The organism is Sphingomonas cynarae (assembly GCF_039537815.1).
GTDB classification, from domain to species: domain Bacteria; phylum Pseudomonadota; class Alphaproteobacteria; order Sphingomonadales; family Sphingomonadaceae; genus Sphingomonas; species Sphingomonas cynarae.
In genome coordinates, this window is sequence record NZ_BAABBF010000002.1 from 624,647 (window position 1) to 680,190 (window position 55,544).

Sequence of the window (55,544 nt, forward strand, 5' to 3'; positions counted from 1 at the left end):
AGCAGAACGCATCGGCCTCCGAGCAAATCTCCTCGACCTCCGAGGAACTGGCCGGGCAGGCGGAAGAACTGCAGGAGGGCATCGCCTTCTTCCGGATCGATGCGACCGAAGCGCGGGCAAAGCCGGCCGCTCGCCCGGCCGCACCCGTCGCCCGCAAGGCGATGCCCATCAAGAAGCCGGTGTCTGCCAAGGCCGTCAAGTCGAAGGGGAAGGCCGGGTCGGTCGCCGACCAGCAGTCGCGGGCGCGTGGCTTCGCCATGGATATGATGACGGGCGGCGCCGATAGCGAAGACGCCGAATTCGGTCGCGCCGCGTGATCCCGGCCGCCGATATAGAGGCGGTCGTGTTCAACCTGGGGGGCGAGACATTCGCCCTCCCGGTCGGCACGGTCCAGGAAATCCTGGATTATCGCGAGGCTTTCCAGATGCCGCAGGGTCCGGCGTGGCTCGCCGGCCTGATCGATGTGCGTGGCGAGGCCATTCCGATGATCGACCTGCGCATCCGCCTTGGTTTGCCGGCGGCGACGGTCGGCCCGACGACGCGCATCCTGGTGGTGGGGGTCGCCTGCGGCGAACGCCTGCTGACGCTGGGGGTGATCGTCGACCGCGTGCTGGACGTCGCCACCTTCGCGGCCGGATCGGTCGAGACGACGCCCGACATCGGCGTGCGCTGGCGCTCCGACTATATCGACGGGATCGTCCGCAAGGCGGGCGGCTTTATCGTCCTGCTCGCGGCCGCGCGCATCTTCCAGGCTGAAGACGGCGCCATCGATTTTTCCGACATGGCCACCGCCGCCTGACACCGGCGGCCAAAAGGGGGGGCGTTCGATGACTTTACAAACGGTAGCGGCGCTGGCCGCCTGCGGTGCGGCGGTGGGCCTTGCCAACGACGCGTGCGCGCAGGCGGACACGCCCCCCACGCCCGCCCTCGTGGCTGGTTTCACCTACAAGGCCGATGTCATGGGTATCGACGCGGGGCAGGGCAGGCACGACGTCGTCTATCTCGACAATGCCGAGCTGACCCTGTCCGCCGATTTCGACAGCGCGATCGGATGGCGTGGCGGCACGGCGTTCGTCGACGTGCTGAACAACTTCGGCGGGGCGCCGAACCGGACCGCCAACACGTTGCAGGGCGTCGACAATATCGAGGTCGGCGCACCCGCCCTCCTCCTCTACCAGGCATGGGTGCAACAGACCTTCGCCGGCGGCCGCCTGTCGGTGCTGGCGGGTCGTTACGACATCAACAGCGAATTCTATTACAACGACGCCGCCGGGCAGTTGATCAATCCCGTCTTCGGGATCGGGTCGGAACTGTCGTCGACCGGCCCGAACGGACCATCGACCTTTCCCCGCACCGAAATGGCGGTACGCGTCCGGTACGCCGGGAAACGCGATTACGTGCAGGCCGCCATGGTTCGCGCGCCGCGCGGAACGGTCGATCCGGTCGGCAAGCGGACGCTGCTGTTCATCGCCGAGGCCGGCCGTCGGGGATCGACCGCACTGTCGATCGGCGCGTGGACCTATTCGCGCCGGCAGCCCGAAATCGTGCCGCCCGGCGTGTCGGTCGACGAGCGACGGGCCGCCTCGCACGGGGCCTATGTGCTGGCCGAACAGGATGTGGCCGGCAATCCGGACGGCGCGGGTTACTGGCGCGCGTTCCTGCGGGCCGGGGTGGCCGATGGCGACACCACGCCGTTCGGCGGCGGTATGCAGATCGGGCTGTCGGGGCGGCGCATCCTGCCGTCGCGGCCCGACAGCATGGTGTCGATCGGATACGGCAGGGCCAGCCTCAGCGACCGGTATCGCCGCGCCAATCCGGCGGGCGCACCGCCGCTGACCGCGTCGGAAAACGCGCTGGAACTGACGTACAGCGACCGGCTGTCGCCGTTCCTGACGCTGCAGCCCGACGTGCAATACGTCTTTCGACCTTCGGGCCGGCGCGATGCCGACGATGTTCTCGTCCTGGGCCTGCGCGCCATCATCAGTTGGGATATGCCATGAGCGCCGTTGCAGTACGTCACCCCGACGACGTGGATCACCTGGGGCCCCGCGATTTCGCGCGCCTGGCGGCGTTCATCCACGACGTGGCGGGCATCAAGATGTCCGCCGGCAAGACGACGATGCTGGAGGGCCGCCTGCGCCGCCGCGTCCGCGCGACCGGCACGGAGACGATCTCGAACTATTGCGACTGGTTTTTCAGGGACGGGCATCACGACGGCGAGACCGTTCACCTCATCAACGCGGTGACCACCAACAAGACCGACTTCTTCCGCGAACCGCGCCATTTCGATCATCTGCGCGACGTCGTTCTGCCAGCCCTGCACGCCACCGGGCGGCGCAGGATACGGGGGTGGAGCGCGGCCTGCTCGACCGGGGCGGAACCCTATACGATGGCGATGGTGATCGACGCCTTCGCCGCGCAGCATGGCGGACCGGAATATTCGATCCTCGCCACCGATCTGGATACCGAGGTGCTGGAGGTGGCGCAGCGCGGCATCTACCCCGCCGAACAGGTCGTGCCGGTGCCGCCGCTGTTGCGCCAGCGTTACGTGCTGGCCGCGAAGGCGGCGAAGCGTAACGACGTTCGCATCGTGCCGGCACTGCGGGCGGCGATCAGCTTCGCACGGCACAATCTGATGGCCGACCAGTACGAGGTGGGTGAGCCACTGGATCTGATCTTCTGCCGCAACGTGCTGATCTATTTCGACAAGCCGACGCAGGAGCAGGTCGTGCGCCGGCTGGTCGATCGCCTGCACCCCGGTGGATACCTGTTTCTCGGCCATTCGGAATCGATCGCCGGTATCGACCTTCCCCTCATACCGGTGGCCAACACCGTGTTCCAGCGGACGTAAAGCCTATGAAGAAAGTACGCGTCCTCATCATCGACGACAGCGCCAGCGTGCGCCAGGCGATGACGTCCATCCTGTCTGCCGATCCGGGGATCGAGGTGATCGCCGCTGCGGCGGACCCGTTCGCCGCCGCCCGCTATATCCAGAACGAATTGCCCGACGTCATCACGCTGGACGTCGAGATGCCGCGGATGGACGGCATCACCTTCCTGCGCCGGCTGATGACGCAATGCCCGGTACCGGTGGTGATGTGTTCGTCGCTGGTCGAGGACGGGTCCGAAACCCTGCTCCAGGCGCTGGAGGCGGGGGCGGTCGACATCATCCTGAAGCCCAGGATGGGTGTCGCCGATCACCTGGCAGAGGCGCATCTGCACATCTGCGACACCGTCAGGGGTGCGGCGCAGGCGCGGCTGGGCAAGCACCGGTCGGTCACCACCGCCCAGCCGGCGAAGAAGCTGACCGCCGATGCCGTGCTGCCGCCGCCGACGGGGAGGGCGATGAGCCGCACCACCGAGATGGTGGTGTGCATCGGTGCCTCCACCGGGGGGACCGAGGCGCTGCGCGAGGTGCTGGAGGCGCTGCCGGCCAATGCGCCGGGCATCGTCGTCGTCCAGCATATGCCCGAAAGCTTCACCAAGGCGTTCGCCAAGCGGCTCAACACGTTGTGCGATGTCGACGTGAAGGAGGCGGAGGACGGCGACACCGTGATGCGCGGCCACGTCCTGATCGCACCGGGCGGGCTGCGTCACACGATGGTGGAGCGGCAGGGCGCACGTTATGTCGTCGCGGTGAAGGAGGGGCCGCTGGTGTCCCGTCACCGGCCATCGGTCGACGTGCTGTTCCGTTCCGCCGCGCGCAACGCCGGCGCCAACGCGGTCGGCATCATCATGACCGGGATGGGCGACGACGGCGCGCGCGGCCTGCTGGAAATGAAGCAGGCCGGCGCCCGCACCATCGCACAGGACGAAGCCACCTCGGTGGTGTTCGGAATGCCCAAGGAAGCCATTGCCCGTGGTGCCGCCGATCGCGTGGCGCCGCTTGGGGCCATCGCCCGCGAACTGCTGAACGCGACAGTCCGCTAGGGCCCATCGACAGGAAGAAACCATGTTCCATTCCCCCTTCGACATTCCCGCCTCCACCGATCTCGACCTGTTGGCCGGCGACGGGGCCGATTGCCCGATCCGCCGGAGTCTGGCGCTGCTGGCCGCCGGTCTCGATACGCGCTTCCTGCGGGTGGGCACGGCACTGGCGGGCGCGATCGAAACGATCGACCGGATGATCGGCGGTCTCGACGGCATCGTCGGCGCGCTCGATGCGAATGTCGCAGGCGCGGCGGTCGCCGATCTGCGCACCGTGGCCGACCAGCTGATCGCGCTGCCGGCGACCCAGGCGGCGCGCGCCGCGCGGATGGCGACGGTAGCGGACGTCATCACGGCATTGTGCGGCGACGTGATGCGGATGCACCAGACGCTGCGGGTGCTCAGCATCTACGGCATGAACGCCGGGATCGCCGCATCCGGAGAACCGCGCTTGGGTGGTATCGCCGACGGCATGATCGCCCGGCTGGGCGCGGGCGAGGATCTGGTGTTCGGTTTCATGGCCCGGATCAGGGATATGACGGCGGAAGTCGACGGCGTGCAACAGGCCGGGCGGTTGCTCGCGGTGGAATGCGACCGCGTGATCCCCGCCGCGCCGCGCAAGCTGATCGACGATGCGATCGCTTTGGACGCGCATCTGGTCGCGACGGCGGACCTCGCGCGGCGCGTCGCAACCGTCGCCCGCAGCATCCACGGCAGGATCGCCGCCGCGCTGGGTGCGCTGCAGGTCGGCGACAGCACGCGCCAGCGGCTCGAACACGTCGTCTCCGCGCTGCAACTGCTCGAGGGAAGCGTGGTCGATGGTGTCGTCGATCCGGCGGTGGCCGCCCATGTCGACCGGCTGCTCGCGGCCCAGCTGGACGCGACGCTGCGGGATTTCGCCCGGGAGACCACGGCGCTCGTGTCCTCGCTCGCCGAACTCGACGGCGATACCGCGACGCTGGCCGGACTGATCGCCGAACAGTTCGACGGCGAGAACCGGGCATTCCTGTCCGGGCTGGAACATGGCATCCGCGACGTGGAACGTGTTACCATCGGATTGCGCCGGGCGGAGGTCCGCTCCCGCGAGATGGCGGCGGTGATCGCCGCGACGGCCGCGGATCTCGCCGGATGGCTCGACGGCGTCAGGTCGATCGCGCTCGACGTGCAGGCCATCGCTGCCGACATCCGCGTGCTGTGTCGTGGAGAGGGGGTGGTCGGACGAGCCGTGACCGTTATCGTGACCGAGGTGGACGCCCATGTGCTCGCGCTCGACGCCTCCACGGTCGGTGTCGCGCGCGCCACGGCGTTGCTGGGCGGCGTCGATGCCACGCTGCGGCGGGAGGCCGGTGGCGATGGCATGGACCGCGACATGGGCGATGCGCTGGCGCGCGCACTGGGCGTGATCCATCGGGCCTGTGACAGGACCGGGCAAGTCGCCGTGCAGGGAGCGGACGATTCCCGTCAGTTCGTCAGGCTGGTCGCCGGCGCGATCGAGGACCTGCGGCGGGAACTGGCGGTGACCGATATCATGACGGCGGCGATCGATGCGCTGTCGAATCGCCGGCCCCCCGCGCCCCTGACCGATACGGCGGAGGCCACATTGCGGCTGCTGCTGCCGGCGATCGGGCGGTTCTACACGATGGCGCGGGAGCGGGAGGTTCACGCCGGCTTCCTGTTGCCCGGTATGGATATCGCCATGCCGGTCGTGACGGTCACGGAGGAGGACGATGACGATGGCCTGTTCTGATCCGGCGGTCTCCCGTGACCGTGACGTTCCGGACGGCATCCACGATGATCGGAAGGGTGACATGCATCTTTTTCAGGCCGTGATGGACTGTCATCGTCGCCTTATCGCCGCTGCCGAGGCGCTGCGCGACCAGCTTGGCGGCACGGAGCCGACGCCGGCACTGGTCCGGCTCCGGTTCGAGATGGCGATCGCCGTCCGGGAGAACCTGATCGCGACCCAGCAGCTATGGTCCCGCATCGAACAGGGGATATCCGATATCGGGACGCTGGTGCCGGGTTATGATCGCCTGAAAGCGGCCGAGAGCGAGCTGCATGTCCGCTATGCCCATCACATCGCGACATGGCCGGTCGCTGCCATTCACGCCGATTTCCGTAGATTTGCCGTTACCAAGCGACGGTTCCTCGACGACTTGTGCCGGCACGCCCGATTGCTGGAGGCCGACTTCCTGCGCCCCGCCTGCCGGCTGGTGGAAGCCAATGCGCGCAGGGGCGCGGGGCAGGCATGACGACGGTCACGTTGGAAGCCTGCACGACGGCGGATCACGCGCGGACGCTGGCCGGGCTGGCCGCAGGGCTCGATCACAGCTTCGTGCAGGCCGGCATCGCCCTGGGTGATGGCATCGCGGTCACCGATCGTATCGTCACCGCACTCGCCGGGGTGGAAGCGGCGCTGGACGATGGCGTCGCCGGTAACCCGGGCGACGGGCTGGTCACGGTGGCTGCGCGCCTTGCCGGGTTGCCGGATGAACAGGCGATCCGGCGCGCGACCTTCGGTGGCGCGGCCCCGGCGGCGAAACTGCTGGTCGATCACGTCGCCGAAATCCACCAGACGCTGCGCTTGCTGGGTATCTACGCAATGAACGTGAAGGTCATCGCGATGGGCGCGCCCGATCTGGTCGGGATCATGGACGAGATGACCGCCCGGATGGAGGTCGGCGAAACCGATATCGGCCTGTTCCGCGCCGAGATCGAACTGCTCGTCACCAGCCTGGGCCGGATCAACGCGGCCGAACAGGCGCTGACGGCGGAATGCGCGCGCATCCTGCCGGCCGCGCCGATCCGTCTCGGCGATCAGGCCACCGCCTTGCGCGGCTATCGTCAGGGCGCGGTGGACATGGCACGGCGCAGCGGTGAACTGGCCGGCACGATCCGCACGCAGGTCGGTGCGGCGCTGGGCGCGCTGCAGATCGGCGACAGCACGCGGCAACGACTGGAACACGTCGTCACCGCGCTGGCCATGCTGGATCAGGTGACGGCCGATACCACCATCGATCCCGACACCATCCGTTCGACCGAATGTCATGTCCTGCCGCTGCTCACCGGACAACTGCACGCCGCCGCCGACGATTTCGACCGCGAGGCGACGTCGGTGGTCGCCGCGCTGGTGGCGATCGTGCCGCAGGCGGATGCGCTGCGCGACATACGTGGCGATGGCGGATCGCCGGACGGCGGCGACGGCTTTCTCCACGACCTGGAGGCATCGGTGGCGGAGATCGAGGCGCTCACCCGGCGATTGCGCAGCGCCGATGCCGAGACGGAGGCGGCCGTGACCACGATCGTCCGGCTCGTCGATGCGATGGTGTCACGCACCGCGATGGTCCGCAGGCTCCAGCGCCATGTCCAGCAGCTCGCCTTCAACATCGATCTCAAATCGCGTCGTCTGGCATCGAACGGCGGGATCATCGTCGCCGCCGATCATATCCGGCGGGTCGCCAACCAGCTCGACAATGCCGCGATCGGCATCACCGCTGCGATCGACACGCTGGAGACGATCGCACGAACCGTTCGCGCGGCGAACACCGCCACGGTCGACCCCGGCACCATGCTGACGTCGTTGATGAACGCGATCCGCGAGGGCGCGGTGCAGAGCGATCGTGCCGCGGAGGCGGCGGGCGACGCCGCGGGCCGCATGCTCCGGATGCTCGCCACCACCTCCGCCGGCCTGCGGGACAAGATCCGGGTCGGCGCCACGATCAGGGCGATCGGCGATCGTCTCGCCGCGTCCGCGGCCGACGGGCCGTCATTGCCGCCTGGCGATCACAGCCCGATCCACACCCTGATGCCGGCGATTGCCCGGCTGTACACGATGGCCGCCGAACGGGAAGTGCATCAACGCTATCTGTTGCCCGGCATGGCCCCGGTCCATGTCGAACCGGCCGGTATGGACGATGACGACCTGCTCGACGACGGATTGTTCTGAGCAGGACACGGGGGCATCCAGCCAAGGCGTATCGGTGCGCAGTCCGGGGGGGCGCGTCGGCCTTCCCCGGATGGACTTACCGCCACGCCAGATTGCGCTTTGGGATCATCGCCGGGTATCGCCGGGTATCGCCGAACCGGCGACGCGGTTCGCATTGTTGGGGATTGGCGCGCCCGGCTGGATTCGAACCAGCGACCACAAGCTTAGAAGGCTCGTGCTCTATCCGACTGAGCTACGGGCGCGCGATGGATGGCTTTGATTAGCGCGGATTGCACCGGGAAGGAACCGCGATCATAACCGCCGCCATGGTGCAGGGGGACAATGGGGCGGGCGGCAGCGCCCATGACGGCGCAGGCGACCGGGCGATCGTCGCGACCACCACCGGCGATGCCGGGGTGACGGGCGGCGGAGGCTTCCGCCATTTCGACCTGGTCATGGCGGCGTTCGTCACCATCCTGCTGCTGTCGAACGTCATCGGCGCGGGCAAGGTGGCGACGATCCGGCTGCCGCTGCTGGGCGACTGGCCGTTCGGGGCGGGCATCCTGTTCTTTCCAATCAGCTATGTGCTGGGCGACGTGCTGACCGAGGTCTACGGCTATGCCCGCGCGCGCCGGGTGATCTGGGCGGGGACGGCGGCGGTGCTGTTCATGGCGGCGATGAGTGCGATCGTCGTGGCGCTGCCGCCCGCCCCCGGCTGGACCAACCAGCCCGCCTACGAAGCGGTGTTCGGGCAGGTGCCGCGCATCGTGCTGGCCAGCGTCTGCGCGTTCTGGGCGGGGGAGTTCGTCAACGCCTATGTCATGGCGCGGATGAAGGTGATGACCGGGGGGCGCCACCTGTGGTCGCGCACGATCGGGTCGACGCTGGTGGGGCAGGGGGTCGACAGCCTGATCTTCTATCCGCTCGCGTTCTGGGGGGCGGCGGGCTGGACCAACGATCTGGTCGTCACCGTGCTGTTCACGCAATGGGCGCTGAAGACGGGATGGGAGATCCTGCTGACCCCGCTGACCTATCTGGTGGTCGGCTCATTGAAACGCGCCGAGCGGGTCGACGTGTTCGACACCGACACCGATTTCACGCCGTTCCGGGCGCGGGTGTAAAGGGAGGCGCGGGCTGGCCGGCGATCGCGGCAAGCCGGTGGTCGATCAGGGCCCATGCCGGCGCCATCGCGGTCCAGATCGTCATCTGCGGCGGATAGAGACCGGGATCGTCCAGCGTGCCGATGCGCAGCACATAGAGGTGCGGACGCGGTTCGGCATAGCCACCGATCGGGGTGCCGCAGGTGCCGCAGAACTCACGGTGCATCACGCTGCCCGAATCGGCGACGGAGGAATAGCCGGATAGCGCACCCTCGATCGTCAGCGCGTTGCGCGCAACGATCAGATTCGCGGTCGCGCTGCCCGCCGCCAGATACTGGCACAGCCGGCACCAGCATTGCCGCGATGCGATCGGCGGCGCGGCAAGCGTGTAACGAACCGCACCGCACAGACATCCACCGCGAACCGGCATCGTCGGTGCGGGATCGGTCACGCCCCCACCGTCTCCAGCAGCCCTTCGAACAACCGGCGCCCGTCGGTGCCGCCATGCGCGGCCTCGATGCGGCGTTCGGGATGGGGCATCATGCCCAGCACGTTGCCGGCGGCGTTGACGATGCCGGCGATATCGCGGGCCGAACCGTTGACCGGCTCGCCGTAGCGGAACGCGATCCGGCCTTCGCCCTCCAGCCGGTCGAGCGTATCGGCATCGGCGAAGTAGTTGCCGTCGTGATGCGCCACGGGAAAGCTGACGCGCTCGCCATCGGCATAGCCGCGGGTGAAGGCGGTGTCGCCGTTCGCCACCGTCAGCGCCACGTCGCGGCATACGAAGCTCAGCCCGGCATTGCGCATCAGCGCGCCGGGCAGCAGCCCCGCCTCGGTCAGCACCTGGAAACCGTTGCACACGCCCAGCACCGGGGTGCCGCGGCCCGCCGCCTCGGCCACCGCGCGCATGATCGGCGAGCGGGCGGCGATCGCGCCGCAGCGCAGGTAATCGCCGTAGGAGAAACCGCCCGGCACCGCGATCACGCCCAGCCCGTCGGGCAGGTCGGTATCGCCGTGCCATACCATCGCCGGCTTCACCCCCGTCACCGTCTCCAGCGCGACCGCCAGGTCACGGTCGCAGTTCGATCCGGGAAACACGACGACCGCGGTCTTCATCAGGCGCGCTCCACCCGGAAGTTCTCGATCACGGTGTTCGCCAGCAACTGCCGGCACATCGCATCGATCGCGGCGTCGTCGGTATCGTCGGCGACCTGCATCTCGATCAGCTTGCCGGCGCGCACGTCCTCGACGCCGGCGAAACCCAATGACCCCAGCGCATGATGGATCGCCCGGCCCTGCGGATCCAGCACACCGGGCTTCAGCGTCACGAAGATACGGAGCTTCATCGATATTCCCTTACTTGCCGCGACGCTTGCGATGGCTGGCGAGATCGAGGACCGCGCCCTCTTCGCCTTCGGGCATCAGGCCCAGCCGCCGTGCGACCTCCTGATACGCCTCCGCCTCGCCGCCCAGATCCTGGCGGAACCGGTCCTTGTCCAGCTTGTCGCCCGATTCCATGTCCCACAGCCGGCAGCCATCGGGGCTGATCTCGTCGGCCAAAATGATCCGGCCGAAATCATTGTCCCAGATGCGACCGAATTCCAGCTTGAAATCGACCAGCCGGATGCCGACCCCGGCGAACAGGCCGCACAGGAAATCGTTCACCCGGATCGCCAGATCGGCGATGTCGTGCATCTCCTCCTGGCTGGCCCAGCCGAAGCAGGCGATATGCTCCTCGGAGACCATCGGGTCGCCCAGCGCATCGTCCTTGTAGTAATATTCGATGATCGTGCGGGGCAGCTTGGTGCCCTCCTCGATCCCCAGCCGCTTCGACAGCGAGCCGGCGGCGACGTTGCGCACCACGACCTCGATCGGCACGATCTCCACCTGCCGCACCAGTTGCTCGCGCATGTTGAGGCGGCGGATGAAGTGCGTCGGCACGCCGATATGGTCGAGCAGCGTGAAGACATGTTCGGAGATGCGGTTGTTCAGCACCCCCTTGCCGTTGATCGTGCCCTTCTTCTGGGCGTTGAACGCGGTGGCGTCGTCCTTGAAATACTGGATGAGGGTGCCGGGCTCCGGACCCTCGTACAGGATCTTGGCCTTGCCCTCGTAGATCTGGCGGCGGCGAGCCATGGGCGGTCCCCTGAAAATGAGCGGCCCCGGCGGCGCGAGACGGTCGCGGGCCGGGGCGGAAGATGGCCGGGCCTATAGGATAAGGCGACGGGGGGTGCAATCGTGCCGGTGACCCGCGGTCACGCGTCGGCGAGTTCGCGGACGGCCCGGGTGACGGCGGCGGGCGCGGGGGCCACGGGCATCGCTTCGGGCCGGACCCCGCCCACCGTCTCGCCCGCGAACGGCAGCGGGGCGGCGGGGGAAGACGGGGCGGCATGGTGCGTCATCGTCGCGCGTGCGGCATCGCGGACCTCCGCCTTGAACGCGCCCTTGCGGCGGCTGCGGCGGCGATGCGCCGCGCTCGCACCGGAATCGGCCGGGTCGCGCTCACGCAAGGGGGCGGGCATCGCCCACTGGCCAGCGGCGTTGGCCTGCGCCCCGAACATCGCCCAGAACCGGTCGTAATCGAAGGTGAAGTCCGCCTTGTCGTCGCGCGATTTCAGCAGTTGCTGGTCGTTGCCGACGCCGACGATCGTCGCGATCCCCAGCGCCATCGCCACTCCCTGCAACGCCGCCATCGCGAGGTGCGAGGGCGCGACGCCGTGGCTGGCCTTCACCGCGGGTTGCAGTTCGCCGCGCTCGGGCGCCGCCCCCTGCGCGCCGCCGACGAACAGGACATGGGCCTCGTCCTCGCCGACGATGCCGCCCGGCACCACCGAAAAGCTCAGCTGGAACAGCAGCACGTCCTGCCGGAAAAAGGCCAGCAGCAGGTCACCCTCATAGAAATGCGCGACGTTGTGGCGCAGGCCGATATGGTAATTGCCCGCCACCTCGTCGTTGCGCCACAGCATCGTCCCGGTCGTCAGCAACCGGTCGTAGAAACCGGGGGACAGCTGCGCCTGCACGAAGCGGTAATGCGCGACGATCGCCGCGCGCCGCTGCGCCAGCGTCAGCGAGCGGGCGAGGTGGCTTTTCAGATATTGCCGGGTCAGCGCCGGGCTCTGGTCGAGCAGTCCGCTATAGCAGGCGGAGGACAGCAGCTTCATCAACTGGTGCTGGCCGTTGATCGACCGGACGATCGGTTCTTGGAACGCCACCTCCGCCACCCGTCGCAACGTCTTCAGGATGCCCGCCATTTCCTCTGCCCGTCCTTGTCGAAACCACCACCGGGGTCGGACCGTAGGGACGAGATCGATAGGTCGGGTTAGCGGGAATGGTTACCAGATGGGTGGATCGGCGGGCGGCGTGTACGGCGCTCTCGGCCCGGCGATCCGCCGCCACGCCGCCTGGCCCCAGCGCCGCCACACCACCACCAGCGCCAGCAGCAGGACGAGCGGCGGCCCCAGCGTCGCGAGTACCCACAGCACCGCCGCCAGCGTCGCCGCGGTGGAGGCGGCCGCCGCATCCCCCGCCTCGCGCACGCGGTTGGCCAGGCCGACGCCCCGGCCGGAGCGATAGTCGAACGAGACCGGGGTGTTGGCGATGCTGTCGCGCGCGGTCGCGGCGTCGGCGCGCGCGGTGCGGGCCTGCGCGGCGAGTTCGGTATCGCGGCGGCGCAGCTCGGCGCGCGCCTCCGGCGTCTGGCGGCGGCGCAGATCGGCCTGGACGCGCGCACGCTCGGTGGTGGCCTCCGTCGCGGCCTGCGTATCGGCCTTGGCCTGCGTCGCCACCTCGGTCCCGCCGATCGTCACGCCGCCCAGCACCGCGCCCGCTTTCTGCGCGGCCAGCACGCCCTGCCGCCCGAACGTCCGCGCCACCGATGCGGCGACCGTCATCGACAGGTCGGCATCGATCCGGCCCGACGGGGCGACCGTATAGTGCAATCCGGTGATGCGGCACCGGTCGTGGCCGAGCCGTTCGCAGGCGGCGGCGTGGGTTTCCTGCACGTCGGCGATGTCGCCGCCGGGCATCACCAGCGAATAGGCATAGGAAAACGCGATCCCCGCCGCCGATCGTCCACCCAGATCGGGGCCGGTATCGCCGCTGACGGCCGCGTTGTCATGACTGTCGGGCGCCTTGCTGCAGGCGGCGATCATCGCGCACGCCATCACCACCGTCATCGCCCGCCGCATCGTCACGTCCTCCGCTGGCAATCTTGATCGGCGCGATGGGAATTGGAGTCAAGCGGGCGTCACGTCACCGCCAGCCGGGCGGCGAAGCGCGGCGCCCGCCAGTCACCCGATGCCATGATCTCGCCCAGGATCGCGCCGGCCCGCCACACGTCGTCATGGCTCAGGTACAGCGGGGTCAACCCCAGCCGCAGGATATCGGGATCGCGGAAATCGCCGATCACGCCGCGTTCGATCAGCGCCTGCGCGATCGCATGGGCGTGGGGGTGGCGGAAACTGATATGGCTGCCGCGCGCCGCCGGATCGGCGGGGGTGACGCAATCCAGCCCCGCCGCGTCGCCCGCCGCCGCCATGATCCGCCACAGCGCCGCCGATTTCGCCCAGACCGCGTCCCGGTCCACCGTCGCCCACAGGTCCAGCCCCGCCTCCAGCGCCGCCATCGCCAGCATCGGCGGCGTCCCCGCCAGCCAGCGCTTCATGCCGGGGGCGGGGGCATAGGCATCGGCGAAGGCGAAGGGTTCGGCATGGCCCATCCAGCCCGACAGCGGGCTGGCCAGCCGGTCCTGCCACCGCGTCGCGACATACAGGAATGCGGGCGCACCCGGCCCGCCGTTCACATATTTATACGTGCATCCCACCGCCAGATCGGCCCTGGCGCCCGACAGGTCCACCGCCACCGCGCCGACCGAATGGCTCAGGTCCCACAGCACCAGCGCCCCCGCCCGGTGCGCGGCGGCGGTCATCGCCGCCATGTCGAACCGGTCGGCGGTCTTGTAGTGGACATGCGTCAGCAGCAGCACCGCGACATCGCCATCGATCGCCGCCGCGATATCGCCCCGCGGCGCCACCCGCAGCGACGCACCGGGCACGCAGGCGACCGCGCCTTCGGCGACGTGCAGGTCGGTCGGGAAATTGCCCGCCTCGCTCAACACCACCCGGCGGCCGGGATCGACGCGCAGCGCGGCGACCAGCGCCTTGAACAGGTTGGCGGAGGTCGAATCGCCCACGATCACCTCGTCCGCCGCCGCGCCGATCAGCGGGGCGATCTTGCCGCCCAGCCGGACGGGCGCGTCGATCCACCCCTCGTTCCAGCTGCGGATCAGCCGGTCGCCCCATGCCTGCGTCACCATGTCCGTCATCGCCGGCACGGTGGCGCGGGGCAGCGGCCCCAGCGAATTGCCGTCGAGATAGATCACCCCCGCCGGCAGCGCGAACCGGTCGCGCAACGGGGCCAGCGGATCATGCGCGTCCAGCGCGCGTGCTTCGTCCCGTATCATCGCCGCAATCCCTTCGCGATCGCCCGTTTCGCCGCCGCCCAGGCGGGTGTTTCCGGCGCGATCAGTTCGACATGGCCGGTATCGGCGATCATCGCCAACCGCACGCGATCGCCCGCCTTCTTCGCCTTGGCGACATAATCGGTGGCGAGGCGGGCGGGGATGATCCGGTCGTCGCGGCCGTTGACCAGATCCTGCCCCACCCCCAGCGGCAACAGGTGCGGGATCGAGGTATCGGCATAACCGCCGCCGGCAACCAGCCGGCCGACCACCTCGGTGCCGCAGCCATTGTCGGGACTGGCGGCGGTCGCCTCCAGATCGGGCAGGCCGCCCAGGCTGACGACATGCGCGATCGTCAGCGGATGCGGGCGCCGTAACGGGCTGGCCGTCGGCAGCTTCGCCCGCGCCGCCAGCCACAGGGCCAGATGCGCGCCGGCGGAATGGCCGACCGCGACGACCCGGCGCAGGTCGAGATGATAGGCCGATGCCTGTGCCGCCAACGCATCGGTGGCGGCGGCGACATCGGCGAAGGTGCCGGGATAGCCGCCGCCCGGCCGGTCCACGCCGCGATAATCGATGTTCCACACCGCGATGCCGTCGGCGCGCAGGTCGGCGGCTATCCAGTCCATCAAGGTGCGGTCGGCGATGTCGCTCTGCCAGCAGCCGCCATGCACCATCACCACCACCGGATGCGGACCCGGCCCGGCCGGCACCCACAGATCGACCTTCTGCAACGCGTCCGGGCCATAGGCGATCGTCGCATCCGCCGTCGGGCGGGGGCGCGCCTTCAGCTTGGCCCAAGTGAGCAGGTTGGAGGATGGATCGGCGGCGATGGCCGCGACGGGCAGGAACAGCGGCAGCAGCGCCAGCAGGGCAGGGCGGATCATGCCGGCGACCATAGGCGGGATCGCCCCCGCCGTCACGACGGCACCGACCCACACGCCGTCACGACGGCGCTGTCCTACAGGCCGGCAAAGGCGCAAGGGGGCGGTCATGCTGATCTACCCCCGCCCTGCCATCCAGACCCGTCGCCCCGGCCGGGGGCATGGCGGCGCACGCACCCCGCTGGCCCGCACCCCCTGTAGGATGCGACGTTCGTGACTTTCCACACCTGCCGGGTGTGACTTTCCACCGCGTCCGCCGGGCTTGCCGCGGCGGCGGTTGCTGCTATGAAAGCGGAACATATGGCGACCGAACTCACCGGCCCCGACACGCCGATCGGCATCTTCGACGCTCCCTTCGACAGTGCCCTGTCGGAGCGTTACCTCGTCTATGCGTTGTCGACGATCACTGCCCGCTCGCTGCCCGATGTGCGCGACGGGCTGAAACCCGTGCATCGCCGCCTGCTCTGGGCGATGCGGCTGCTGAAACTGGACCCGGCCTCGGGGTACAAGAAATGCGCCCGCGTCGTCGGCGACGTGATCGGCAAATACCACCCGCATGGCGACCAGTCCGTCTATGACGCGATGGTCCGCCTCGCGCAGGATTTCGCGCTGCGCTATCCGCTGGTCGACGGGCAGGGCAATTTCGGCAACATCGACGGCGATAACGCCGCCGCCTATCGCTATACCGAAGCCCGGCTGACGCAGGTCGCGATCGACCTGATGGACGGGCTGGACGAGGATGCGGTCGGTTACCGCCCGACCTATAATGGCGAGGAACAGGAGCCGGAACTGTTCCCCGGCCTGTTCCCCAACCTGCTGGCCAACGGCGCCGCCGGCATCGCGGTCGGCATGGCCACTTCGATCCCGCCGCACAATGCCGCCGAACTGCTCGATGCCGCGATCGCGCTGGTCGACGATGCCGCCGCCAACGTGCTGGATCACGTCACCGGCCCCGATTTCCCGACCGGCGGTCTCGTCGTCGATCCCCCGGCGGTGATCGCCGAATCCTATCGCACCGGGCGCGGCAGTTTCCGGGTGCGCGCGCGCTGGAGCATCGAGCGGGAGAAGGGCGGCGGCTGGCAGGCGGTGATCGCCGAGATTCCTTATGGCGTGCAGAAGGGCAAGCTGATCGAACAGATCGCCGCGCTCATCAACGATCGCAAGCTGCCGATCCTGGCCGATGTGCGCGACGAATCGGACGCGGAGGTCCGCATCGTCCTCGAACCACGGTCGCGCACCGTCGATGCGCAGGTGATGATGGACGGGCTGTTCCGCCTGACCGATCTCGAAACCCGCGTGCCGCTCAACCTGAACGTGCTCGACCATGCCCGCACGCCGCGGGTAATGGGCCTGCGCGACGCGCTATATGCCTGGGTCGAGCATCAGTTCATCGTCCTCGACCGCCGCACCCGCCACCGGCTGGCCAGGATCGCCGACCGGATTGATCTGCTCGACGGTTATCTGATCGCCTATCTCAATCTCGATCGCGTCATCGAGATCATCCGGACGGAGGACGAGCCCAAGGCGGTGATGATCGACGAGTTCGCGCTGAACGACCGGCAGGCGGAGGCGATCCTGAACATGCGGCTGCGCAGCCTGCGCCGGCTGGAGGAGTTCCAGATCAGGAAGGAGCGCGACGGCCTCGACAAGGAACGCGCCGACCTGACCGCGCTGATCGACAGCCCCGCCAAGCAGAAGACGCGGATGAAGCGCGACCTGCGCAAGGTCCGCGACCGCTATGGCCCCGAAACGCCGCTCGGCAAGCGCCGCACCACGATCGAGGAGGCGGCGCCCACCCGCGACATCCCGCTGGAAGCGATGATCGAACGCGAGCCGATCACCGTCATCCTGTCGCAGCGTGGCTGGATCAGGGCGATGCGCGGTCATTCCGACCTGACCGCCGCCGACACGCTGAAGTTCAAGGAGGGCGACGGCCCCGCCTTCGCCTTTCACGCGCAGACCACCGACAAACTGCTGCTGGCGGCGGAGAATGGCCGGTTCTTCACGCTGGCCGCCGACAAGCTGCCCGGCGGACGCGGTTTCGGCGAACCGGTGCGCGCGATGATCGACCTCGACGGCAATGTCCGCGTCGTCGCGTTCGTGCCCGCGTCGCGCCAGCAGCGGTTGCTGCTCGCCGCCAGCGACGGGCGCGGCTTCATCGTGCCCGTGGCGGAGACGATCGCGGAGACACGCAAGGGCAAGGCGGTGATGACGCCGCGTGCCGGCGCGCTGCTGAAGATCGTGCGTCCGGTCGCGCCGGCCGACGATTATGTCGCGGCGATCGGCGACAACCGCAAGATGCTGGTCTTCCCGCTCGCCGAACTGGTCGAGATGACGCGGGGGCAGGGGTTGCAGTTGCAGCGGTTCCGCGACGGCGGCCTGTCGGATGCCAAGACCTTCGTCTTTGCAGAGGGCCTTAGCTGGACGATGAAGGGAGAGACGGGCCGGGTGCGTACCGAAACCGACCTGTCGGCATGGCGTACCGCGCGCGGCGCGGCGGGGCGGATGCCGCCGACCGGCTTTCCCCGCGACAATCGATTTGCATGATCGGGTGATGCGGGGTTTCAGGGCATTTTAACCAACCGTCATTAGAGCGGGGTCATGGCCAGTGCCTCCCTCGACGATCCCGTCCCGCCGGGTGTCCCCCTGGCATGGCTGGCGTCCTGTCTGGACCTGATGCCGGTACCGGTGCTCGAACTGTCGCGCGGCGATGATGCGGGGGGCTGGACGATCACCGCGGCCAACCGCGCCTGCCGGGCGGCGGGTCTGGACATGGCGGCGGCGGGGCCGACGATGATGGCCGCGCTGCTGCCCTATCTCGACCGGCTGACCCACTCGGAACGGCTGCATTGCGATTTCGACTGGCGAATGGGCGAGGCGATCGACTGCCGTTACTACCGCATCACGATCGCGCGCGGCTCGCCCGTGGAACGAAGCAACTTCCTGCTCACGCTGATCGACCAAACCTCGCAACATCATACCGAACGCAGCCTGCGCCGCGAGATGACCAGCGACAGCCTGACCGGCCTGCCCAACCGCGAAGGGTTCGGTGATCTGGTCGAGGCGGTGTCCGACGACCGGGCACGCTATGCCGTCCTCGTCGTCGATCTCGCCCGGTTCGGACGGATCAATGCCTGTCTCGGCAGCCTCGCCGGGGATGAATTGCTCATCACCGTCGCCCGCCGGATGAAGGGCGCGTTGCGGGCGCGTGACACGCTGGCCCGGATCGGCGGCGACGAATTCGGCATCCTGCTGACGATCGACGAATCGCGGGAGGAAGCGGACGAACTGGGCGAGCGGATCCGGCGCACGCTCAGCGCGCCGTTCCGGCTGACCGATCTGGAAATCAGCGTCGATTGTGCGGTCGGTATCGCCTTCGGCGCGGACAGCGACGACCCCGACGACCTGATCCGCCACGCCCAGCTCGCGACCAAGCGGTGCAAGGGGAGCGGCCGGATCGAAACCCACCAGACCCATATCTTCGCCGAGGCACGCAGCCAGTTCGCGATGGAAACCGCGCTGCGCCACGCGATCGAGCAGCGCCGCCTGCGTCTCGCCTATCAACCAATCTGTGATCTGGCGACCGGGGCGATCGCCTCGTTCGAGGCGCTGGCCCGCTGGACCGATGTGGACGGGACCGAGCATAGCCCGGTGTCGTTCATCCCGGTCGCGGAGGAATCGGGGTTGATCGTTCCCCTCGGTCGCTGGGCGATCGACGAGGCGGCACGGACGCTGGCCGACTGGGACCGGCAGGCGGGCGGCCATTGCGGGGCGCGACTGGCGGTGAACCTGTCGGCGATCCAGATGCAGCGTGATATCGTCGCCCCCGTGGTGGGCGATGCGCTGCGGCGCCATGGTCTGACCGGCGACCGGTTTTCACTGGAGCTCACCGAAAGCGCGATCGTCTCCGATCCCGATCGCGTCGCCCAGACGATGCACGCGCTGAAGGCGCTGGGCTGCAAGCTGGCGATGGACGATTTCGGGACCGGCTATTCGAACCTCGCCTATCTGCAGAGCCTGCCGATCGATATCCTGAAGATCGACCGTTCGTTCGTGACCGGGATGCTGGCCGATCGCGACAAGGTGGCGATCGTGCGGGCGATCCTGTCGCTGGCGCAGGCGCTGGGGATGCAGACCACCGCCGAAGGGGTGGAGACGACCGAACTCAGCCAGACGCTTGCGGCGCTGGGCTGCACCAACGGCCAGGGTTATTTCTACGCCAGGCCGCTGGAATCCGACGCAGCGCTCGCGATGCTGCTGGCGTCGCGCCCGGCAACCTCATCGGCGATCGCCGCGACCCGCTGATCGTCGGGGAAGCCTTCCGCGATCCAGCGCGTCTCGACCGCCCGCAGCGCCGCCGCCACGTCCGGCCCCCGGCCCAGCCCGCGCGCAACCAGCGCACCGCCGCCGATCGGCAATCGCGGTGGCGTCCATCCAAGGACCGGTGCCGGATCGTCCCCCGCCAGCAACAGCCGGTCGATCGCTCCTTCCACGCCATGGCGATAGGCGAGCGCCTGCGGCCCTTCGTCCCCCGAACCCGCGGTCGCGGCAATCAACCGCTTGCGATGCGCGTTGGACAGTTTCAGCCGCGCCCCGACCGGCTCCGCCGCCCCCGGCGGCACCAGCGCGGCGAGTCGGCGAACCGGATCGGCGGCAACGCCCGCTGCCGCTTCCCGCGTCGCCAGTGCCGCCAGCCGATCCGCCCCCGCCCCGTCGATCTCCGGCAGCACCGCCGCCAGGATGCCGCGCTCGACCATCAGCGCGATCACCGTCACCGCGCCCGGCGCGACGAGCAATTTCAGCAATTCGCTCGCGATCCGTTCGCGCGACAGGGCCATCAGATCGTTGGCGCGCGCGGTGCAGGCGTCCAGCCCCTCGGCATCGATCGCGGTGCCGAACCGGGCATGGAAGCGGAAGAAGCGCAGGATGCGCAGATGATCCTCGGCGATCCGTTGCAAGGCGGAGCCGATGAAGCGGACACGACCGGCCGCCAGATCGGCCAGTCCGTCGAAATAATCGTCGATCCGGCCGGTCACGGGATCGGCGTAGAGCGCGTTCATCGTGAAATCGCGGCGGGCGGCATCCTCGCGCCAGTCGTCGGTGAAGGCGACCTCGGCATGACGGCCATCGGTGGCGACATCGCGGCGCAGCGTCGTCACCTCGACCGGGCCGTCGGGCAGCACCGCGGTGATGGTGCCATGCGCCAGCCCGGTCGGCACTGCCCGGATCGCCGCCGCGCGCAGCCGCGCCAGCACTTCCTCGGGAGGATGGCGGGTGGCGATGTCGACATCGGCGACATCCAGCCCCAGCAGCGTATCGCGCACCGCGCCGCCCACGAACCGCGCCCCCCCCGATTCAGCGCCCGGTCCGGCACCCAGCGCCTCTGCCAGCGTCGCCAGCCCTTCGCGATGGCGCCACGCGGCGTCGGGCAGGATCAGGTCCATGCCAGCCGCCGCGACAGGTTGACCAGCATCGCCGCGGTCGCCCCCCAGATGCGCCGCCCCTGCCAGGGTATCTCGACGAACCGTCGTTCCTCGCCCCGCCACACGCCGCGGCCGGGGTGGTGATGAAGGGGGTCGAGCAGGAAGCCCAGCGGCACCTCGAACACGCTCGCCACTTCCGCCTCGGCAGGGACGAGCGGCAGGTCGGGCGGGATCACCCCCAGCACGGGCGTGATCTCGAATCCGGAACCGGTGCGATAGCGATCGACCGCGCCGACCAGCGTCACCATGGCGCGGGGCAGGGCGATCTCCTCCTCCGCCTCGCGCAACGCCGCATCGACCGCGGTTTCGCCGGGATCGACCCGGCCGCCGGGAAAGGCGACCTGCCCGGCATGGTGGCGGAGCGTGTCGGTGCGCTGCGTCAGGATGACGCCGGGATCGGCACGGTCGGTGATCGCGACCAGCACCGCCGCCGCGGTCCACGGCCCCGCCGGTTCACTCGCCAGATCGGCGAAGTCACCCGTGGTCAGGTCACCCGATGGCGGCCGCGCCAGCGCCGCCCCCAGCCGCTCGACCAGCGTCATGCCGCCGCGACGGGGAAGAAGACTCCGTCGCTCCATACCCCTGGCACCGGCCCGTCGCCGGCCAGCGCCAGATCGGCCAGTTCGTAATAGACCGGGCGGGCGACCAGCGCCTCCAGCCCGCCGCGCACGTGCAGATAGGGGCGGGGCGCATCGGCCTCCCCCGCGAATCGCAGCGGATGAGCCTCCCCGGCGGTGACGAGATCGCCTGTGTTGAGCTGGAAGGCCAGGCGCATCGTGTTGCCGCTGCCCTCCACCTTCATCGCGGTGGCGACGAACGGCGCGTCCTCTACCTCGATCGCCAGCTTCTCGATCGGGGTGACCAGTACGTGACCGCCATCGGGTTCACGCCGCAGCACGGTGGAGAACAGCCGCACCATCGCCGGGCGGCCGATCGGCGAGCCCTGATGGAACCAGGTACCGTCGCGCGCGATCCGCATCTCGCTGTCGCCGCAATGCGCCGGATTCCACTGGTCGACCGGCGGCAGCCGGCGTTGCTCGACCAGCCGGACGATCTCCGGCAGGCTCAGGGCGGCGAGATCGGGCAACGGCTCCATCGGCATGATCCGGGCGGTAGGCGGGGAAGCCGCCCCCGTAAAGCCTTCGCCGCAAAGCCTATCGTGGCCCCAGCATCCCGGCGGCATCGGGCACCCGTTCGCCCCGCGCCAGCAACCGGTGCCGCTCGACCGGGCCGGGCAGCCGCCACCGCCCGGTGCGCGCCGCCGAAAAGCCGAAGAAGCGGGCATAATATTCCGGGTCGCCGATCAGCATCATCGCACCGTCCAGCCCCAGCGTCGCCGCCGCCTCCAGCGCCGCCTCGGTCAGCCGCCGGCCGATCCCGCCCTGCTGCCGATCCGGGTCGACCGCCACCGGCCCCAGCATCACCAGCGGATGGACGACGCCGTCATCTCCGGCCAGCGCGATCGGCCAGCACTGAATCGACCCGATCGGCATTCGGTCGCCATCGAGCGCGACGAAACCCAGCCCCTCGATCGCCTGCGCGGCGCCCCGCACCAGATAGGCGGTGCGACCATGGCGGGCCGGCCCGAACGCGCGGTCCAGCAATGCCTCCACCACGGGCAGATGCTCCGGGCGGAGCGGCGCGATCGTCGTGGCGGCCGTCAGCATGATCGATCCTCGGAAAGGCGCGGGCGCTGTAGCGGGGATGGCCGGCAACGCAAGTCCGGGTCATGGGGTTTCGCGACGCCGCCGGTCTGGTAGAGGGCGAGGCATGACCGATCGCCTCCAGCTCGAAGTCCATGACATCGAGGTTCCCATTCTCACCGGCATCTATTCCGAAGAGACGCATCTGCCGCAGCCGCTGCGCATCTCGCTGACGGTGGACATGCGGTGTCCCGACCGGTTCACACCGGATACGCCGTTGTCCGCGTCGAAAAATTATCTCGACCTGAAACATGCCGCTTCCACGGCCTTGCCGGCCGGCGTCCATTTCACGCTGGTCGAGGCGGTGGCGGAGCATATCTGCGATACGCTATTCCTGCAGGATGAGCGTGTGCTGGCGGTGACGGTGAAGATCGTCAAGCTGGCGATCGCGGAGGCCGGCGAATCGATCGGCATCACCCTGATCCGCCACCGGCGGTGATCGCCGCCGCCGGCCCGGCGGGTGTCGTGCCCGCCCCGGTCGTGCTGGAACCGGGCGACGACGCGGTCGAACTGATCCGTGCCCTGTCCGGCGACTCGGCGGTGGTCGTGATCCGGCCGGGCCGCAATCCGACCGCGCTGGCGCTGGCCCGTGCGGCGGTGGTGGCGCTGGCGCTGGAACGGGCGCCGATGCGGATCAACGCGGTAGAGCCGGGCGCCACTACCGACGTCGCCGCCATTGCCGGGGCGGTCGGCTATCTGGCCTCGGCTCCGGCGGTGACCGGGCAGGTCATGGTGCTGCGCTGACCGTGGCCGCGCCGCCGCGACGACGGTCGCACGGGCCCAGCTGCGCCAGCACGAATCCGTAATCCTCCCGCGCGATCGCGGCATTGGCCGGATCGAGCTGTGCCGTCGCGGCATCGGGCAGGGCGGCAGGCAGGCCGCAGGCCAGTCGATACCATAGCAGCGTATCCTTTGCCGGCGGCCCTGCAGCCTCGTCGACGATCTCGCTCAGCGCGACCGCCCAGCGCGGCTGTTCACCGGGGCGGCGAAGGATAGACAGCGATACCGGTCGTCCGCCCGCCGCGATCACGAATATCTGGGTCTCGCCTTCGCCGGGCAGCGCGCCGGGGACGTGGAAGGCATTACCGATGCCGGTGATTGCGGGCGGCGCGTCGTTTGCCACCACGGCGCGGGCGATGGCGCGGATCTGGCCGTCGATCGCGGGCGACCAGGGCAGCATTGCATCGGGCGCAGACAACTGAACCTGACCAGCGAGATTGGCGACCGGCCGCGCGAACAACAGTACACGCGCCTTTTTCAGCTTCGGTGCACGGCCGCGCGCATCGGTCGGCGTATCGAGAAGGTAGCCGATCCGGGGCGGCAGCCCCGCCTGACCGCGGACGAGCGCGGTGACGTCCGCCTCTACATACAGCCGCTGGCGGTCCGCCGCCACGCCGGCCGCCTCCGCGCCCTTGATCCGCGTGGTGGACCGGATCGTCGCGTCGGCGATCACCGGACTGGCGAGCGTCAGGTCGACCAGGTCGGCATAGGTCGGCCCGGCGGGACTCGGAATGGCGGGATCGACCGCGGCGGAAGCAGGGCGCGAATCCGGCGATTGTGTGGCGGACGCGAAGGCGGGCGGCGCGATTCCGACGATCGCGGGCAGGGTGCAAAGCAGCAGGCGGCGCATCATTTCCATAGTTCCTCTGCTACCGCAAAAAGCCCTGAACGACATAGAATTATCCAACGTTGGCACGCCTGTGCGTTTGTTGCGCTGACAAAGCGTTTGCGTGGCGATGCAGCGGACGTTAGGAATTCGGTCAGCTGTTGCCGGACGCCCCCTTCGAAACGGACCTTCGTGTCCGATTTGTGGCGGCCTTCCGGTGCGGAAATTGGGAGTGTCGTTGCTGAATGGCCTACGTTGACCAGAAGATGAGCAGTGGCAAGGTGGTCGCGATCGTGATCGTCGCGCTCATCCATGCCGTGCTTGGTTACGCCTTCGTCACCGGTCTTGCGTACCAGTACGTGAAGAAGGTGACGACTGATCTCAACACCTTCGACGTCGAGCCGCCGCCGCCGCCGCCGCCGCCGGACGAGCCGCCGCCGCCGCCGCCTGATCAGCCGAACCTGCCGCCGCCGCCGACCACGGTCGTCGTGCCGCCGCCGATCATCGCGTCGCCGGTGCCTGCGCCGCCGATCAACACGTCGTCGATCATCCCGCCGTCGCAGCCCACGGCGCCGCCGGCTCCGCCTGCGCCGCCCGCTCCACCCGCGCCTCCCGCGCCCGTGGTCAGCAAGGCTGCTGGTGCGAAGGGTAATCCGGCCGAGTGGATTTCCACCGACGATTATCCGCCGAGCTCGCTGCGTGCCGAGGAAGAAGGCACCACCGGCATCGCCTGGGACATCAATGCCCAGGGCCGTGTGGAGAATTGCCGCGTGACCTCGTCGAGCGGTTCCGCCGCACTCGACCGGGCGGCATGCCAGGCGATCACCCGTCGCGGCCGCTACTCGCCGGCACTCGATCAGTCGGGCAATCCCATGCGGTCGAGTTCGTCGCGCCGCGTGACGTGGAAAATGCCTGCCCAGTGATGCGCACGGCGCAATTCGCGCCGTGCCACCACCCCATATTCTACCGATTTAGCCAGAGGATCTCGCTACCATGTTCACCACCATTCTCGCCGCAGGCGGCGCGGCCGCAGGCGCCGATGCCAACCCGTATGGCCTCGCCGCCGCGCTTCGCGAAGGCGGACTGATTTCGCAGTCCGTGTTCGCGATCCTGGTGCTGATGTCGATCGTGTCGTTCTACATCCTGTTCTCGAAGCTGTTCGAGCAGCAGAAGATCATGAACCAGGCCAAGCGCGTCCGTCAGGGCTTCTGGCAGTCCAACTCGCTGCGCGAGGGTTCGGCCAAGCTTGAGAAGAACTCGGCCTACAAGCAGGTCGTCGACGATGGTCTGGCTGCGCAGGAGCAGCACACGCGGCTGACCGATCCGGTCGAGGCGCATGACTGGCTGCACGGCTCGCTGGCGCGTTCGGAAGCGGCGATCAACTCGAAGCTGGGCGGCGGTCTCGCCTTCCTTGCGACGGTCGGTTCGGTCTCGCCGTTCATCGGTCTGTTCGGTACGGTTATCGGCATCTATCGCGCGCTCGTGAAGATCGGCGCTTCGGGTCAGGCATCGATCGACAAGGTCGCAGGTCCGGTCGGCGAAGCGCTGATCATGACCGCGCTCGGCCTTGTCGTCGCGGTTCCGGCCGTGCTGTCGTACAACTGGCTGCAGCGTCGCAACAAGGCGATTGCAGAGGACCTGTCGGCCTTCTCGAACGACGTGCTGGGCTTCTTGGCCTCGAACGGTGCGGTCCGTCCGGTCGCGCCGTCGGTCGGCACGGCCAAGCCTGCGCCCGTGAAGGCGACGGCAACGACGACCACCGCCGGCCAGACCGGTGGCGTCCAGACCCGCGTATGACGACCGGACGTGGGGCCGCCGCGGTGGCGGCCCCACGCGCTCGCTGGCGGCGTTCGCCGGCGATCATCCAGCATAGGATTGCCACGATATGGCGATGAGCGTTGGTGGAGATTCCACCGAGAAATCGATATCGGACATCAATACGACGCCGCTGGTCGACGTCATGCTGGTGCTCCTGATCATCTTCCTGGTGACGACGACCGTCGCGGTCCAGGCGGTGCAATTGAAGCTCCCCGAGGTCAAATTCGATCCGACCCAGACCAAGCCCGAGAACGTCTCGCTGGCGGTGACGACCAATGCGGACGGTAGCTGCGCGGTGTATTGGAACCTCACACCTGTCACCTCGACCGAGCTGCTCGATCGCGGTGTGGCCAAGCTGCGGACCGAGATCGATCGCCAGGGTGGCGTGAACGCCGCGGGGCTCGAACTGCCCGAGGTGCATATTCGCGGCGACGTGAACACGCCGTACAAGTGCATCGGCGGCACCATCTATACCATGCAGCGCGCCGGCTTTGCCCGCGTCGGCTTCATTTCCGAGCCGCCCCCCGGCGGCACCTCTGAACGCTGACGGTCGCTCGGACGTATTTAGGAGTAGCATGCAATGGCAATGAGCGGTGGCAAAGAAGATGGCGACCCGATGATGGAAATGAACATGACGCCGTTGATCGACGTCCTGCTCGTTCTCCTCATCATGTTCATCATCACCATCCCGATCCAGACCCACGCGGTGAAGGTCGATCTGCCGCAGAATTCGCAGAACAAGCCGAACCCGGTGAATGCGGAAAAGAACAAGATTACGATCAACGCCGCTGGTGAAGTGGCCTGGAATGGTGCGCCGGTGACCGAGGTTACCTTGCGGCAGTATCTGGACCAGTCCGCCAGCATGAACCCCGAGCCCGAACTCCACTTCCAGCCCGCACCGGATGCGCGTTACGAAGCGGTGGATCGCACGCTGGCGCAGATCAAGCGCTCTGCGATCACCAAGCTCGGCTTCATCGGCAACGAGCAGTATCGTAACGATTTCTGATCGCTGGTTCGATCGGTAGAACAGGAAAGGGCGGTCCTTCGGGGCCGCCCTTTTTCGTTGTGCTGCCACCGTCGCTGGACCGCGTCCCTTCACCATAACAAACCGCTTGCCTGACCGTCACGGAAGTGACACCATCCCGTCACAAAACTGAAACATCGAACAGACGGTGTAGCTGACAGGAGACAGGATGATGCGTGTGCCCTTGATCGCATTGGCGGTAGCCATGGTGGCGACGCCGGCCTTGGCCGGGGACCGGCTGGGTCACGAACAGATCGCGGCGGGCGATCTTCACGGTGCGGAAGCGACGCTGGTGGCGGAGCGCCGTATCTACCCACGCCGGCCCGAACTGATGCTCAACCTTGCCGTGGTCTACCAGCAGACCGGGCGGACCACGGCGGCACAGGATCTCTACCGGCAGGTACTGGACCGGCCCAACGTCTCGCTCCTGACGCCTTCCGGTATCGCCTTGTCGTCCCATGCCATTGCCGAGCGCAGCATGGCGCGTCTTGCGCCGACTACGTTGGCGACACGCTAAGGTTTGACGCTTTCAGACCGGATAGCGACGTCATGGGCGTCGATATCCGGTCATGACGTCCAACCCGCCACGATGGTTCACAGGCGTGGTGTAGGTACCGCCTTTTGAAGCAGGCGGCGACGACGGCCATCATTCGATCCGATAGGATCGTGGCGTATGAGAAGCGGGGTTCCCATGCGGCCGGACCCTTGGAACGACGGTTTGCCAGCGACCTGGTATGCGACGCCGGACCGCGGCGGCCGTCATCGTCACAGATATGCATCGCCTGTCATTCTTCCGAAGACGAACCGTGCCGGCCTGATCCGGTCGATACGGAAATACTGGACGATTTCGGCCAGCGGCCTACATCATCGCCGTGATGACTTACCATGACAAGCTATCCGGCATCGACCTGCGCAGCGAGATCGATCGGCTCCGCAAGGAACGCAACGCGGTGATTCTGGCACATTATTATCAAAAGCCCGAATTGCAGGACATCGCGGATTTCGTCGGCGACAGCCTGGATCTCAGCCGCAAGGCGCAGGCGACCGAGGCGGACGTGATCGCGTTCTGCGGTGTCCGCTTCATGGCGGAGACGGCCAAGATACTGTCTCCACAAAAGATCGTGATCCTGCCCGACATGGATGCCGGCTGCTCGCTGGAAGACAGCTGCCCCCCCGATCAATTCGCCGCATTCCGCGCCGCGCATCCCGATCACATCGCGCTGACGTACATCAATTGCTCGGCCGAGGTGAAGGCGCTGTCCGACGTGATCGTCACTTCGTCATCGGCGGAGGCGATTCTCGCCAAAATCCCGCTCGATCAGAAGATCATCTTCGGCCCCGATCGCAATCTGGGCGGCTATCTGGCGCGCAAGACCGGTCGCGACATGCTGCTCTGGCCCGGCGTATGTATCGTGCACGAGGCATTTTCCGAAACGGAACTGCTGAAGCTGCGCACACAGCACCCGGACGCGCCGATCGCCGCACATCCCGAATGCCCGGCGGTGATCCTCGATCATGCCGATTATGTCGGCTCGACGCGTGGCATTCTCGAATATGCCAATGCGATGCCGGGCGATACGCTGATCGTGGCGACCGAGCCACACATCATCCATCAGATGGAAAAGGCGATGCCGCACAAGCGCTTCATCGGCGCGCCGGGGGCGGATGGGAACTGCAACTGCAACATCTGCCCGTATATGGCGCTCAACACGATGGAGAAGCTGTACGTGGCGCTCCGCGATCTGGAACCGCGGATCGAGATGGAGGAAGGGTTGCGGCTGAGGGCCAAGAAAAGCCTCGATGCGATGCTGGCGATGGCGGGCGGCACGGTCGGACAAGGCGATCTGGGCCCGGCCAAGGTGACGGGCGACTGACACCCATGCGAGCCGGCCCGGCTGCGACAGCCACTTGACCGGCTCCCGTCGTCACCGCTTCCGGGGCTGCGACACGGGCCGCCCTGCCAACGAGCCAACGCAGGATATCGCCATGTTTCCTTCCGCCAGCGCCACCGATCATGATGGTTTCGCCCTTTCGGGCTTCGATCTCGATGCGTTCGTAGCCCGCACCCTGGCGGAGGATCTGGGGGATGGGGGCGATGTCACTTCGGCAGCGGTCATCCCGGCGGCGGCACGCTTCACCGGCGTGATGGCTGCGCGCGAGCCGATGGCGGTGGCAGGATTGGCGATCGCGGAGGCATTCTTCCGGGCACTCGATCCGGCGGTGGTGATCGAGCGGCTGGTGCGCGATGGTGACCGGGTGGCGGCGGGTACACCCCTGTTGCACCTGTCGGGTCTGGCACGGGGAATGCTGACCGCGGAACGATGCGCGCTCAATACCGTGCAGCATCTGTCCGGAGTCGCCACCCTGACCGCATCCTATGTCGATGCGATCCAGGGCACGGGCGCGACATTGCTCGACACGCGCAAGACCATTCCCGGCCTGCGCGTGCTGGAGAAATATGCGACGCGGATGGGCGGCGCCGACAATCACCGCATGGGTCTGTGGGATGCGGCGATGATCAAGGACAATCATGTCGCGGTCGCAGGCGGGATCGGTGAGGCGGTGGCGCAGGCGGTGCGTGCCGGGATCGCGCGGATCATCGTCGAAGTCGACCGGATCGATCAGATCGAGCCGGCACTGGCGGCTGGGGCGACGCACTTGTTGCTCGACAACATGGATGTCGCCACGCTGCAGGATGCGGTCGCGCTGGTCGCCGGACGGGTACCGACCGAGGCGTCCGGGGGCGTCCGGCTCGATACGATCGCGGCGATCGCGGCGACGGGCGTCACCTATGTCAGCGTCGGGCGGCTGACCCAATCCGCGCCAGCGGTGGATATCGGACTGGATTTTACCGCCGCCTGATTGCGCGACGGCAGGGAGCGGCTATCGTCCCGCCGACCAGAAGGGGAAGACGATGCGGCCGAATTCGGTGAAGCTGGGCGAGCAACTCTATGCCGGGTCGATCCTGCTGACGATCGCGCTGGCGATCATCGGCTGGGACGAGGCGGTGGCCACCGGGGGCGTGGTGCTGGCGGCGGTTGTCAATGTCGTGGTGATCGGGATCACGGTCCTGCTGCTGTATCTGACGACGCGGCGGGCCAGCCGCGTGGCGTTGTGGCTGCTGGTGGTGCTCACCGCGATCAACATCGCCGGTTTCCTGTTCCAGGTGGCGGGCGGCGTGGTGGCGCCGGGGCTGTTCGGGGTACTCACGACGGCGCAGACCCTGCTCGGTATCGTCGGCATCGTGCTGCTGTTCCGGCCAGGTGCGCGGGCGTGGTTCGCAGCAACCGTGCCGGAGGAGTTCGCCTGATGCGCCCGTCGTCGATCCTGATCGCGGCGCTGGCCGTGATGGCGCCTGCGGTGGCGAACGGGCAGGCCCTGACCTGCACGGCGCCCGCCACGGCGCCACGGCCCCGGCCCGACCTTCCCTCCGCCAGCCAGCCGCGACGGGTGGTTCCGATCGGCGGCTATACGCTGGCGATCACCTGGGCGCCCCGATATTGTCGTGAGAATGGCGACCGTGCCGCCGCCCGGTTCCAGTGTGCGGCGGGCAATCGCTTCGGCTTCACGCTGCACGGACTGTGGCCCGACGGTATCAGCAAGGAATGGCCGCAATATTGCCAGGTGACGCCGCTGCTGCCGCGGGCCGTGATTGCCGCCAATCTGTGTGCGACACCATCCGCCCAGTTGATGCAGCATGAATGGGCCAAGCACGGCACCTGCATGGCCGGCTATACGCCCCAACGCTATTTCCGGCAGTCGACCACGCTCTATCGTCGGCTGCGCTATCCCGACATGGATGCGCTGTCGCGGCGGCCGCTGACGGCCGGGCGGCTGGCGATCGCGGTCGCCGCTGCCAATCCGGGTGTGACACCGGCGATGATGCGGATCACGGCCGATCGGCAGGGCTGGCTGGACGAAATATGGCTGTGCCTGGACAAGGCGTTTGCCCACGCCCGCTGCCCGGCGCATCAGGGCGGGCTGGCGGACGGTGCGTCGGTCAAGATCTGGCGCGGGCGCCGGTAATCATCAGGCGGCGACGGTCACCGTGCCGGGGTGATGCTTGTCGAGATGCCGGCGGATGATGCGCAGGTTGCGGGTGTTGGAGCGGAAGAAGAAGTCGGCCGTATCGCCGACCAGCGGCACCAGACCGATCAGGGCATCAAAGCCGACATTGCCCATCATCCGCGCGATCTGGAATTTCGACATGCCGAGATTGCGCGCTTCCCACACCAGCCATGTACCCATCAGCGCCGCGGCGGCATCGCCGACCACGGGCACCAGCCCGATCAGGAAATCCAGCCCGAACTGACGGTTGATGCCGGGCAGGGTGAACGTCCGTTCCAGCAGATGTTCCAGCGCCTCGACCCGGCGGCGTACCGCAGCGGCATCGCGGTCGATGGGAAGCTGGTCGAACATCGCGGTCGTCTTCATGGACGATCAGGTGGGATCGGGGCGCAGCCGGTTCAATGGATGCCATGCGCGGGGGTTGGCCTGCCACGCGCTCAGCCGGTTCGTAACCAGCGACCAGCGCAGTGGACGGGCGATCGGAATGAAGCCGGCATCGGCGTTCATCGCGGCATCCGCAGCGGCGAGGCGCACGCCGCGATCCGTGGTCGTCGGGGCGAGCCTGGCTGCCTCCAGCGCCGCTGTCGCCCGTTCCCCACAGGCCATGCAGGCGGTGGCGAGATACCAGCGGGCACTGTCATAAGGGGCGATCGCATCGATCAGGCGCAGGTCGGCGGGATCGTCTGGCCCGGCACGGTCGAGCAGGATGCCGATCCTTCGCCACGCTGCCGCCAATTGCCCGTATAGCAACGTCATTCCCGGCCCCGGCGGCAACGCGATGGCGAGCCGTACCGGCACCGGCGAGAAGGCCGCGACCCGCGCCCGTGCCGCGGCCTGCCGCTGGCCGATGGTCAGCAGGGTCCAGTCGGGCACCTGTGGCGGTGCGGCCGAATCGAGCGCCTCCGGCAGCAGCCGGTCGGTCGCTTCCCAGCCGGGGGCGATCGCGGCGACGATGGTGCCGCGATCGATCGCGGCGGACAGCGCGGTGCGGTTGGCGGGATCGGCCAGGAAGCCGTCGCGCCGAGCGATCGCCAGACCGAACAGCCCCGCCGCCGGGTCACGCCGTACCGACGTGCGCGGCAGATCGATCGTGGCGAGCAGCGGCCAGTCGGCCAGGGTCCCGCCGCTGACCAGATCAGAATTACGCCGGGCGAAGCGGACGACGGCGCGCGCGGCACGCTCACCGATCAGGCTGACATCCTGTTCGGGGCGCAGTTCGCGCTGGTCGTCGGGATCGGCCTGGCCCGGATCGAAGGCGGGGCGCAGCCAGGCGGCGATGCGCCCGTTCGCTGCCGCCCGAACGATCCGCAACGGCCCGCTGCCCGATGGCGGCGACCGTGCGATCAGTGTCATTTCTGGCTGGGCGAACAGCTTCAGCAGGTCCGGGCGGGGCCGGTTCAGGCGGATCTCGATCACCTGCGGGGTCATCACCACGATCTCGTCGATGGCGGTCAGGAAGGGGGCGAGGGGATTGTCCGACGCGGCCAGCCGACGGCGCAGCAGACGCACGATTTCTTGCGCCGTCACCCGCCGGCCGCTGGCCCAATAGGCCTCGCGCAGGCGGAAGATATAGCTGGCCCCGTCGTCCATCACCGTCCAGCGTTCGGCAAGGCCGGGTTCGATCTGCCCGCCGGCATCGAAGCGGACCAGCCCCTGGGCGGTGGCATCCAGCAGCACGCGGGCGGGCAGGCCGGGTACCGTGCCCGGCGGCGGATAGACAGGCGGATCGCCGATCGCGCTGACGACGACCGGCCCCGAATTGGCGCGCCGGTCGCACGCCGTGAGCAGGATCGCGCCCAGCATCAGGACCATCGCCTTCGCCATCATCGCGCCATTCGCTCCCATGATATCGCCGATGGCCGCGCGCTTAGCACGAATGGGGAGAGGAGGGACCCGGTCGATCGACGAGATGGCGAACAAGATCGAGATCGACCGGCTTGTCGACATCGACCGCGGCAAGGCCGAACGGGGTGGCGACGACGGCCGCCTCGACACCAGCCCGGCGGCCGAGATGGCGGATGGCCGTCGCCAGCGTCAGCCGCCCGGTCAGGTAACGCAGCAGCAGACCGGGGCCGAGCCGACGGACGATCCGCCACGGTCGCTTGCGATCCGCCTCCACGTCGCGCCACAGTCCGATCGCGGCGGCGGCCTGTGGCGTGGCCAGCCAGAACAGGTTGCAGCCCGACCATGATCCATCGGCGAAGCGCAGCCATGTCCTTCGCGTGCCGGGCGCCGCAGCCTCCACTTCCGGCCGGCGGGCGAGCAGGGCGGCGACATCGGCTGCAGGGGTATCGGCGATGAAGCGGGCAACCCATTCCGGCTTCAGCAACGCATGGTCGGCGGTGGTGACGAGCAGCGGGGCGCCGAGCACGTCGAACCCACGCGCGACGCTGTCGCTGGGGCCGGCGGCGGGGGGGATGACTTCCAGCCCCAGCCGCATCGCCTCGATCAGTACGGCGGGGTGATCGGCGGATACCGCGATCCGTCCGGCCCCGGCGCCTCGCAACGCGGTGGCGACCCGCGCCAGCAACGTCGTGCCCTGCAACAGGATCATCGCCTTGTGCGGCACGCCAGCATAGGCGGCGACGGGATCGACGACCCCGGCGCGCGACCCGGCGAGGATCAGCGCGGCGAAAGGCGCCGTCATCGTCGCGTCCGCCATATCCGCCAGAACACGCCGGGCGCGGCGAGGATCGGATGGCGTCGCCGCCACGGCGTCATGGGCACGGCGATGCCGGTGTGCCGTTCCACCTTCCATGCGCCATATTCGCCCGCGCCGTCGAACGTCCAGGCCGCCCGGATCAGGCGGACGAGGTTGAGCGGCTTGCCCATCTGGCGGCGGCGGCGCCATGCCGCCCCGATCACCGGACGATCGGACAGGACCGGGACGTAATCGTCACCCTGCCGGTCGAAGGCGATGCCCGCCGCCTGCCAGGCGAGGGGTAGCAGCGCCTCGTACCGACCGGCGCCATGGACGAGAATCTGTTCCTCGCGCCCCGGCTTTTCGACACGGAGTTCGGCGGCATAGGTCTGGCGGAACAGCGCCCGCCAGTAATCCGCCGCGGTGCCGCGTTCCGGCCCCAGCGCCGCCGCGAACCGCGCCGCGGTGATCGAGGCGGCGGCGACGGCGGTGACGACGGTGGCGCGCGTCGCGCCATCCGCGACCCAGACGAGCGCGGCTGGCTGCACGAAGCGGGTCCAGATCGTCGTATCGGCCAGCGTGCCGCCGGCCGCCTGCGCAAAGGTGGTCAGCCGCATCGTCGCGATCTTGGCGCGTAGCGTCTGCCCGTCGATCGTGATCTCCCGATAACCGACACGCGGCCACAGCCCCCGTTCGGGCGGCCCGGCGGTCAACACATAGAAGTCGAGGACACCTTCGGTCGATCCGGTCCGCAGGTTGGACCCATAGAACAGGATCGCCGCGACCCCGGCGGTGGCCAGTCGTTCGGCGATCGCGCGGACATGGCCGGCGACCGGCACGTCGAGCGCGGTCGCGACATACGCGTCGAGCGCGTCGATCACGGAACGACGAAGGAGAGAACCGGCCCCTGGCGCACCGACAGCGTGCCACCGTCGAAATGCTCGCCATCGAGGATGAAGCCGTCATCCAGCGTCACCTCGAAGGAGGCGGCGTCGAGGTGGTGGAAACCCATCCGCGCCATCCAGGGCGACTCCGAACCGGCCAGCAGGGCCGGCGCGGTGATCGGCAGCAGCCGTGGTGGCGCATCGATCGCCAGCAGCTTCATGCCGTCGCGCGGACGCCCGAACGGCTTCAGTCCCAGGGGCAGGCTGCGCAGGGCGGAAGCGAGCAACAGGTAACGCGGGCGCTGGTCCGGATCGCCGCCGCCGGGCAGGCGCAGGCCCATCGAGCTACCTTTGCGCCAGGCGCTGCCCGCGCCGCCGAACATCGTCTGCAACACCGCCCAGCATAGCGCCAGTCCGACCGCCACACCGTTGAACGCCCCGGCGCGGTGGGTGTGCTGGGCCAGTTCCGTCGCCTTCACGAACGCGCCGGCCCCGAACAGGAAACCCCGCAGGGGCCGCGATCCGTCGCTGCGCGCAACCTCCACCGGGCGGCGTTCGACCCGCCGACCCCGGGCCGTCGCCGCCAATGCGTCAGACAGCGTCCAGCCGGTGGGAATGCCGAGATCGATCGCCAATGCGTTCGTCTTGCCGGACGGGATGACGACGATATCGGGCCAGACGCCCTTCCACAGATGTTCGGCGCAGGTCAGCACATCGCGCACCGTCCCGTCGCCACCGTCGATCACCAGCAGATCGATCCGCCGCGCCGCGAACGTCGCCAGCGTCTCCGCCAGTGCGGTGCGGGTGCGCGGTGCGGCGACCAGCACGCTGTCGGCACCGGGAACGCCGGCGGCATATTGCGCGCCACGGTTGAGGTGGCTCTTGGGGTTGCAGACGATGCCGACCTTCAACGGGCCGACCGCAGAGGCCGTCGGCGCCGCCTTGGTCAGGGCGACCGGCAGGGAATCGACGCCGGCAAACAGCAGGGTGGAGGCGGAGTACTGTGAAGACACGTTCACATTTCTATCCTCAACGGATCCGAACCGCTACATATTTGTGACCAACGCCCGTGGCGTCCATGCGCTCCACCGGCCATCAGCGGCGATACCGCATCGTCATGTTCATCGTCGCGCCGCCCGCAGGAACGGCGAATCGCGTCGCCGCGAAGGACGGCAGGCCGATGCTGGTCGGGGCGTCGTTGGAAAAGCCGAACCCCTCCTTCGGCGCGAACAGCGTGCGGTTGAAATCGTGATCGCCGTTCTCGTCATGATATTGCGCCACCGCATAATGGCCGGGGGGTAGCCAGAAGCAGGCCATGGTGACCGGCGCGCGGGCGGGCACGCGCGCGCGCAGCAGCTTGCCGCCCTTGGCCAAAAACCGTCGCTTGTCATCGGGATAGACGGTAAAGGCGACCTCGCCATCCGCACTGTGCAGTCCGGTGGCGCGAACGGTAAGCTTCACGGCACCGGCCGTCGCGGTGCCGGCGCAACTCTGCGTGGCGGCCGGGCTCGCAGCGGCGATCGACGCGACAAGCAGGAACGCAAGAGGATTCGGTCTGGTCATTCGGCACATTCACCTTCCGCCACGGCGGTAGCGATGTGCGCGTGAACCACGGCTTTACTGTGGCAGGATGGCGACCCTATCGTGGATGGCGCGACAGGCGAAGCGCGGCGATCGCCATCAGTACCGCCACCGCCGCCGATCCCACCGTCACCGCCATCGCCACCCCGGTCGCCCCATACCAAGGCGTCAGCGCCGCCGCCGCCGCGAACAGCACTCCGACCCCCGCGGCACGGATCGCAAAGACGCTGCCGGCGCGTTGCAGCGCGGTCATCACCGTATCGACCCCCGTCGTCGCCAGATCGAGGCATCCCGCCACCGCCAGCCACAACAGGATCGGCCAGGCATGGCGGAAGTCGCGGCCACCGACCAGATTCAGCACCGGTTTACCCAGCAGCAGCACCAGTATCATGATCGCCCCGGCGGCCAGCCCGCTGCCCATGAACAGCCGCGACATCAGCCGGGCCAGGATCGCGGGCGGGGCATCGCGCAACGTCTTCACCACTTCCGGAAAGGCGGCGCGGGAGATGAGTTGCGACAGCTTGGCCAGCGCCTGCGCGATCTGCGACGCGAGCCGGAAGACGCCGGCGGCGGCAGGACCGGCGGCGGCACCGACCAGCAGCAATGGTATCTGTTTGCTCGACAGGCCAAGCGTGGAACTGGCATTGGTGCTGAGCGCGAAGCGGACGATGCCGGGATGTTCCCGTGGCAGATGACGCGATCCGCGACCGTGCCGGATCATCGCAAAATCGCCGCTGCGCGACACCATCAGCCAATAGGTCGCCGCCGTCAGCACCTCCGCCGCGCCCCAGGCGACCAGGAAGCCCTGCACGGTCGGATGGATCAGCCAGACGAGGATCGCCCCGACGAACCGGGCCACTGGCGTGACGCTGTCGGCGATGGCGGCGAGGGAGAATTTGTCGCGCAGCCGCAGGATGCCAAGCGGGGTGGAGCGAATCGTGAGAAGCTGGATGACGGCGAAGATCAACGTCGCCCGCTTCAGCGTCGCGCCGATGCCCAGCGCCTCCCCCCATAATTCCAGGATCAGCCAGGCCAGCGCCGCACCGATCAGCGCACTGGCGGCGTCAAGGATGGCGCTGCCCCGGAACAGGCGGGCGAGCGCGGCATCGTCGCGGGCCGCCAGCGGCCCGACGCCGTACTGGACGATCACCTGCCAGCTCTGGAAGGCGACCAGCGTCGCCAGCGTCTGCGCCGCGCCGGTGATGAGCGCGAACCGACCGAAGCCGACGACCCCCAGCGACCGGGTGGCGATGCCGAGATAGAAAAGCGACAGGATCGCCAGCACGCCGCGGCTGGCCAGCAACCAGCCGAGATTGCGCGCGGCCGCCCGCATCAGTCCAGCGGGACCGTCGCCGTCCGGATGGTCGGTCGTCGTGGATGGAATGGAGGGGGGAACCGGGCTCGTCATGCGTTGCGGGACGGCTTAGGGTGACGCACGGAACGCGGCAAGACCCGTGGTCTTTCGCCCGCCGCCCCCCTAAGGCGCGAAACATGGATATCGGCGGGAGCAGACGGCCATCTGCGGCATAGCGGGCCTTTTCGCGCGCGGCGCGACGGCGACGCCGGAAACGGTGCGGGCGCAATGCGCGGCGATCGTCCATCGCGGGCCGGACGACGAGGGCGTGTTCGCGGACGGCGACTTCGCGTTCGGGATGCGACGGCTGAGCATCGTCGATCTGGCGGGGGGGCATCAGCCGTTCTTTTCGCCCGATGGCCGGCTGGCGCTGGTGTTCAACGGCGAGATCTACAATTTCCCGGCGCTGCGGGCCGAACTGGCGGCGGCGGGCCGGGTGTTCCACAGTAGCGGCGATACCGAGGTGATCCTGGCCGGTTACGAACGCTGGGGCGACGGCGTGTGGACGCGGCTGGACGGGATGTTCGCGGTGGCGGTGTGGGACCGGACCGTGCGCCGCCTGACGCTGGCGCGCGACCCCGTCGGGATCAAGCCGCTCTATTATACCGACCAGCCGGCGGGGTTCGCGTTCGGATCGGAACTGAAGACGCTGACGCTGTTGCCCGGTTTCTCCTTCGATACCGATGAGCGGGCGCTGCTCGATTATTTCCGGTTCGGGCATGTCCGCAGCCCCCGGTCGATCCACCGCCAAGTCCTTACCCTGCCGCCGGGCCATGTGCTGACGGTGGGGGCGGGGGAGGCGCCGGCGATCCGCGCCTATTGGACGCCGCGCTATGCACCCGCCGCCCCGGTGTCGGACGGCGAGTGGGTCGACCGGTTCCGCACCCGCTGGCTGGACACCGTCGCGGAACAGATGGTCGCCGATGTCGAGGTGGGTGCCTTCCTGTCGGGCGGGGTCGATTCGTCGGCGGTGGTCGCGGCGATGATGCGGGTGTCGGATCGCCCGGTGCGCACCTTCACGATCGGCTTTCCCGATCCGCGCATCGACGAAAGCGGCCCGGCGGCGGCGATCGCGGCGGCGCTGGGCACGCGGCACACCACCCGCACGCTGGAACTGGCGGCGGCGCGCGATCTGCTGCCGGTGGTCGCCGCCGCCTATGACGAGCCGTTCGCCGACCCGTCGATGGTGCCGACCTGGTATGTCAGCCGCGTCGCGGCCGGGGAGGTGAAGGTCGCGCTGTCGGGCGATGGCGGCGACGAGCTGTTCTTCGGCTACAAGCGCCACGCCACCGAACGCCGGATCGGCCGCCTGCCTGCCCCGCTGCGCCATGCCGCACGGGCGATCGGCGCGATCCCGCCGCTGCCGTCGCGCCATCTGAACGCGGTGATCCAGCGCTGGACCAAGACAGCGGCGAGCGCGGGGTTGCCGGACGGCGTCGCGCGGTTCTTCGCCAAGACGCAGATCAGCGCGGCCGGCTTTCGCGCACGCGTGTTCGACCCCGGTTTCCTCGCGCGGGCGGGCGGCGGCGATGGCGAGATCGCGCGGCTGTGCGCGGAATATTTCTCCGATCCTGCCGCCATTTCGGCCGACACGCTGGAGCAGTTCGGGCTGTGCGATCTGGCGCTCAACCTGCCCGGCGCGATGCTGACCAAGGTCGACCGGGCGAGCATGGCACATTCGCTGGAGGTGCGGGTGCCGATGCTGGGCCAGCCGATGATCGACCTCGCGCTGTCGATGCCCGTCCACATGAAGCTGGACGGCCGGGTGGGGAAACGCGTGGTGCGGGAGGCGATCGCGCCGTGGCTGCCCCCCGGCATCCTCCACCGGCGCAAGCAGGGCTTTCAGATGCCGCTGTCGGCATGGTTCGCGGGCGATTTCGGCCATTATGCCGAGGAGCTGTGGCGCGACAGCGGCGCGCGGGACGAGGGTATCTGGCAGGCGGCGGCGGTGGACCGGGTGTTTGCCGATCACCGCGCGGGAAAGCGGGACTACAGCCGCTTTCTTTACGCGCTGGCGGTCTATTGCCTGTGGCGGCTCAGGCGAGCCAGCTGACCACCGCCGCACCGTGGCGCTTCACCGCGATCGCCTGCAACAGGCGGATCAGGTGGACGACCAGCGAGATCGCGGTCCACGCCGCCATCCCGATGATGCCCCAGTCGGGCCGCCCGACCAGCAGCCCCGCCAGCAGGATCACCATGTTCGGATTGCGCCGCGCGGTGACGAGGCGGAAATCGCTGTCGAACTTGCGCCAGACATGGATGTGCATCCCGAAGCGGACGATGAACGCCCCCTCGATCAGCCGCTGCGCGACATAGCCGAACAGCATCGTGCCGATGACGATCCAGAACGTCTGATCCGACAGCGCCCGGCCGTAGGGCGCGCAGCCCGCCGCCCATGCCCACCACCAGAAGGGCGGATGGACCAGATCGACGCCGTGATCCCACGCATTGCCCAGTTTCGACGAGGTGATGGTGCAGCGCGCCAGCTTTCCGTCGACGGTATCCAGCACCATGAAGACCAGGCCGGTGGCCAGCCCGGTCCAGAACCAGCCATACCAGAAGGCAACGGTGGCGACGATGCACAGCACGCTGCCGATCGCGGTGATGCCATTGGGGCTGATCCCGATCCGCGCCGACAATTGCGTCAGCCGGAACGCCCATTCGGGCCAGAGATACTTGGTCAGGACGTCGGTGACGCCCTTGTACGCGCCCTTGTAGCTCAGCCGTTCGATCGCGGGGACGGTGGCGGGGGTCAGCGGTTCCATGAACGGGCGTTCGCGCTTGCGCAGCGCCTCGTTCAGGATGCCGGCCTCGTCCTCCGCCTCGATCACGGTCAGGCCGGGCAGGGGGCGGCCGGCGATCATCAGCGCGGCGGCCTCCTCGGCCTCGATATCGCCAACATGCGCCAGCACCGGCCGCCCGTCGCGCGTCACGACGGTGCCGGGGCGGGTCTTCAGATGCGCGGTCCAGACCGGGTCGAACGCATAGTCGAGATGGGCGAGCACGATCGTCGCTCCCCGCTCGTCGAACCCCTGCGCCTGTGCGATGCGGCGGGTGCGTTCGGCGTTGGTCATGCCCCAGAGCGGGGTGGGATTGTCGCCGATGGTGGCGAGCGCGGGAGAAGTCATGCCGCGGCGTTACCCGATCGTGCCGGATTGTCGAGCAGGTCGCGGATGACCCGTGCCGCGCGTGCGGGGGCCGCCCCGGTGGTGTCGCCCAGCGAGTCGGCGGCGAACCGTGCCTGTTCGGCCGCGAAGCCGGGGTGGATCGCGGGGGCCCGCGCCAGCGCCGCCAGCAGATCGGCCGGGTCGTCCACGACCTCGCCGCAACTCCATTGCGCGTAGGACGGGTCGGTCCGCCAGTCGACGCCGCCGGCGTTGAGGAACACGCAGGGGCGAGGGCGGGACAGGAACTCGATCACCTGGCTCGACGTGTCGCCCAGATAGAGATCGGCGGCGGCGGTGTAGCTGCCGTCGACCATCGCGAACCCGTCGATATCGGTATGGACGTTCGGCCGGCCCGCCAGATCGGCCATCACCTGCCGCACTGCCGGCGCGCCCTCCACCAGTCGCTGGTGCGGCGCGAAGATCAGGTTCCAGCGGCCGTCGTCGGCGATCCGCCGCACCGTCTCCGCGCCCCAGTGCCACCATGACGAGCGGTGCCGTTGCCAGTGCGGGGCATAGAGCACGACCGGCTTCGGCGTGGCAAAGGGCAGGGTCGCCATGCTCCGCTGCCGGAACGCCGCCTTGACGTAACCGGTGGCGATCACCCGCCCGGGTGCGAAGCCGCGCGCCAGATAGGTGCCGCGCTCGCGCTCGCTCGGCACCAGCATCACACGGGCGGCGCGGCGGCGGGGATCGTCGCGCGCGCTCATCGACCCGACTCCGTGCGAGGTCTTCACGAACGGCGGCAGGAAGGGCAGCGCGCGCGGCAGCCACAGGCTGGTCTGTTCGGCACACACCACCGCGCGGGCGCGCAACAGATACGGCAACAGCCGGATCAGCGTGGGGATCTTGGGGGGCAGCGGCGGGTTGCGGCCATCGGCCCCGGATGCCAGCCGCCGGAACCCCGGCGCGCGGCGCACCCGCACGCCGGTCAGCCGCGCGCTCCACCGCGTCAGCAATTCCTCATGCACCGAGGTCGCGACCCACAGGTCGATCGCGACATCGCCGTCCGCCGCCAGTGCCTCGACGATTGGATAGAGATGCGGGATCAGCAGCGTCTCGCCGAGGAACAGGAAGGCGACCGGCCCCTTCACGACCCGCGTTCCCGCCGCCAGCGTTCGATATCGTCGGGCCGGTCGATCTCCTGCCACGGCGCACCGGCCGGGATCGCCACCGCCGCCACCGCGTCGACCCCGGCGAGCCGGTCGACGATCGCATGGTGGAAGGCGTGGATGCCGTTCTCCCCCCCGATCACCGCGCGCAGGGCATCGGCATAGGCACCGCCCCCGGTCGAGGCGACGATGCCGAGCGAGCGGTGGGTGGCGCGGTCGGGATCGAGCCCCTTGCCGACCGCCCGGACCCGCCCGTCCGTCACCGCGACGAGCATGTCGTCCGGTTCGGCGGCATCCAGTCTGTCCACCACCAGCTTCACCCCGCGCCGTGCATCGGTGACGGCGGCGGCCAGCACGGCGGGGTCGAAGATGGTGTCGCCGTTCATCAGCACGAATGCCCCGGTCAGGGCCGCGCGTGCCGCCCAGACGCTGCCGATACTGCTGCCCGCCGCCCAGAACGGGTTGAAGACGAGTTCGGTCGTCAGCCTGCCGCCGCCGTTGCCGGGCCGCGCCGCCAGATGCTCGCCGATCTGTTCGATGCGATAGCCGCCCACCACCGTCACCGCCTCGATCCCGGCCGCTTCGATCGCGCGCAACTGATGGTCGAGGATCGCCCGCCCGCCGACCGGCACCAGGCATTTGGGCGTTTCCAGCGTCAGCGGCAGGAGGCGCGAGCCGTGGCCCGCCGCGATGATGATGGCCTTCATGGAATCCCGCCGTGGTTCGTCACCGCGCCTAGATCACAATGGTGGTGGGAATGCGGCAATGATTTTCCTGCTGTCCTACAACGAACCAAATAGGATAGTTGATGCCCCTCACATGAATGGGGGCCAAGATGCACGAGACGATCGACGACCTGATCGATGCGGTGATGGAGCGGGAGGGGGGCTATGTCGACCATCCCGCCGACCGGGGCGGGCCGACCCGCTGGGGCATCACGGAGGCGGTGGCGCGGACGCATGGCTGGCGCGGATCGATGCGCCAGTTCCCGCGCGACGAGGCGGTGGCGATCTATCGCCGGCTCTACTGGTATCGGCCGGGGCTGGAAGCGGTGGCGGCACGGGCGCCGCGACTGGCGGCGGAACTGTTCGATACCGGCGTCAACATGGGGCCGCCGGTTGCCGCCGGGTTCCTGCAACGCGCCCTGAACGCGCTCAACCGTGGTGCGACCGATTATCCCGACCTGACGCTCGACGGCCGTATCGGCCCCGCGACGCTCGCGGCGATCGACGCTTTCCTGGCGACCCGCCGCGCGGTGGGCGAGGCGGTGCTGCTGAAGGCGATCGATGGGTTGCAGGGCGAACGCTACATCGCGCTCGCCGAGCGACGCCCCGCCAACGAGGCGTTTCTCTATGGCTGGCTCGCGCAACGGATCGGAGAGCCGGCATGAACGACCAGCGCCTGCGCTTCCGCGCGTTCCTCGCCGTGGTGATCGCGACGCTGCTCGTGGCACTCGCCCCGATCGCGGTCACCGGCCTGCTCGGCAAGGTGTTGCCCGAAGCGCTGATCGCCACGTCCGACAAGGTGACGACGGGTCTCGTCACCCTGCTCGGCACGATCGGGGGGCTGCTGTTCCGCCAGAGCCAGCCCGATGCGGCGGCCGGCCCGGTGGTGCCGCGATGAGGGCGACCGTCGTGATCCCTGCCGCCGTCGCCCGACGGCACGCCACCGGGCGATGAAACCCTCTTTCCGGAGCATCCGATGCTGACCATCACCGACGACCTGTCCGCCTTCACGCTGGCGGCGGGCGAGCCCTTCATCCTCGACCTGCGTTTCCATGATGCCGACGGCGCGGCGATGCCGCTGGCCGGACGCGCCTTCGCCCTGTCGTTCCACGATCATGACCGGGTTGCGCACGCCGCGATCAATGGCGAGATCGTGGCCGACGGGGAGGGCGATCGCGTGCGCTTCGCCCGCGACGGGCGGCTGTCCGAATCGCTATATGGCTGGCCGCTCATCGTGGAACTGGCGGAGCGATACCGCCACGGCCGCGACGTGATCGCCCGCGGAACGCTGACGATCCTGCCCTCTGCCGGGGAAGTCGTCTCGCTCGACGGGGCGGCGATCGCCGGGCAGGGCTGGCGCGTGACGATCCGCGCCGGCACGGATGGCGCCGCGCCGGTCTTTGCCCGGACGCGGATACCGTTCGATGCGCCGTCCGCCCCGATGCTGGCGGCGCTATCGTTGGCGGCCGGCGCCTGGACGGTCGATGTCGCGGTCGATCTGCCAGTGACCGGCACGACGCCGAATACCCTGCTGGCGGCGACGTTGCCGCCGGGACTGACGATCGCGGACGGCAGGATCGTCGGCGCGCCGGCGGTGGCCGGCCCGGCGGAGATCACGCTCGTGGAGACGCTGGCCGGCGCCGGCAACAGTCCGCGGACGACGGTGATCGCCATCATCGTCGCCGCGGCGCCGGTGGCGGCCGATGCAGTGTTGCCGCCGCATCCGATCGGCCCGGTCGATCTGGGCACGCAGACGGCCATCGGCCTGCGCATGATGGTCGCCGAACCCTATATGGTCGGTGCCCGGTTCCGTCGGGCGACGAACACTGCCGATTTCTGGTTCCGCATGACGGACGCGGAAAACGGCGTGATCTTCCGGATCGTGGACGACGATCATTATCGCCTGATCCGCGTCGCTGGCGGCGTCCAGAGCAGCATCGGGGGGTACGAGTACCGGACGTTCAGTCCGCCCCTGGTCGCCGCGCCGGACACCGCTTTCGTCGAACTACGCGTCGCGGCGGACGGCAGCGTCGCATTCTTCCAGAACGGCATCCGGATATCGGCGAAGGTCGACGCCGCGTTCCTCGATGCGATCCAGCCCCGCGGATATGGCGTGCGCTTCGCCGTCACGATCGGCCCCGCGATGGCGAACGTGACCGCCGGATCGCTGGCGCCGCCGTTGGAGATCCATGGCGCGACGATCGATCCCGCGACGCGGCGGATCGATCTGGCGATCGGCTATGTCGGGACGCCCGACGCCTACGACTATGCGATAGGCGGTGGTGCATGGGCGGCGGCGCGGACGTTGTCGTCGGCGCAGGCCGGGCAGGCGGTGTTGCGGCTGCCCGCGCTGGCGGCGGGGATCGCCGGGGATGTTTCCATCGCGCTTCGTCAACGCAACGCCCCCGCCGCGTCCGCGTCGATCACCGTCTCCGTCTAGCGATCCTCGCGGCGCAGGCGGAATACATATTGCCGCAACCGCCCGATCCTGACCGTGCCGACCGGACGATAGCGGTCGGCGACCGCGCGCAACACCAATGCCTGCGTGGCGGGATTGGTGGTGGGTTTCGGGGTACGGATCACGATCACGCCGGGATCGCGCGCCAGGATGCGGGCGGTCTCGGCGACGGGATCGACATCGATGCCATGGACCTCCGACGTCTGGCCGAGATGACTGCGAAAGATGTAGCGGGTCGGAAGGCAGGACCGGGTCAGGTAATAGAGGATCGGTTCGCTGTTGAAGCCGAACACGCATCCCGCCGGCCGGTCGCCGACCATCCGCGCCAGCGCCGCCGCCTGTGCCGGGGTGCCGCGCTGGCGGATGCGCAGGGTCGTCACGAGCGCGGCCAGCGCCAGGCCGATCGCCAGGATCACGATACAGCGGCGCAATGTCACGGTGCAGCCACGGTCGTTCAGGCCGGCGGCGGCGGCGATCGACAGCGGCAACATCACCGGGATGAAATAATGTTGTTCGGCGGTCCCCATCATCAGCACCGCGATCAGCGCGATCGCGGCCCATTCCAGCGCCGGCCACGCCCGCCACCCGCCGCGGATCGCCAGCCAGACGAGCGGGGAGGCCAGCGCCGCCGCTTCCAGCAGCTTCACCGCATTGGTGGCGGCGGTATCGGGGTCACCCTGTCCGAAGATCGACCGGAAATTGGCGAAGATGAACGCCTCGCTATGCCCCGCGACCATATAGACGGCCAGGGCGACGGCGGTGGGCAGCAGCGCCAGCCCGACCCACAGCGCCGCGTCGCGCCCGATGCGGTGCAGCGGCCGCCCGGCCAGCCAGCCGGCCCGCAACAGCGCCAGCGCGAAGAAGACGCCCTCGAACATCGCGGTGTACTTGATCTGCATCGCGACGCCGACCAGCAGCATCGCCGCTGCGCCCCGTCGCGACAGGCGTCGTCGTTCGCGGATGCCGTCGATCGCGAGCAGACCCGCCCCCGCCATTGGCAGGCTGTACCAGACCGATGCCTGCCCGCCACCGCCATCGAACACCACCAGCCACACCAGATAGCAGAGCCCGCCGGCAAAGGCGGCGCCGGGCGAACAGAACCGGCGGGCGATCCGGGTCGCGAGGAAGGCGGTGGCGGTGGCGCACAGCGTCGCCGCCACCTGATAGAGCAGGATGCCATCGCCACCGACCGAGCGGATCGCGGCGAAGATCAGGAACAGGCCCACCGGCTTGCGGTCGAATATGTCGACGAACGGCCACGCGCCGTGCACCATCCGGTCCCCGACCAGCAGGTAGAAACCCTCGTCGCTGTGAACCAGCGGATTGCCGAACAAGGCGCCGCGCGTGACGAATGCCGCGAGCAGCAGCAACAGTGCCTACATCGCCGCCGATCGCGGCAGGCCGAGCCGTCGCCGATGGTCGGCAACGATAGACGGGGCGGCGGCATTCATGCCGGCCGCCCTTAGTCCCTCATGGTCCCCCCGTCAGCCCGGCACGACCTGATATTGCAGGCTTCTACAGGCAGGCTTCCAGATATGCCTGATCGAATCCGAACTGCTTGGCCTTGTCCAGCGTGTAGGGGCGCAGGCCCATCGAGCGGTATTCGCCGATGATCTTGCCGTCCGCGCCCTCGTCCAGATACTCGAACCGGAACAGCTCCTGCGTGACGATCACCGGGCCTTCCATCCCGATCACCTCGGTCACGTTGGTCACGCGGCGGCTGCCGTCGCGCAGCCGCTTCACCTGGATGATGAGTTCGACCGAATCGGCGATCTGGCGACTGATCGCCTCCTTGGGCACCTTGATGTCGGACATCATTACCATGTTCTCCATGCGGGCCAGCGCCTCACGCGGGGAATTGGCGTGGAGCGTACACATCGACCCGTCATGGCCGGTGTTCATGGCGGCGAGCATGTCGAAACATTCCGCCCCGCGGATTTCGCCCAGGATGATCCGGTCCGGCCGCATACGCAGCGCGTTCTTCACGAGGTCGCGGATGCTGATCTCGCCCTGACCCTCCAGATTGGCGGGGCGGGTTTCCAGCGGCAGCCAGTGCGGCTGTTGCAGCCGGAGCTCGGCGGCGTCCTCGATCGTCAGCACGCGCTCGCCCGGGTCGATCATCTTCGACAGCGCGTTCAGCATCGTCGTCTTGCCCGAACCGGTACCGCCGGAAATCACGACGTTGAAGCGGCTGGCCCCGGCGATCTTCAGCGCGGTCGCCATCTTCGGGCTCATGCTGCCGAACCCCGCCATCATGTCGAGCGTGATCGGCTTGGCGGAGAATTTGCGGATCGAGATGGCGGTGCCACGCAGGCTCAGCGGCGGCACGATCACGTTGACGCGGCTGCCGTCCTTCAGCCGGGCGTCGGCGAGCGGCGTCGTCTGGTCGACGCGGCGGCCGACCGAGTTGACGATGCGCTGCGCGATCTGGAACAGATGCTCCTCGTCGCGGAACTGGATCGGCGCGATCTCCAGCTTGCCCTTGCGCTCCACGTACGTCTGGTCGGGGCCGTTGACCATGATGTCGGTGATGGCGGGATCGGCGAGCAGCTCCTCCAGCGGCCCGAGACCCAGCAGTTCGTCGACCAGCACCTTTTCCAGCGCGAACTGTTCGCGGCGGTTGAGCGTCAGCTTCAGCTCGGCCAGCACCTCGCCGATGATCGGGCGGAATTCCTCGGCCAGTTCGTCCTTGCCCAGCGTCGCCGCCGCTTCGGGATCGACGCGTTCCAGCAGGCGCGGCAGCACCTGTTCCTTGATCTTGTGGACGGAGGCCTCGAACCCCTCCACCTTGCTGCTGCCGGCATCGCCGCTGGCGTTCTGGCGATCGGACAGGCGCTGCATCGCATCCAGCGTCGGCGCGGAATGGAGCGTGGGGTCGAGTTCGCCCGGCAGCGCCAGCGCGTCGAGCGGCGGAAATTGCTGGCCGCCCTCCGGTTCCGGGCGGGGGGCGGGACCACCGCCGTGCATCGGCCGCGCCACGCCGAACGCCGGCCGGACCGGCTGTCCGCTACCCATATTGCTCCGACGCCCGAACGCGCTCATTCCCGATCCTCTTGTGTCGATACGGGATGCTAGCGGCCAAGCTTTTAGAATTGGCTAATTGTCTGTCTCGTCGATCATCCGTGTTCCGGGCCGGCCTTCCCGGTCCAGCCCTCCCGGTCCAGCAGGGCGCGCTTGCGGTCCGGGCCATGGGCATAGCCACCCAGTGCTCCGTCGCCGCGCAGGATGCGGTGGCACGGCACGACGACCGCGACCGGGTTGGCGCCGCATGCCGTCCCCGCCGCGCGGGTGGCGCCGGGATAGCCGGCCAGTGCCGCCAGTTCGGCATAGCTGCGCGTCTCGCCCGGCGGGATCGCCTGCAAAGCCTGCCATATCGCTTCCTGAAACGCGGTGCCGCGCACGTCGACCGGCAGGCCGGTATCGCGCGCCGGCGATTCGACCTGTGCGACCACCCGTGCCGCCATCGCGACCAGCGCGGCATCGCCCGGTTCGATCGCGGCGAGCGGGAACAGCCGGGCGAGCGCCGCCGCATCCTCGTCGAACGCCACCCGGCACAGCCCGCGCATGGTCGCCGCGATCAGCAGCGGGCCGAGACTGGTCGGCACGATCGTCCAGCGGATCGTCTCGCCCGGTGCCCCGCGCCGTCGCTGGGCGGGCGTCATGCCCAGGCGCGGCGCGACGTTGTCATAGAAGCGGCTGGGGGCGGCATAGCCCGCCGCGTAGATCGCGGCCGTCACGCTGTCGCTGGCCGGCAGCGCCGCCGCGCCCCGGGCGGCGCGACGGGCGCGGGCATAGGCGGCGGGGCTGACGCCCGTCGCGCGGACGAACAATCGCTGGAAATGATGTGGCGCGTAACCGACCCGTGCCGCTAGCCCGGCCAGCGTCGGGGCTTCCCCGGCGTCGAGGATCGCGGCGGCGGCGGCCACTGCGGCCCGGTCGCGGGCGACGCCATCGGGCAGGCAGCGGCGGCAGGGGCGATAGCCGGCTGCCCGTGCCGCGATCGCATCGGCATGGAAGCTGACATTCTCGCGCCGTGGCCGGCGGGCCGGGCAGCTTGGCCGGCAATAGATTCCGGTGGTGGTCACCGCGACGACGAAGCGGCCATCGGCGTCGCGATCGCGCGCGACGAAGGCGGTCCAAGCGGCGGCGTCGTCGAAGGGGTCGGTCATGCCGTCGTCCTACCGCGTCCATGACATGGCTTCATCCCGGCGCTTGCGATCAAAGTGCGGCCATGCGTCGCACGTCCTCCTCGCCCGCCGCCAGCGAGCGGACCCGGCCCAGCCCCTTGCTGACCTCGTCTCCCGCGTTGGGTGCGAAGATACGGGCGCGGGCGTACAGATCGCCGGCCAGCGCGTATCGCCCCTCCGCCTCGGCGCAGAGCGCCCGGTTGAACACCGTTGGCCCGTGATCGGGCGACAGCCGGTCGATTTCCGTGAAGGCGCGGCAGGCGGCGGCCTGATCGGTCTTGGTCAGGCGCACCGCCTGTTTGAACCGGTCCGCGACCTCGCCGGGCAGTCCCTTGCGATCCTCCTGTATCCGCACCGTGTAGCGTTCGCGGTGCGGGGCGAGATCGAGGCGGACCTCGCGTGCGACCGATTCGGCCATGACATCGGCGGTCAGCGCGATATCGAGCGGGGTGCCGGTGTCCTCGCACCACCAGCCGCTATCCGTGCGCGTCTTCGGTCCGGCATAGACGGTGCGGCCATCACGCCGACGCACCAGTTGCAGGTCGGCGCGCAGGCTGACCGAGCGTCGCGTGCAGCGCACCCGGTAACTGATCCGCCTCACGCACTTGCCATCCTTCTTCTCGGCGCAGCGCTCGCGTGCCTCGCTGTAATCGCTGCTCTCCACCGCGATATCGGCCTGGCCGGTCAGCATCCCGTCGGGCCGCAGCGAGGGGGGCACCAGCCTCGCATGAGGAGTGTCGGTCCGGTCCAGTGCGGCCAGCTGGCGCTCGATCGCGTCGCCCAGTTTCTCGCCGAGCGGCCCGGCGATCATGTCCACGCCGATCGTCGGCAGGAAGCTCGCTTCCCGCGCGGTGGCGGCGAAGATGCCCTCGACGTGCAACGTCTCGGCGGCCACGGGCGATGCCGCCGCGATCAGGCCGGCCGTCACCACCATCCGCCTTGCGCCTCGCATCGCCACCGTCTTCCTACGCTCCCTTCTGCGTGCCTGCCGTTATCGTTGCGCGACCGATCCTGAACGACGCGTGTCGACCGCGCGGCTTGCATCGGCGGCCCCCCCATGCTAGCCGCGCCGCAGCCCATCGGAGGTGCGTTTTTCGCGCCCCGTTCCCTATGGGCGAACCCGTTCTGACGACGAGGAATTCCAGGTCCGTGGAGACAGCTGGCGGTATTCAGGCAAGTTTGGGCGGTCGATATGCCGTGGCCCTCTTCGACCTTGCACGTGACGCGAAGACGATCGATGCGGTCGAGGCCAGCCTGACGGCGGTGCGCGATGCGCTCGGCCAGTCGGACGACCTGCGCCGGCTGACGGTCAGCCCGCTGGTCGGGCGCGGTGTCGCGGTGAAGACCGTGCTGGCCGTCGCCGACCAGATCGGCGTCGACGCCACCACCCGCAGCTTCCTCGGCGTGCTCGCCGAGAACCGGCGGCTGTCGCAGCTGCCTGCGATCATCCGCGCGTTCCGCACGCTGGCCTCGCGCCATCGCGGCGAGATCGCGGCGGAGGTCGTGAGCGCCCACCCGCTGACCGACGATCAGGTCGCCCAGCTGAAGCAGCAGCTTCGCCAGCGCGTCGGTCGCGAGGTGTCGGTCGACCTGTCGGTCGATCCCCAATTGCTCGGCGGGCTCGTCGTCCGCATCGGTTCCCAGATGATCGATTCGTCGATCCGCACCCGTTTGAATGCGCTTGCCAGCGCGATGAAAGGCTGAGTTGATGGACATTCGCGCCGCAGAAATCTCCCGGGTCATCAAGGACCAGATCGCCAGCTTCGGCGATCAGGCACAGGTCTCCGAGACCGGTCAGGTGCTGTCGGTCGGCGACGGCATCGCGCGCATCTATGGCCTCGACAACGTCCAGGCGGGCGAGATGGTCGAATTCGCCAATGGCGTGCAGGGCATGGCGCTCAACCTGGAGGCCGATAATGTCGGCGTCGTGATCTTCGGCTCGGATTCGGAGATCAAGGAAGGCGACATCGTCAAGCGCACCGGCACGATCGTGGACGTGCCGGTCGGCAAGGGTCTGCTCGGCCGCGTGGTCGACGGTCTCGGCAACCCGATCGACGGCAAGGGCCCGATCGTCGCCGAGAAGCGCAGCCGCGTCGAGGTGAAGGCCCCCGGCATCATCCCGCGCCAGTCTGTCAGCGAGCCGATGCAGTCGGGCCTGAAGGCGATCGACGCCCTCGTGCCGGTCGGCCGTGGCCAGCGCGAACTCATCATCGGCGATCGCCAGACCGGCAAATCGGCGGTCGCGATCGACACCTTCATCAACCAGCGGACGGCGAATGCCGGCACCGACGAATCGAAGAAGCTCTACTGCGTCTATGTCGCGGTCGGGCAGAAGCGGTCGACGGTCGCGCAGTTGGTCAAGACGCTGGAAGAGAACGGCGCGATGGAATATTCCATCGTCGTCGCCGCCACCGCGTCGGACCCCGCGCCGATGCAGTTCCTCGCGCCCTATACCGGCACCGCGATGGGCGAGTATTTCCGCGACAACGCGATGCACGCGCTGATCGTGTTCGACGATCTGTCGAAGCAGGCGGTGGCCTATCGCCAGATGTCGCTGCTGCTGCGTCGCCCGCCGGGCCGCGAAGCCTATCCGGGCGACGTGTTCTACCTGCACAGCCGCCTGCTGGAGCGTGCGGCCAAGATGTCCGACGCCAATGGCGGCGGCTCGCTGACCGCGCTGCCGATCATCGAGACGCAGGCCGGCGACGTGTCGGCCTATATCCCGACCAACGTGATCTCGATCACCGATGGCCAGATCTTCCTCGAAACCGACCTGTTCTTCGCGGGCATCCGCCCGGCGATCAACGTCGGCCTCTCGGTCAGCCGCGTCGGTTCCGCCGCGCAGACCAAGGCGATGAAGAAGGTGTCCGGCTCGATCAAGCTGGAGCTGGCGCAGTATCGCGAGATGGCGGCGTTCGCGCAGTTCGGCTCCGACCTCGATGCCTCGACGCAAAAGCTGCTCAACCGCGGCGCGCGCCTGACCGAGCTGCTCAAGCAGAAGCAGTTCGCGCCGATGCCGTTCGAGGAGCAGACCGCCTCGATCTTCGCGGGCACGCAGGGGTATCTCGATAACGTGCAGGTCAAGGACGTGACCCGGTACGAGGCGGCGATGCTGTCCGACCTTCGCGCCAACCATGCCGGCGTGCTGACCAAGATCCGCGACACCCGCGATCTGGGCGACGAGGCGAAGGGCGGCCTGAAGGCGGCACTGGACCAGTTCGCCAAGACGTTCGCGTAATGGAATCTCCCTCTCCCCGTCGGGGGAGAGGGTAGGGGAGGGGAAGGTGCCATGCACTGACCCATGCCCCTCTCCCCGGCCCTTTCCCCTGACGGGGAGAGGGGGAAGAAGGTAGAAGATGGCGTCACTCAAGGCCCTCAAGGTTCGGATCAACTCGGTCAAATCGACCCAGAAGATCACCAAGGCGATGAAGATGGTCGCCGCCGCCAAGCTGCGCCGCGCGCAGGAGGCGGCGGTCGCCGCGCGCCCCTATGCGCAGCGGCTGGAAGGCGTGATGGCCAGCATCGCCGGCCGCGTCGGCATCGCGCCCGGCGCGTCGCCGCTCTTGGCGGGCACCGGCAATGATCAGGTCCATCTGATCGTCGTCGCCACTTCCGAACGGGGGCTGGCCGGCGCGTTCAACACCAACATCGTCCGGGCGGCGCGCAAGCACGCCGATGCGCTGATCGCGCAGGGCAAGACGGTGAAGTTCTACATCGCCGGCAAGAAGGGGCGCGTGCTGCGCCGCTTCTACCCGACGATGATCGCCGCCGATCACGAGATGGGCCATATCAAGCGGCTGGCGTTCGACGACGCCCGCCAGATCGCCGACGACGTGATCGCGCGCTTCACGGCGGGCGAATTCGACGTCGCGCACCTGTTCTACGCCAAGTTCGTCTCGGCTTTGGTGCAGGAGCCGACCGGCATCCAGATCGTGCCCGTGCCGCTGTCGTCCGTCCCCGGTGCCGCCGGCAAGGCGAACGCCCCGGCGGCGGTCACCGAGTACGAGCCGAGCGAGGAGGCGATCCTCGCCGACCTGCTGCCGCGCAACGTCGCCATCCAGATTTTCCGCGCGCTGCTGGAAAATGCGGCATCCGAACAGGGCAGCCGGATGAACGCGATGGAGAATGCGACCAAGAACGCCGGTGACATGATCCAGCGTCTCTCGATCCAGTATAACCGCACCCGTCAGGCCGCGATCACGACCGAATTGGTCGAGATCATCTCGGGCGCCGAAGCGCTCTAAAAGATTCGAAGCAGGAAGAACCGCCATGGCAACCGCCGCTGAAGACATCCGCCCGACCCAGACCACGGGCACCACCAACAATGTCGGCACGATCGCCCAGATCATCGGCGCGGTCGTCGACGTGCATTTCCCCGAGCAGCTGCCGTCGATCCTGTCGGCGCTGGAAACCAGCAACAACGGCAACCGGCTGGTGCTGGAAGTCGCGCAGCATCTGGGCGAGAACACCGTCCGCACCATCGCGATGGACGCGACCGAGGGGCTGACCCGCGGCCAGACCGTGACCGACACCGGCGCGCAGATCAGCGTGCCCGTCGGCCCCGCGACGCTGGGCCGCATCCTCAACGTGATCGGTGAGCCGATCGACGAGCGTGGCCCGGTCGCCACCGACCTGCGCTCGCCGATCCATGCCGAGGCACCGCTGTTCGTCGACCAGTCGACCGAAAGCGCGATCCTCGTCACCGGCATCAAGGTCATCGACCTGCTGGCGCCCTACGCGAAGGGCGGCAAGATCGGCCTGTTCGGCGGCGCCGGCGTCGGCAAGACCGTGCTGATCCAGGAACTCATCAACAACATCGCCAAGGGCCATGGCGGCACCTCGGTGTTCGCCGGCGTCGGCGAGCGTACCCGCGAGGGCAACGACCTCTATCACGAGTTCCTCGACGCGGGCGTCATCGCCAAGGATGCCGATGGCAATCCGCAGTCGGAGGGTTCGAAGGTCGCGCTGGTGTTCGGCCAGATGAACGAGCCGCCGGGCGCCCGCGCCCGCGTCGCGCTGTCGGGCCTGACGATCGCGGAATATTTCCGCGACGTCGAGGGGCAGGACGTGCTGTTCTTCGTCGACAACATCTTCCGCTTCACGCAGGCGGGCGCGGAAGTGTCGGCGCTGCTCGGTCGCATCCCGTCGGCGGTGGGTTACCAGCCGACTCTGTCGACCGACATGGGCGCGCTGCAGGAGCGGATCACCTCGACTAACAAGGGGTCGATCACCTCGGTGCAGGCGGTGTACGTTCCCGCCGACGATCTCACCGATCCGGCGCCGGCCACTTCGTTCGCGCATCTTGACGCCACGACCGTGCTCAACCGCGCGATCTCCGAACTCGGCATCTATCCGGCGGTCGATCCGCTCGATTCGACCAGCCGCGTGCTGGAGCCGCGCATCGTCGGTCAGGAGCATTACGACACGGCGCGCGCTGTGCAGTCGCTGCTGCAGCGCTACAAGTCGCTGCAGGACATCATCGCCATCCTCGGGATGGACGAGCTGTCCGAAGAGGACAAGCTGACCGTGACGCGCGCCCGCAAGATCCAGAAGTTCCTCAGCCAGCCGTTCCACGTCGCCGAGGTCTTCACCGGCATCAGCGGCAAGTTCGTGCAGGTCGAGGACACGATCCGCTCGTTCAAGGCGGTGGTCGACGGCGAATACGACCATCTGCCCGAAGCGGCCTTCTACATGGTCGGCGGCATCGACGAAGTCGTCGCCAAGGCCGAGAAGATGGCCAAGGAGGCGTGATCGTCGCTGCGGCGACGGCGGCTCTCCTCGCGACGGCACCGGTTCCGGTGCAGGCTCGCGGGCAGGGCGCCGTCGCCGCGGTCGATACCGCGATCGCCGCGTGCGAACGCTGGCTGCTTGAACCGGCTAGCTGGAACGGGAACATCGCCTCCTTCGGTCGCGCGCAGGGTCTGCGATCGCAGGCCACCGTGCCATCGGTCGCGCTGCCGCCGCCCGCGATGCGCGTTTCGCTTCATCACTGGCGGGTCCCGTTGGGTGAGGGTGGCGTCTATGTCACCACCTCCGATCGGCTGCCGGTCTGCCATCTGTCGGGCGGTGGCCCATTCGATATGCAGCCCGCGATCGTCGCGCTGCGCCGCGCCCCGGATTTCGCCCGCCGATGGCGACGCACCGGTGGCGGACGTGAGGGCGGGATGGTCAGCGAACGGTTCGTCAGCACCGTCGATCCCCAATTGTCGATGACCCTGTCCCATGCGGTCGCGGCCGGCGGTCGCACGGATCGCGTCCAGTTTCTCGCCACCGCCAGCTACCAGATCAGGAAATAGTCCCGATGCTCCATTTCGAACTCGTCACCCCTGAAAAGCTGCTCCGGTCGGAGAGCGTCCACATGGTCGTCGTCCCCGGCACCGAGGGCGATTTCGGCGTGCTGGAGGGCCATGCCCCCTTCATGTCGACGATCCGCGACGGCGTG

General features: G+C 68.6%; 59 protein-coding genes and 1 tRNA gene (2 of these 60 running past the window's edge). 32 read left to right on the forward strand and 28 right to left on the reverse strand.

All coding sequences use genetic code 11. The features are described 5' to 3' along the window. The 8 genes from ABD719_RS06155 to ABD719_RS06190 all read left to right on the forward strand — a co-directional run. Positions 1-317, forward strand: partial view of a methyl-accepting chemotaxis protein gene (locus tag ABD719_RS06155; protein ID WP_344692482.1) — the 3' end only. The gene continues 1,504 nt to the left of window position 1, outside the view; the window shows 317 of its 1,821 coding nt (coding positions 1,505-1,821); its start codon lies off the left edge, out of view; its stop codon occupies positions 315-317. Beyond that, positions 314-799 (forward strand): chemotaxis protein CheW, encoded by a 486-nt coding sequence (locus ABD719_RS06160; RefSeq protein ID WP_344692483.1) that lies wholly within the window; start codon positions 314-316, stop codon positions 797-799. The genes ABD719_RS06155 and ABD719_RS06160 overlap by 4 nt, the downstream gene beginning before the upstream one ends. Positions 800-827: 28 nt before the next feature. After that, entirely contained in the window at positions 828-2,000 is a 1,173-nt protein-coding gene (locus ABD719_RS06165; RefSeq protein WP_344692484.1) for a carbohydrate porin, read from the forward strand. Then, positions 1,997-2,851: a CheR family methyltransferase gene (locus ABD719_RS06170; protein WP_344692485.1), complete on the forward strand. Its 855-nt coding sequence runs from the start codon at positions 1,997-1,999 to the stop codon at positions 2,849-2,851. Before ABD719_RS06165 ends, ABD719_RS06170 begins: the two co-directional genes overlap by 4 nt. Before the next feature lie 5 nt (positions 2,852-2,856). Continuing rightward, a complete protein-coding gene (locus ABD719_RS06175) occupies positions 2,857-3,930 on the forward strand; it encodes a protein-glutamate methylesterase/protein-glutamine glutaminase (protein WP_344692486.1) in 1,074 nt (357 codons plus the stop codon). A gap of 22 nt (positions 3,931-3,952) precedes the next feature. Next, positions 3,953-5,674 (forward strand): hypothetical protein, encoded by a 1,722-nt coding sequence (locus tag ABD719_RS06180; protein WP_344692487.1) that lies wholly within the window; start codon positions 3,953-3,955, stop codon positions 5,672-5,674. A gap of 61 nt (positions 5,675-5,735) precedes the next feature. Beyond that, on the forward strand, positions 5,736-6,179 hold the full coding sequence (locus tag ABD719_RS06185) for a hypothetical protein (RefSeq protein ID WP_344692488.1): 444 nt from the start codon (positions 5,736-5,738) through the stop codon (positions 6,177-6,179). After that, positions 6,176-7,873 carry a hypothetical protein gene (locus ABD719_RS06190; RefSeq protein ID WP_344692489.1) on the forward strand — a complete coding sequence of 566 codons (1,698 nt, stop codon included), beginning with the start codon at positions 6,176-6,178 and terminating at the stop codon, positions 7,871-7,873. Before ABD719_RS06185 ends, ABD719_RS06190 begins: the two co-directional genes overlap by 4 nt. Positions 7,874-8,038: 165 nt before the next feature. Here ABD719_RS06190 and ABD719_RS06195 read toward each other — a convergent pair. Next, positions 8,039-8,115 (reverse strand) — tRNA-Arg (locus ABD719_RS06195). Between the two features lie 27 nt (positions 8,116-8,142). Here ABD719_RS06195 and ABD719_RS06200 point away from each other — a divergent pair. Then, the gene (locus tag ABD719_RS06200; protein ID WP_344692490.1) at positions 8,143-8,973 is read left to right on the forward strand and encodes a queuosine precursor transporter; all 831 of its coding nucleotides are present in this window, start codon (positions 8,143-8,145) and stop codon (positions 8,971-8,973) included. Here the strand turns inward: ABD719_RS06200 and ABD719_RS06205 are convergent. The 8 genes from ABD719_RS06205 to ABD719_RS06240 all read right to left on the reverse strand — a co-directional run bounded on the left by ABD719_RS06205 (position 8,948) and on the right by ABD719_RS06240 (position 15,297). After that, entirely contained in the window at positions 8,948-9,403 is a 456-nt protein-coding gene (locus ABD719_RS06205; RefSeq protein ID WP_344692491.1) for a GFA family protein, read from the reverse strand. The genes ABD719_RS06200 and ABD719_RS06205 overlap by 26 nt on opposite strands. Beyond that, complete coding sequence (purQ, locus tag ABD719_RS06210) at positions 9,400-10,068, reverse strand: phosphoribosylformylglycinamidine synthase subunit PurQ (protein ID WP_344692492.1); 669 nt, start codon at positions 10,066-10,068, stop codon at positions 9,400-9,402. The genes ABD719_RS06205 and purQ overlap by 4 nt, the downstream gene beginning before the upstream one ends. Then, the gene (gene purS, locus ABD719_RS06215; protein WP_192126205.1) at positions 10,068-10,298 is read right to left on the reverse strand and encodes a phosphoribosylformylglycinamidine synthase subunit PurS; all 231 of its coding nucleotides are present in this window, start codon (positions 10,296-10,298) and stop codon (positions 10,068-10,070) included. Before purS ends, purQ begins: the two co-directional genes overlap by 1 nt. Positions 10,299-10,308: 10 nt before the next feature. Next, entirely contained in the window at positions 10,309-11,088 is a 780-nt protein-coding gene (gene purC, locus ABD719_RS06220; protein WP_192126203.1) for a phosphoribosylaminoimidazolesuccinocarboxamide synthase, read from the reverse strand. Positions 11,089-11,207: 119 nt separating this feature from the next. Next, a complete protein-coding gene (locus ABD719_RS06225; protein WP_344692493.1) occupies positions 11,208-12,203 on the reverse strand; it encodes a DUF535 family protein in 996 nt (331 codons plus the stop codon). Between the two features lie 81 nt (positions 12,204-12,284). Then, positions 12,285-13,139, reverse strand: a complete 855-nt coding sequence (locus ABD719_RS06230) for a hypothetical protein (protein ID WP_344692494.1) — start codon at positions 13,137-13,139, stop codon at positions 12,285-12,287. Between the two features lie 59 nt (positions 13,140-13,198). Further along, the gene (kynU, locus tag ABD719_RS06235) at positions 13,199-14,413 is read right to left on the reverse strand and encodes a kynureninase (RefSeq protein WP_344692495.1); all 1,215 of its coding nucleotides are present in this window, start codon (positions 14,411-14,413) and stop codon (positions 13,199-13,201) included. Continuing rightward, positions 14,410-15,297, reverse strand: a complete 888-nt coding sequence (locus tag ABD719_RS06240; RefSeq protein WP_344692496.1) for an alpha/beta hydrolase family protein — start codon at positions 15,295-15,297, stop codon at positions 14,410-14,412. The genes kynU and ABD719_RS06240 overlap by 4 nt, the downstream gene beginning before the upstream one ends. Before the next feature lie 297 nt (positions 15,298-15,594). Between ABD719_RS06240 and parC the strand changes: the two genes are divergently transcribed. Both parC and ABD719_RS06250 read left to right on the forward strand, forming a co-directional pair. After that, the gene (parC, locus tag ABD719_RS06245; RefSeq protein ID WP_344692497.1) at positions 15,595-17,841 is read left to right on the forward strand and encodes a DNA topoisomerase IV subunit A; all 2,247 of its coding nucleotides are present in this window, start codon (positions 15,595-15,597) and stop codon (positions 17,839-17,841) included. A 54-nt stretch (positions 17,842-17,895) separates the two neighbouring features. Beyond that, entirely contained in the window at positions 17,896-19,599 is a 1,704-nt protein-coding gene (locus tag ABD719_RS06250; protein ID WP_344692498.1) for a putative bifunctional diguanylate cyclase/phosphodiesterase, read from the forward strand. Here the strand turns inward: ABD719_RS06250 and ABD719_RS06255 are convergent. Genes ABD719_RS06255 through ABD719_RS06270 form a run of 4 tightly spaced genes read right to left on the reverse strand, consistent with a single transcriptional unit; the run spans position 19,509 to position 22,444 of the window. Further along, a complete protein-coding gene (locus ABD719_RS06255) occupies positions 19,509-20,738 on the reverse strand; it encodes a CCA tRNA nucleotidyltransferase (protein ID WP_344692499.1) in 1,230 nt (409 codons plus the stop codon). The two genes, ABD719_RS06250 and ABD719_RS06255, sit on opposite strands and share 91 nt — an antisense overlap. Further along, positions 20,729-21,319 carry a CoA pyrophosphatase gene (locus tag ABD719_RS06260; protein ID WP_344692500.1) on the reverse strand — a complete coding sequence of 197 codons (591 nt, stop codon included), beginning with the start codon at positions 21,317-21,319 and terminating at the stop codon, positions 20,729-20,731. The genes ABD719_RS06255 and ABD719_RS06260 overlap by 10 nt, the downstream gene beginning before the upstream one ends. After that, positions 21,316-21,879 carry a DUF1285 domain-containing protein gene (locus ABD719_RS06265; RefSeq protein WP_344692501.1) on the reverse strand — a complete coding sequence of 188 codons (564 nt, stop codon included), beginning with the start codon at positions 21,877-21,879 and terminating at the stop codon, positions 21,316-21,318. The genes ABD719_RS06260 and ABD719_RS06265 overlap by 4 nt, the downstream gene beginning before the upstream one ends. Positions 21,880-21,931: 52 nt before the next feature. Next, entirely contained in the window at positions 21,932-22,444 is a 513-nt protein-coding gene (locus tag ABD719_RS06270; RefSeq protein ID WP_344692502.1) for a GNAT family N-acetyltransferase, read from the reverse strand. Between the two features lie 103 nt (positions 22,445-22,547). Here ABD719_RS06270 and ABD719_RS06275 point away from each other — a divergent pair, with 103 nt between their 5' ends. Together ABD719_RS06275 and ABD719_RS06280 are read left to right on the forward strand one after the other, a co-directional pair. Next, positions 22,548-22,919 (forward strand): dihydroneopterin aldolase, encoded by a 372-nt coding sequence (locus ABD719_RS06275; RefSeq protein WP_344692503.1) that lies wholly within the window; start codon positions 22,548-22,550, stop codon positions 22,917-22,919. After that, positions 22,916-23,224 carry a Rossmann fold domain-containing protein gene (locus ABD719_RS06280; RefSeq protein ID WP_344692504.1) on the forward strand — a complete coding sequence of 103 codons (309 nt, stop codon included), beginning with the start codon at positions 22,916-22,918 and terminating at the stop codon, positions 23,222-23,224. Before ABD719_RS06275 ends, ABD719_RS06280 begins: the two co-directional genes overlap by 4 nt. Here the strand turns inward: ABD719_RS06280 and ABD719_RS06285 are convergent. Continuing rightward, on the reverse strand, positions 23,208-24,119 hold the full coding sequence (locus ABD719_RS06285; protein WP_425567116.1) for a hypothetical protein: 912 nt from the start codon (positions 24,117-24,119) through the stop codon (positions 23,208-23,210). The two genes, ABD719_RS06280 and ABD719_RS06285, sit on opposite strands and share 17 nt — an antisense overlap. A gap of 212 nt (positions 24,120-24,331) precedes the next feature. Between ABD719_RS06285 and ABD719_RS06290 the strand changes: the two genes are divergently transcribed. The 9 genes from ABD719_RS06290 to ABD719_RS06330 all read left to right on the forward strand — a co-directional run bounded on the left by ABD719_RS06290 (position 24,332) and on the right by ABD719_RS06330 (position 30,954). Next, on the forward strand, positions 24,332-25,009 hold the full coding sequence (locus ABD719_RS06290; RefSeq protein WP_192126177.1) for an energy transducer TonB: 678 nt from the start codon (positions 24,332-24,334) through the stop codon (positions 25,007-25,009). Between the two features lie 70 nt (positions 25,010-25,079). Further along, positions 25,080-25,883 (forward strand): MotA/TolQ/ExbB proton channel family protein, encoded by an 804-nt coding sequence (locus ABD719_RS06295; protein ID WP_344692505.1) that lies wholly within the window; start codon positions 25,080-25,082, stop codon positions 25,881-25,883. Between the two features lie 88 nt (positions 25,884-25,971). Continuing rightward, on the forward strand, positions 25,972-26,451 hold the full coding sequence (locus ABD719_RS06300) for an ExbD/TolR family protein (RefSeq protein WP_344692506.1): 480 nt from the start codon (positions 25,972-25,974) through the stop codon (positions 26,449-26,451). A 33-nt stretch (positions 26,452-26,484) separates the two neighbouring features. Next, a complete protein-coding gene (locus tag ABD719_RS06305) occupies positions 26,485-26,910 on the forward strand; it encodes an ExbD/TolR family protein (RefSeq protein WP_344692507.1) in 426 nt (141 codons plus the stop codon). 187 nt (positions 26,911-27,097) lie between these two features. Further along, positions 27,098-27,445, forward strand: coding sequence for a tetratricopeptide repeat protein (locus ABD719_RS06310; protein WP_344692508.1), 348 nt, complete (start codon positions 27,098-27,100; stop codon positions 27,443-27,445). Between the two features lie 358 nt (positions 27,446-27,803). Beyond that, positions 27,804-28,802, forward strand: a complete 999-nt coding sequence (nadA, locus tag ABD719_RS06315) for a quinolinate synthase NadA (RefSeq protein WP_344692509.1) — start codon at positions 27,804-27,806, stop codon at positions 28,800-28,802. Positions 28,803-28,914: 112 nt separating this feature from the next. Further along, the gene (nadC, locus tag ABD719_RS06320; protein ID WP_344692510.1) at positions 28,915-29,790 is read left to right on the forward strand and encodes a carboxylating nicotinate-nucleotide diphosphorylase; all 876 of its coding nucleotides are present in this window, start codon (positions 28,915-28,917) and stop codon (positions 29,788-29,790) included. Between the two features lie 52 nt (positions 29,791-29,842). Further along, a complete protein-coding gene (locus ABD719_RS06325; RefSeq protein WP_344692511.1) occupies positions 29,843-30,238 on the forward strand; it encodes a hypothetical protein in 396 nt (131 codons plus the stop codon). Continuing rightward, complete coding sequence (locus ABD719_RS06330; RefSeq protein ID WP_344692512.1) at positions 30,238-30,954, forward strand: ribonuclease T2 family protein; 717 nt, start codon at positions 30,238-30,240, stop codon at positions 30,952-30,954. The genes ABD719_RS06325 and ABD719_RS06330 overlap by 1 nt, the downstream gene beginning before the upstream one ends. 3 nt (positions 30,955-30,957) lie before the next feature. Here ABD719_RS06330 and ABD719_RS06335 read toward each other — a convergent pair whose 3' ends face one another. From ABD719_RS06335 to ABD719_RS06365, 7 genes are all read right to left on the reverse strand, one after another. Next, complete coding sequence (locus ABD719_RS06335) at positions 30,958-31,362, reverse strand: DUF4112 domain-containing protein (protein WP_344692513.1); 405 nt, start codon at positions 31,360-31,362, stop codon at positions 30,958-30,960. 6 nt (positions 31,363-31,368) lie between these two features. Then, positions 31,369-32,820, reverse strand: a complete 1,452-nt coding sequence (locus tag ABD719_RS06340; protein WP_344692514.1) for an ABC transporter substrate-binding protein — start codon at positions 32,818-32,820, stop codon at positions 31,369-31,371. A 43-nt stretch (positions 32,821-32,863) separates the two neighbouring features. Next, complete coding sequence (locus tag ABD719_RS06345) at positions 32,864-33,643, reverse strand: nucleotidyltransferase family protein (RefSeq protein ID WP_344692515.1); 780 nt, start codon at positions 33,641-33,643, stop codon at positions 32,864-32,866. Next, the gene (locus ABD719_RS06350) at positions 33,640-34,518 is read right to left on the reverse strand and encodes a hypothetical protein (protein ID WP_344692516.1); all 879 of its coding nucleotides are present in this window, start codon (positions 34,516-34,518) and stop codon (positions 33,640-33,642) included. Before ABD719_RS06350 ends, ABD719_RS06345 begins: the two co-directional genes overlap by 4 nt. Then, positions 34,515-35,540, reverse strand: a complete 1,026-nt coding sequence (locus ABD719_RS06355; protein WP_344692517.1) for a diacylglycerol/lipid kinase family protein — start codon at positions 35,538-35,540, stop codon at positions 34,515-34,517. Before ABD719_RS06355 ends, ABD719_RS06350 begins: the two co-directional genes overlap by 4 nt. A gap of 76 nt (positions 35,541-35,616) precedes the next feature. Further along, positions 35,617-36,084 carry a DUF2141 domain-containing protein gene (locus ABD719_RS06360; RefSeq protein WP_344692518.1) on the reverse strand — a complete coding sequence of 156 codons (468 nt, stop codon included), beginning with the start codon at positions 36,082-36,084 and terminating at the stop codon, positions 35,617-35,619. Positions 36,085-36,160: 76 nt separating this feature from the next. Further along, a complete protein-coding gene (locus tag ABD719_RS06365; RefSeq protein WP_344692519.1) occupies positions 36,161-37,510 on the reverse strand; it encodes a lipopolysaccharide biosynthesis protein in 1,350 nt (449 codons plus the stop codon). A 118-nt stretch (positions 37,511-37,628) separates the two neighbouring features. On the opposite strand from ABD719_RS06365, the gene asnB reads away from it, so the two are divergent. Next, positions 37,629-39,509 (forward strand): asparagine synthase (glutamine-hydrolyzing), encoded by a 1,881-nt coding sequence (gene asnB, locus ABD719_RS06370; RefSeq protein ID WP_344692598.1) that lies wholly within the window; start codon positions 37,629-37,631, stop codon positions 39,507-39,509. Here the strand turns inward: asnB and ABD719_RS06375 are convergent. The 3 genes from ABD719_RS06375 to ABD719_RS06385 are packed head-to-tail and all read right to left on the reverse strand — an operon-like array spanning position 39,493 to position 42,439. Continuing rightward, positions 39,493-40,584 carry a CDP-alcohol phosphatidyltransferase family protein gene (locus ABD719_RS06375; RefSeq protein WP_344692520.1) on the reverse strand — a complete coding sequence of 364 codons (1,092 nt, stop codon included), beginning with the start codon at positions 40,582-40,584 and terminating at the stop codon, positions 39,493-39,495. The genes asnB and ABD719_RS06375 overlap by 17 nt on opposite strands. Beyond that, positions 40,581-41,714, reverse strand: coding sequence for a hypothetical protein (locus tag ABD719_RS06380; RefSeq protein ID WP_344692521.1), 1,134 nt, complete (start codon positions 41,712-41,714; stop codon positions 40,581-40,583). Before ABD719_RS06380 ends, ABD719_RS06375 begins: the two co-directional genes overlap by 4 nt. Next, entirely contained in the window at positions 41,711-42,439 is a 729-nt protein-coding gene (locus tag ABD719_RS06385) for a phosphocholine cytidylyltransferase family protein (protein WP_344692522.1), read from the reverse strand. The genes ABD719_RS06380 and ABD719_RS06385 overlap by 4 nt, the downstream gene beginning before the upstream one ends. 128 nt (positions 42,440-42,567) lie before the next feature. Here ABD719_RS06385 and ABD719_RS06390 point away from each other — a divergent pair, with 128 nt between their 5' ends. The 3 genes from ABD719_RS06390 to ABD719_RS06400 all read left to right on the forward strand — a co-directional run bounded on the left by ABD719_RS06390 (position 42,568) and on the right by ABD719_RS06400 (position 44,897). Beyond that, the gene (locus ABD719_RS06390; protein ID WP_344692523.1) at positions 42,568-43,122 is read left to right on the forward strand and encodes a glycoside hydrolase family 108 protein; all 555 of its coding nucleotides are present in this window, start codon (positions 42,568-42,570) and stop codon (positions 43,120-43,122) included. After that, the gene (locus ABD719_RS06395; protein ID WP_192126141.1) at positions 43,119-43,355 is read left to right on the forward strand and encodes a hypothetical protein; all 237 of its coding nucleotides are present in this window, start codon (positions 43,119-43,121) and stop codon (positions 43,353-43,355) included. Before ABD719_RS06390 ends, ABD719_RS06395 begins: the two co-directional genes overlap by 4 nt. 78 nt (positions 43,356-43,433) lie before the next feature. Next, a complete protein-coding gene (locus ABD719_RS06400) occupies positions 43,434-44,897 on the forward strand; it encodes a hypothetical protein (RefSeq protein ID WP_344692524.1) in 1,464 nt (487 codons plus the stop codon). Here ABD719_RS06400 and ABD719_RS06405 read toward each other — a convergent pair. The 4 genes from ABD719_RS06405 to ABD719_RS06420 form a co-directional block, all read right to left on the reverse strand. Next, positions 44,894-46,285 (reverse strand): hypothetical protein, encoded by a 1,392-nt coding sequence (locus ABD719_RS06405; protein WP_344692525.1) that lies wholly within the window; start codon positions 46,283-46,285, stop codon positions 44,894-44,896. The two genes, ABD719_RS06400 and ABD719_RS06405, sit on opposite strands and share 4 nt — an antisense overlap. A 145-nt stretch (positions 46,286-46,430) precedes the next feature. Beyond that, positions 46,431-47,957 (reverse strand): TadA family conjugal transfer-associated ATPase, encoded by a 1,527-nt coding sequence (locus ABD719_RS06410; protein WP_192126136.1) that lies wholly within the window; start codon positions 47,955-47,957, stop codon positions 46,431-46,433. A 74-nt stretch (positions 47,958-48,031) separates the two neighbouring features. Then, positions 48,032-49,084 (reverse strand): methylated-DNA--[protein]-cysteine S-methyltransferase, encoded by a 1,053-nt coding sequence (locus tag ABD719_RS06415; RefSeq protein WP_344692526.1) that lies wholly within the window; start codon positions 49,082-49,084, stop codon positions 48,032-48,034. Positions 49,085-49,133: 49 nt separating this feature from the next. Further along, positions 49,134-50,054 carry a hypothetical protein gene (locus ABD719_RS06420; RefSeq protein WP_344692527.1) on the reverse strand — a complete coding sequence of 307 codons (921 nt, stop codon included), beginning with the start codon at positions 50,052-50,054 and terminating at the stop codon, positions 49,134-49,136. Positions 50,055-50,251: 197 nt separating this feature from the next. Here ABD719_RS06420 and ABD719_RS06425 point away from each other — a divergent pair, with 197 nt between their 5' ends. From ABD719_RS06425 to ABD719_RS06450, 6 genes are all read left to right on the forward strand, one after another. Beyond that, complete coding sequence (locus ABD719_RS06425; RefSeq protein ID WP_344692528.1) at positions 50,252-50,806, forward strand: F0F1 ATP synthase subunit delta; 555 nt, start codon at positions 50,252-50,254, stop codon at positions 50,804-50,806. Between the two features lie 4 nt (positions 50,807-50,810). Then, positions 50,811-52,340 (forward strand): F0F1 ATP synthase subunit alpha, encoded by a 1,530-nt coding sequence (atpA, locus tag ABD719_RS06430; RefSeq protein WP_192126130.1) that lies wholly within the window; start codon positions 50,811-50,813, stop codon positions 52,338-52,340. Between the two features lie 118 nt (positions 52,341-52,458). Then, on the forward strand, positions 52,459-53,346 hold the full coding sequence (locus ABD719_RS06435) for a F0F1 ATP synthase subunit gamma (protein ID WP_344692529.1): 888 nt from the start codon (positions 52,459-52,461) through the stop codon (positions 53,344-53,346). A 25-nt stretch (positions 53,347-53,371) separates the two neighbouring features. Further along, on the forward strand, positions 53,372-54,853 hold the full coding sequence (gene atpD, locus ABD719_RS06440) for a F0F1 ATP synthase subunit beta (RefSeq protein ID WP_192126126.1): 1,482 nt from the start codon (positions 53,372-53,374) through the stop codon (positions 54,851-54,853). Then, the gene (locus tag ABD719_RS06445) at positions 54,850-55,398 is read left to right on the forward strand and encodes a hypothetical protein (RefSeq protein WP_344692530.1); all 549 of its coding nucleotides are present in this window, start codon (positions 54,850-54,852) and stop codon (positions 55,396-55,398) included. The genes atpD and ABD719_RS06445 overlap by 4 nt, the downstream gene beginning before the upstream one ends. A gap of 5 nt (positions 55,399-55,403) precedes the next feature. After that, positions 55,404-55,544, forward strand: partial view of an ATP synthase F1 subunit epsilon gene (locus ABD719_RS06450; RefSeq protein ID WP_192126122.1) — the 5' portion only. Its footprint extends 111 nt past the window's final position; only the first 141 of its 252 coding nucleotides appear in the window; its start codon is at positions 55,404-55,406; the stop codon falls past the right edge of the window.

Excerpts from the sequence above, each read along its gene's own strand:
- ABD719_RS06165 (WP_344692484.1), top strand. The coding sequence starts at position 828 with ATGACTTTACAAACGGTAGCGGCGCTGGCCGCCTGCGGTGCGGCGGTG.
- ABD719_RS06170 (WP_344692485.1), top strand. The coding sequence starts at position 1,997 with ATGAGCGCCGTTGCAGTACGTCACCCCGACGACGTGGATCACCTGGGG.
- ABD719_RS06175 (WP_344692486.1), top strand. The coding sequence starts at position 2,857 with ATGAAGAAAGTACGCGTCCTCATCATCGACGACAGCGCCAGCGTGCGC.
- ABD719_RS06180 (WP_344692487.1), top strand. The coding sequence starts at position 3,953 with ATGTTCCATTCCCCCTTCGACATTCCCGCCTCCACCGATCTCGACCTG.
- ABD719_RS06185 (WP_344692488.1), top strand. The coding sequence starts at position 5,736 with ATGCATCTTTTTCAGGCCGTGATGGACTGTCATCGTCGCCTTATCGCC.
- ABD719_RS06190 (WP_344692489.1), top strand. The coding sequence starts at position 6,176 with ATGACGACGGTCACGTTGGAAGCCTGCACGACGGCGGATCACGCGCGG.
- purQ (WP_344692492.1), bottom strand. The coding sequence starts at position 10,068 with ATGAAGACCGCGGTCGTCGTGTTTCCCGGATCGAACTGCGACCGTGAC.
- purS (WP_192126205.1), bottom strand. The coding sequence starts at position 10,298 with ATGAAGCTCCGTATCTTCGTGACGCTGAAGCCCGGTGTGCTGGATCCG.
- purC (WP_192126203.1), bottom strand. The coding sequence starts at position 11,088 with ATGGCTCGCCGCCGCCAGATCTACGAGGGCAAGGCCAAGATCCTGTAC.
- ABD719_RS06225 (WP_344692493.1), bottom strand. The coding sequence starts at position 12,203 with ATGGCGGGCATCCTGAAGACGTTGCGACGGGTGGCGGAGGTGGCGTTC.
- ABD719_RS06230 (WP_344692494.1), bottom strand. The coding sequence starts at position 13,139 with ATGCGGCGGGCGATGACGGTGGTGATGGCGTGCGCGATGATCGCCGCC.
- kynU (WP_344692495.1), bottom strand. The coding sequence starts at position 14,413 with ATGATACGGGACGAAGCACGCGCGCTGGACGCGCATGATCCGCTGGCC.
- ABD719_RS06240 (WP_344692496.1), bottom strand. The coding sequence starts at position 15,297 with ATGATCCGCCCTGCCCTGCTGGCGCTGCTGCCGCTGTTCCTGCCCGTC.
- parC (WP_344692497.1), top strand. The coding sequence starts at position 15,595 with ATGGCGACCGAACTCACCGGCCCCGACACGCCGATCGGCATCTTCGAC.
- ABD719_RS06250 (WP_344692498.1), top strand. The coding sequence starts at position 17,896 with ATGGCCAGTGCCTCCCTCGACGATCCCGTCCCGCCGGGTGTCCCCCTG.
- ABD719_RS06255 (WP_344692499.1), bottom strand. The coding sequence starts at position 20,738 with ATGGACCTGATCCTGCCCGACGCCGCGTGGCGCCATCGCGAAGGGCTG.
- ABD719_RS06260 (WP_344692500.1), bottom strand. The coding sequence starts at position 21,319 with ATGACGCTGGTCGAGCGGCTGGGGGCGGCGCTGGCGCGGCCGCCATCG.
- ABD719_RS06265 (WP_344692501.1), bottom strand. The coding sequence starts at position 21,879 with ATGCCGATGGAGCCGTTGCCCGATCTCGCCGCCCTGAGCCTGCCGGAG.
- ABD719_RS06270 (WP_344692502.1), bottom strand. The coding sequence starts at position 22,444 with ATGCTGACGGCCGCCACGACGATCGCGCCGCTCCGCCCGGAGCATCTG.
- ABD719_RS06275 (WP_344692503.1), top strand. The coding sequence starts at position 22,548 with ATGACCGATCGCCTCCAGCTCGAAGTCCATGACATCGAGGTTCCCATT.
- ABD719_RS06285 (WP_425567116.1), bottom strand. The coding sequence starts at position 24,119 with ATGGAAATGATGCGCCGCCTGCTGCTTTGCACCCTGCCCGCGATCGTC.
- ABD719_RS06290 (WP_192126177.1), top strand. The coding sequence starts at position 24,332 with ATGGCCTACGTTGACCAGAAGATGAGCAGTGGCAAGGTGGTCGCGATC.
- ABD719_RS06295 (WP_344692505.1), top strand. The coding sequence starts at position 25,080 with ATGTTCACCACCATTCTCGCCGCAGGCGGCGCGGCCGCAGGCGCCGAT.
- ABD719_RS06300 (WP_344692506.1), top strand. The coding sequence starts at position 25,972 with ATGGCGATGAGCGTTGGTGGAGATTCCACCGAGAAATCGATATCGGAC.
- ABD719_RS06305 (WP_344692507.1), top strand. The coding sequence starts at position 26,485 with ATGGCAATGAGCGGTGGCAAAGAAGATGGCGACCCGATGATGGAAATG.
- ABD719_RS06310 (WP_344692508.1), top strand. The coding sequence starts at position 27,098 with ATGATGCGTGTGCCCTTGATCGCATTGGCGGTAGCCATGGTGGCGACG.
- nadA (WP_344692509.1), top strand. The coding sequence starts at position 27,804 with ATGACTTACCATGACAAGCTATCCGGCATCGACCTGCGCAGCGAGATC.
- nadC (WP_344692510.1), top strand. The coding sequence starts at position 28,915 with ATGTTTCCTTCCGCCAGCGCCACCGATCATGATGGTTTCGCCCTTTCG.
- ABD719_RS06325 (WP_344692511.1), top strand. The coding sequence starts at position 29,843 with ATGCGGCCGAATTCGGTGAAGCTGGGCGAGCAACTCTATGCCGGGTCG.
- ABD719_RS06330 (WP_344692512.1), top strand. The coding sequence starts at position 30,238 with ATGCGCCCGTCGTCGATCCTGATCGCGGCGCTGGCCGTGATGGCGCCT.
- ABD719_RS06335 (WP_344692513.1), bottom strand. The coding sequence starts at position 31,362 with ATGAAGACGACCGCGATGTTCGACCAGCTTCCCATCGACCGCGATGCC.
- ABD719_RS06340 (WP_344692514.1), bottom strand. The coding sequence starts at position 32,820 with ATGGCGAAGGCGATGGTCCTGATGCTGGGCGCGATCCTGCTCACGGCG.
- ABD719_RS06345 (WP_344692515.1), bottom strand. The coding sequence starts at position 33,643 with ATGACGGCGCCTTTCGCCGCGCTGATCCTCGCCGGGTCGCGCGCCGGG.
- ABD719_RS06360 (WP_344692518.1), bottom strand. The coding sequence starts at position 36,084 with ATGACCAGACCGAATCCTCTTGCGTTCCTGCTTGTCGCGTCGATCGCC.
- ABD719_RS06365 (WP_344692519.1), bottom strand. The coding sequence starts at position 37,510 with ATGACGAGCCCGGTTCCCCCCTCCATTCCATCCACGACGACCGACCAT.
- ABD719_RS06375 (WP_344692520.1), bottom strand. The coding sequence starts at position 40,584 with ATGACTTCTCCCGCGCTCGCCACCATCGGCGACAATCCCACCCCGCTC.
- ABD719_RS06385 (WP_344692522.1), bottom strand. The coding sequence starts at position 42,439 with ATGAAGGCCATCATCATCGCGGCGGGCCACGGCTCGCGCCTCCTGCCG.
- ABD719_RS06390 (WP_344692523.1), top strand. The coding sequence starts at position 42,568 with ATGCACGAGACGATCGACGACCTGATCGATGCGGTGATGGAGCGGGAG.
- ABD719_RS06395 (WP_192126141.1), top strand. The coding sequence starts at position 43,119 with ATGAACGACCAGCGCCTGCGCTTCCGCGCGTTCCTCGCCGTGGTGATC.
- ABD719_RS06400 (WP_344692524.1), top strand. The coding sequence starts at position 43,434 with ATGCTGACCATCACCGACGACCTGTCCGCCTTCACGCTGGCGGCGGGC.
- ABD719_RS06410 (WP_192126136.1), bottom strand. The coding sequence starts at position 47,957 with ATGAGCGCGTTCGGGCGTCGGAGCAATATGGGTAGCGGACAGCCGGTC.
- ABD719_RS06415 (WP_344692526.1), bottom strand. The coding sequence starts at position 49,084 with ATGACCGACCCCTTCGACGACGCCGCCGCTTGGACCGCCTTCGTCGCG.
- ABD719_RS06420 (WP_344692527.1), bottom strand. The coding sequence starts at position 50,054 with ATGCGAGGCGCAAGGCGGATGGTGGTGACGGCCGGCCTGATCGCGGCG.
- atpA (WP_192126130.1), top strand. The coding sequence starts at position 50,811 with ATGGACATTCGCGCCGCAGAAATCTCCCGGGTCATCAAGGACCAGATC.
- ABD719_RS06435 (WP_344692529.1), top strand. The coding sequence starts at position 52,459 with ATGGCGTCACTCAAGGCCCTCAAGGTTCGGATCAACTCGGTCAAATCG.
- atpD (WP_192126126.1), top strand. The coding sequence starts at position 53,372 with ATGGCAACCGCCGCTGAAGACATCCGCCCGACCCAGACCACGGGCACC.